The organism is Nocardia exalbida NBRC 100660 (assembly GCF_000308575.1).
GTDB classification, from domain to species: Bacteria; Actinomycetota; Actinomycetes; order Mycobacteriales; family Mycobacteriaceae; genus Nocardia; species Nocardia exalbida.
In genome coordinates this window covers 1-55,539 of record NZ_BAFZ01000077.1, presented here as the reverse complement: position 1 = coordinate 55,539, position 55,539 = coordinate 1, and the positions used below count along the sequence as shown (strand labels likewise).

General features: G+C 69.4%; 57 protein-coding genes and 3 pseudogenes (1 of these 60 only partly in view). 31 read left to right on the top strand and 29 right to left on the bottom strand.

Features of this window, described 5'->3' with window-relative positions; genetic code table 11:
- A protein-coding gene (locus tag ON29_RS18525; protein ID WP_040867872.1) for an anti-sigma factor crosses the window boundary here: on the top strand, positions 1 to 385 show its 3' portion. The gene continues 350 nt to the left of window position 1, outside the view; the window shows 385 of its 735 coding nt (coding positions 351-735); the start codon falls outside the window, past its left edge; the stop codon is at positions 383 to 385.
- Positions 386 to 392: 7 nt separating this feature from the next.
- Here the strand turns inward: ON29_RS18525 and ON29_RS18520 are convergent, their stop codons facing one another.
- The 3 genes from ON29_RS18520 to ON29_RS18510 all read right to left on the bottom strand — a co-directional run bounded on the left by ON29_RS18520 (position 393) and on the right by ON29_RS18510 (position 2,401).
- Positions 393 to 1,067, bottom strand: coding sequence for a PhzF family phenazine biosynthesis protein (locus ON29_RS18520; protein WP_040867870.1), 675 nt, complete (start codon positions 1,065 to 1,067; stop codon positions 393 to 395).
- Between the two features lie 107 nt (positions 1,068 to 1,174).
- Entirely contained in the window at positions 1,175 to 1,714 is a 540-nt protein-coding gene (gene ahpD / locus ON29_RS18515) for an alkylhydroperoxidase, AhpD family (protein WP_040867868.1), read from the bottom strand.
- Between the two features lie 99 nt (positions 1,715 to 1,813).
- Complete coding sequence (locus ON29_RS18510) at positions 1,814 to 2,401, bottom strand: peroxiredoxin (protein WP_040867866.1); 588 nt, start codon at positions 2,399 to 2,401, stop codon at positions 1,814 to 1,816.
- A gap of 178 nt (positions 2,402 to 2,579) precedes the next feature.
- Here ON29_RS18510 and ON29_RS18505 point away from each other — a divergent pair, with 178 nt between their 5' ends.
- From ON29_RS18505 to ON29_RS18485, 5 genes are all read left to right on the top strand, one after another.
- Complete coding sequence (locus ON29_RS18505; RefSeq protein WP_040867865.1) at positions 2,580 to 3,488, top strand: hydrogen peroxide-inducible genes activator; 909 nt, start codon at positions 2,580 to 2,582, stop codon at positions 3,486 to 3,488.
- Between the two features lie 48 nt (positions 3,489 to 3,536).
- A complete protein-coding gene (locus ON29_RS18500) occupies positions 3,537 to 4,031 on the top strand; it encodes a gamma-glutamylcyclotransferase family protein (RefSeq protein ID WP_217999211.1) in 495 nt (164 codons plus the stop codon).
- 55 nt (positions 4,032 to 4,086) lie between these two features.
- Complete coding sequence (locus ON29_RS18495; RefSeq protein ID WP_040867863.1) at positions 4,087 to 4,677, top strand: TetR/AcrR family transcriptional regulator; 591 nt, start codon at positions 4,087 to 4,089, stop codon at positions 4,675 to 4,677.
- Between the two features lie 76 nt (positions 4,678 to 4,753).
- Positions 4,754 to 5,488: an SDR family NAD(P)-dependent oxidoreductase gene (locus tag ON29_RS18490; RefSeq protein ID WP_040867861.1), complete on the top strand. Its 735-nt coding sequence runs from the start codon at positions 4,754 to 4,756 to the stop codon at positions 5,486 to 5,488.
- 1 nt (position 5,489) lies between these two features.
- Entirely contained in the window at positions 5,490 to 5,696 is a 207-nt protein-coding gene (locus tag ON29_RS18485) for a tautomerase family protein (protein WP_040867860.1), read from the top strand.
- Between the two features lie 234 nt (positions 5,697 to 5,930).
- Here the strand turns inward: ON29_RS18485 and speD are convergent, their stop codons facing one another.
- From speD to ON29_RS18465, 4 genes are all read right to left on the bottom strand, one after another.
- Entirely contained in the window at positions 5,931 to 7,133 is a 1,203-nt protein-coding gene (gene speD, locus ON29_RS18480; RefSeq protein ID WP_040867858.1) for an adenosylmethionine decarboxylase, read from the bottom strand.
- Between the two features lie 8 nt (positions 7,134 to 7,141).
- A complete protein-coding gene (locus tag ON29_RS18475) occupies positions 7,142 to 8,257 on the bottom strand; it encodes a type III PLP-dependent enzyme (protein ID WP_040867857.1) in 1,116 nt (371 codons plus the stop codon).
- A gap of 163 nt (positions 8,258 to 8,420) precedes the next feature.
- Positions 8,421 to 10,919: a DEAD/DEAH box helicase gene (locus ON29_RS18470; RefSeq protein WP_040867856.1), complete on the bottom strand. Its 2,499-nt coding sequence runs from the start codon at positions 10,917 to 10,919 to the stop codon at positions 8,421 to 8,423.
- A gap of 69 nt (positions 10,920 to 10,988) precedes the next feature.
- On the bottom strand, positions 10,989 to 11,933 hold the full coding sequence (locus ON29_RS18465; RefSeq protein WP_040867985.1) for a PAC2 family protein: 945 nt from the start codon (positions 11,931 to 11,933) through the stop codon (positions 10,989 to 10,991).
- A 277-nt stretch (positions 11,934 to 12,210) separates the two neighbouring features.
- Here ON29_RS18465 and ON29_RS18460 point away from each other — a divergent pair, with 277 nt between their 5' ends.
- Positions 12,211 to 12,915, top strand: a complete 705-nt coding sequence (locus ON29_RS18460) for a DUF5642 family protein (RefSeq protein ID WP_245549008.1) — start codon at positions 12,211 to 12,213, stop codon at positions 12,913 to 12,915.
- A 445-nt stretch (positions 12,916 to 13,360) separates the two neighbouring features.
- A complete protein-coding gene (locus ON29_RS18455) occupies positions 13,361 to 14,440 on the top strand; it encodes a DUF4192 domain-containing protein (protein ID WP_051175347.1) in 1,080 nt (359 codons plus the stop codon).
- Positions 14,441 to 14,630: 190 nt separating this feature from the next.
- Here the strand turns inward: ON29_RS18455 and galE are convergent, their stop codons facing one another.
- Both galE and ON29_RS18445 read right to left on the bottom strand, forming a co-directional pair.
- Positions 14,631 to 15,611 carry a UDP-glucose 4-epimerase GalE gene (gene galE / locus ON29_RS18450; protein ID WP_040867851.1) on the bottom strand — a complete coding sequence of 327 codons (981 nt, stop codon included), beginning with the start codon at positions 15,609 to 15,611 and terminating at the stop codon, positions 14,631 to 14,633.
- A 3-nt stretch (positions 15,612 to 15,614) separates the two neighbouring features.
- Positions 15,615 to 16,301 carry an iron-dependent transcriptional repressor DtxR gene (locus ON29_RS18445; RefSeq protein ID WP_040867849.1) on the bottom strand — a complete coding sequence of 229 codons (687 nt, stop codon included), beginning with the start codon at positions 16,299 to 16,301 and terminating at the stop codon, positions 15,615 to 15,617.
- A gap of 207 nt (positions 16,302 to 16,508) precedes the next feature.
- On the opposite strand from ON29_RS18445, the gene ON29_RS18440 reads away from it, so the two are divergent.
- The 3 genes from ON29_RS18440 to ON29_RS18430 all read left to right on the top strand — a co-directional run bounded on the left by ON29_RS18440 (position 16,509) and on the right by ON29_RS18430 (position 20,902).
- A complete protein-coding gene (locus ON29_RS18440; RefSeq protein WP_040867847.1) occupies positions 16,509 to 17,780 on the top strand; it encodes an acetoin utilization protein AcuC in 1,272 nt (423 codons plus the stop codon).
- On the top strand, positions 17,773 to 20,445 hold the full coding sequence (locus ON29_RS18435; protein WP_040867845.1) for a bifunctional acetate--CoA ligase family protein/GNAT family N-acetyltransferase: 2,673 nt from the start codon (positions 17,773 to 17,775) through the stop codon (positions 20,443 to 20,445). Before ON29_RS18440 ends, ON29_RS18435 begins: the two co-directional genes overlap by 8 nt.
- A gap of 154 nt (positions 20,446 to 20,599) precedes the next feature.
- Positions 20,600 to 20,902 carry a DUF4333 domain-containing protein gene (locus ON29_RS18430; RefSeq protein ID WP_040867843.1) on the top strand — a complete coding sequence of 101 codons (303 nt, stop codon included), beginning with the start codon at positions 20,600 to 20,602 and terminating at the stop codon, positions 20,900 to 20,902.
- A 168-nt stretch (positions 20,903 to 21,070) separates the two neighbouring features.
- On the opposite strand, the gene ON29_RS18425 is transcribed toward ON29_RS18430, so the two are convergent.
- From ON29_RS18425 to ON29_RS18415, 3 genes are all read right to left on the bottom strand, one after another.
- Entirely contained in the window at positions 21,071 to 22,039 is a 969-nt protein-coding gene (locus ON29_RS18425) for a sigma-70 family RNA polymerase sigma factor (protein WP_040867841.1), read from the bottom strand.
- 195 nt (positions 22,040 to 22,234) lie between these two features.
- Positions 22,235 to 23,752, bottom strand: coding sequence for a DUF7782 domain-containing protein (locus tag ON29_RS18420; protein ID WP_083863737.1), 1,518 nt, complete (start codon positions 23,750 to 23,752; stop codon positions 22,235 to 22,237).
- Between the two features lie 233 nt (positions 23,753 to 23,985).
- Positions 23,986 to 24,729, bottom strand: a complete 744-nt coding sequence (locus tag ON29_RS18415) for a VOC family protein (protein ID WP_040867839.1) — start codon at positions 24,727 to 24,729, stop codon at positions 23,986 to 23,988.
- Positions 24,730 to 24,911: 182 nt separating this feature from the next.
- Between ON29_RS18415 and ON29_RS18410 the strand changes: the two genes are divergently transcribed.
- A complete protein-coding gene (locus ON29_RS18410; RefSeq protein ID WP_051175346.1) occupies positions 24,912 to 26,222 on the top strand; it encodes an MFS transporter in 1,311 nt (436 codons plus the stop codon).
- Positions 26,223 to 26,240: 18 nt separating this feature from the next.
- Here ON29_RS18410 and ON29_RS18405 read toward each other — a convergent pair whose 3' ends face one another.
- Entirely contained in the window at positions 26,241 to 26,594 is a 354-nt protein-coding gene (locus ON29_RS18405) for a DUF3099 domain-containing protein (protein ID WP_040867981.1), read from the bottom strand.
- 230 nt (positions 26,595 to 26,824) lie between these two features.
- Here ON29_RS18405 and ON29_RS18400 point away from each other — a divergent pair, with 230 nt between their 5' ends.
- Positions 26,825 to 27,070 (top strand): DUF3039 domain-containing protein, encoded by a 246-nt coding sequence (locus ON29_RS18400; RefSeq protein WP_085994906.1) that lies wholly within the window; start codon positions 26,825 to 26,827, stop codon positions 27,068 to 27,070.
- Positions 27,071 to 27,072: 2 nt separating this feature from the next.
- Here ON29_RS18400 and ON29_RS18395 read toward each other — a convergent pair whose 3' ends face one another.
- Positions 27,073 to 28,080, bottom strand: coding sequence for a YihY/virulence factor BrkB family protein (locus tag ON29_RS18395; RefSeq protein ID WP_245549017.1), 1,008 nt, complete (start codon positions 28,078 to 28,080; stop codon positions 27,073 to 27,075).
- Positions 28,081 to 28,413: 333 nt separating this feature from the next.
- On the opposite strand from ON29_RS18395, the gene ON29_RS18390 reads away from it, so the two are divergent.
- Positions 28,414 to 30,165: a DEAD/DEAH box helicase gene (locus ON29_RS18390; protein WP_040867837.1), complete on the top strand. Its 1,752-nt coding sequence runs from the start codon at positions 28,414 to 28,416 to the stop codon at positions 30,163 to 30,165.
- A gap of 6 nt (positions 30,166 to 30,171) precedes the next feature.
- Here the strand turns inward: ON29_RS18390 and ON29_RS18385 are convergent, their stop codons facing one another.
- Positions 30,172 to 30,768, bottom strand: a complete 597-nt coding sequence (locus tag ON29_RS18385; protein WP_040867835.1) for a TetR/AcrR family transcriptional regulator — start codon at positions 30,766 to 30,768, stop codon at positions 30,172 to 30,174.
- Between the two features lie 54 nt (positions 30,769 to 30,822).
- Here ON29_RS18385 and ON29_RS37655 point away from each other — a divergent pair.
- From ON29_RS37655 to ON29_RS37645, 3 genes and pseudogenes are all read left to right on the top strand, one after another.
- Positions 30,823 to 31,038 (top strand): annotated as a pseudogene (locus ON29_RS37655) (SDR family NAD(P)-dependent oxidoreductase); the annotation flags it as partial.
- 29 nt (positions 31,039 to 31,067) lie between these two features.
- Positions 31,068 to 31,184 (top strand): annotated as a pseudogene (locus ON29_RS37650) (SDR family NAD(P)-dependent oxidoreductase); the annotation flags it as partial.
- A 1-nt stretch (position 31,185) separates the two neighbouring features.
- Complete coding sequence (locus tag ON29_RS37645) at positions 31,186 to 31,599, top strand: SDR family oxidoreductase (RefSeq protein WP_306307220.1); 414 nt, start codon at positions 31,186 to 31,188, stop codon at positions 31,597 to 31,599.
- Here ON29_RS37645 and ON29_RS18375 read toward each other — a convergent pair whose 3' ends face one another.
- Positions 31,600 to 32,367, bottom strand: coding sequence for an AraC family transcriptional regulator (locus ON29_RS18375; RefSeq protein ID WP_245549007.1), 768 nt, complete (start codon positions 32,365 to 32,367; stop codon positions 31,600 to 31,602).
- Between the two features lie 55 nt (positions 32,368 to 32,422).
- On the opposite strand from ON29_RS18375, the gene ON29_RS18370 reads away from it, so the two are divergent.
- Positions 32,423 to 32,992: a class I SAM-dependent methyltransferase gene (locus ON29_RS18370; protein ID WP_040867833.1), complete on the top strand. Its 570-nt coding sequence runs from the start codon at positions 32,423 to 32,425 to the stop codon at positions 32,990 to 32,992.
- 247 nt (positions 32,993 to 33,239) lie between these two features.
- On the opposite strand, the gene ON29_RS18365 is transcribed toward ON29_RS18370, so the two are convergent.
- Complete coding sequence (locus ON29_RS18365; RefSeq protein WP_040867831.1) at positions 33,240 to 33,794, bottom strand: SWIM zinc finger family protein; 555 nt, start codon at positions 33,792 to 33,794, stop codon at positions 33,240 to 33,242.
- Complete coding sequence (locus ON29_RS18360; protein ID WP_040867828.1) at positions 33,794 to 35,551, bottom strand: DEAD/DEAH box helicase; 1,758 nt, start codon at positions 35,549 to 35,551, stop codon at positions 33,794 to 33,796. The genes ON29_RS18365 and ON29_RS18360 overlap by 1 nt, the downstream gene beginning before the upstream one ends.
- 157 nt (positions 35,552 to 35,708) lie before the next feature.
- Between ON29_RS18360 and ON29_RS18355 the strand changes: the two genes are divergently transcribed.
- Positions 35,709 to 36,425, top strand: a complete 717-nt coding sequence (locus tag ON29_RS18355; RefSeq protein WP_051175360.1) for a TetR/AcrR family transcriptional regulator C-terminal domain-containing protein — start codon at positions 35,709 to 35,711, stop codon at positions 36,423 to 36,425.
- A 105-nt stretch (positions 36,426 to 36,530) separates the two neighbouring features.
- Here the strand turns inward: ON29_RS18355 and ON29_RS18350 are convergent, their stop codons facing one another.
- Complete coding sequence (locus tag ON29_RS18350; protein WP_036538000.1) at positions 36,531 to 36,725, bottom strand: DUF7455 domain-containing protein; 195 nt, start codon at positions 36,723 to 36,725, stop codon at positions 36,531 to 36,533.
- A 276-nt stretch (positions 36,726 to 37,001) separates the two neighbouring features.
- On the opposite strand from ON29_RS18350, the gene ON29_RS18345 reads away from it, so the two are divergent.
- Positions 37,002 to 37,361 (top strand): DUF952 domain-containing protein, encoded by a 360-nt coding sequence (locus ON29_RS18345; protein WP_040867827.1) that lies wholly within the window; start codon positions 37,002 to 37,004, stop codon positions 37,359 to 37,361.
- Here the strand turns inward: ON29_RS18345 and ON29_RS18340 are convergent, their stop codons facing one another.
- Both ON29_RS18340 and ON29_RS18335 read right to left on the bottom strand, forming a co-directional pair.
- Positions 37,362 to 38,009, bottom strand: a complete 648-nt coding sequence (locus ON29_RS18340) for a response regulator (RefSeq protein ID WP_040867825.1) — start codon at positions 38,007 to 38,009, stop codon at positions 37,362 to 37,364.
- Positions 38,006 to 39,196 (bottom strand): sensor histidine kinase, encoded by a 1,191-nt coding sequence (locus ON29_RS18335; protein ID WP_040867824.1) that lies wholly within the window; start codon positions 39,194 to 39,196, stop codon positions 38,006 to 38,008. The genes ON29_RS18340 and ON29_RS18335 overlap by 4 nt, the downstream gene beginning before the upstream one ends.
- Before the next feature lie 93 nt (positions 39,197 to 39,289).
- Between ON29_RS18335 and ON29_RS18330 the strand changes: the two genes are divergently transcribed.
- Together ON29_RS18330 and ON29_RS18325 are read left to right on the top strand one after the other, a co-directional pair.
- Complete coding sequence (locus ON29_RS18330; RefSeq protein ID WP_040867823.1) at positions 39,290 to 39,772, top strand: cation:proton antiporter regulatory subunit; 483 nt, start codon at positions 39,290 to 39,292, stop codon at positions 39,770 to 39,772.
- A 3-nt stretch (positions 39,773 to 39,775) separates the two neighbouring features.
- Positions 39,776 to 40,959 (top strand): annotated as a pseudogene (locus tag ON29_RS18325) (cation:proton antiporter).
- On the opposite strand, the gene ON29_RS18320 reads toward ON29_RS18325, so the two are convergent.
- The 3 genes from ON29_RS18320 to ppgK all read right to left on the bottom strand — a co-directional run bounded on the left by ON29_RS18320 (position 40,960) and on the right by ppgK (position 44,298).
- A complete protein-coding gene (locus ON29_RS18320) occupies positions 40,960 to 41,724 on the bottom strand; it encodes a rhomboid-like protein (RefSeq protein WP_040867822.1) in 765 nt (254 codons plus the stop codon).
- Positions 41,725 to 41,981: 257 nt separating this feature from the next.
- Positions 41,982 to 43,346, bottom strand: coding sequence for an RNA polymerase sigma factor (locus ON29_RS18315; RefSeq protein ID WP_040867821.1), 1,365 nt, complete (start codon positions 43,344 to 43,346; stop codon positions 41,982 to 41,984).
- 193 nt (positions 43,347 to 43,539) lie between these two features.
- Entirely contained in the window at positions 43,540 to 44,298 is a 759-nt protein-coding gene (gene ppgK / locus ON29_RS18310; protein ID WP_040867819.1) for a polyphosphate--glucose phosphotransferase, read from the bottom strand.
- A gap of 167 nt (positions 44,299 to 44,465) precedes the next feature.
- Between ppgK and ON29_RS18305 the strand changes: the two genes are divergently transcribed.
- The gene (locus ON29_RS18305) at positions 44,466 to 45,398 is read left to right on the top strand and encodes an inositol monophosphatase family protein (protein WP_040867818.1); all 933 of its coding nucleotides are present in this window, start codon (positions 44,466 to 44,468) and stop codon (positions 45,396 to 45,398) included.
- Here the strand turns inward: ON29_RS18305 and cei are convergent, their stop codons facing one another.
- The gene (cei, locus tag ON29_RS18300) at positions 45,399 to 46,076 is read right to left on the bottom strand and encodes an envelope integrity protein Cei (RefSeq protein WP_040867970.1); all 678 of its coding nucleotides are present in this window, start codon (positions 46,074 to 46,076) and stop codon (positions 45,399 to 45,401) included.
- A 376-nt stretch (positions 46,077 to 46,452) separates the two neighbouring features.
- Between cei and ON29_RS18295 the strand changes: the two genes are divergently transcribed.
- Positions 46,453 to 46,755, top strand: a complete 303-nt coding sequence (locus ON29_RS18295) for a DUF4193 domain-containing protein (RefSeq protein WP_014986697.1) — start codon at positions 46,453 to 46,455, stop codon at positions 46,753 to 46,755.
- Positions 46,756 to 46,778: 23 nt separating this feature from the next.
- Here ON29_RS18295 and ON29_RS18290 read toward each other — a convergent pair whose 3' ends face one another.
- Positions 46,779 to 47,264: a DUF3093 domain-containing protein gene (locus ON29_RS18290; protein WP_040867968.1), complete on the bottom strand. Its 486-nt coding sequence runs from the start codon at positions 47,262 to 47,264 to the stop codon at positions 46,779 to 46,781.
- 79 nt (positions 47,265 to 47,343) lie between these two features.
- Between ON29_RS18290 and dut the strand changes: the two genes are divergently transcribed.
- Positions 47,344 to 47,844, top strand: a complete 501-nt coding sequence (gene dut, locus ON29_RS18285) for a dUTP diphosphatase (protein ID WP_040867813.1) — start codon at positions 47,344 to 47,346, stop codon at positions 47,842 to 47,844.
- A gap of 5 nt (positions 47,845 to 47,849) precedes the next feature.
- Entirely contained in the window at positions 47,850 to 48,719 is an 870-nt protein-coding gene (locus ON29_RS18280; protein ID WP_040867811.1) for a DUF3710 domain-containing protein, read from the top strand.
- Positions 48,720 to 48,729: 10 nt separating this feature from the next.
- On the opposite strand, the gene ON29_RS18275 is transcribed toward ON29_RS18280, so the two are convergent.
- Complete coding sequence (locus ON29_RS18275; protein ID WP_040867808.1) at positions 48,730 to 49,425, bottom strand: alpha/beta fold hydrolase; 696 nt, start codon at positions 49,423 to 49,425, stop codon at positions 48,730 to 48,732.
- 132 nt (positions 49,426 to 49,557) lie between these two features.
- Between ON29_RS18275 and ON29_RS18270 the strand changes: the two genes are divergently transcribed.
- The 3 genes from ON29_RS18270 to ON29_RS18260 all read left to right on the top strand — a co-directional run bounded on the left by ON29_RS18270 (position 49,558) and on the right by ON29_RS18260 (position 51,425).
- A complete protein-coding gene (locus ON29_RS18270) occupies positions 49,558 to 49,935 on the top strand; it encodes an OB-fold nucleic acid binding domain-containing protein (RefSeq protein WP_040867807.1) in 378 nt (125 codons plus the stop codon).
- A gap of 3 nt (positions 49,936 to 49,938) precedes the next feature.
- On the top strand, positions 49,939 to 50,631 hold the full coding sequence (locus tag ON29_RS18265) for a DUF3159 domain-containing protein (protein WP_083863729.1): 693 nt from the start codon (positions 49,939 to 49,941) through the stop codon (positions 50,629 to 50,631).
- A 167-nt stretch (positions 50,632 to 50,798) separates the two neighbouring features.
- Entirely contained in the window at positions 50,799 to 51,425 is a 627-nt protein-coding gene (locus ON29_RS18260; protein WP_083863726.1) for a sigma-70 family RNA polymerase sigma factor, read from the top strand.
- A 51-nt stretch (positions 51,426 to 51,476) separates the two neighbouring features.
- Here the strand turns inward: ON29_RS18260 and ON29_RS18255 are convergent, their stop codons facing one another.
- Positions 51,477 to 52,148, bottom strand: a complete 672-nt coding sequence (locus ON29_RS18255) for a potassium channel family protein (RefSeq protein WP_040867805.1) — start codon at positions 52,146 to 52,148, stop codon at positions 51,477 to 51,479.
- A gap of 2 nt (positions 52,149 to 52,150) precedes the next feature.
- A complete protein-coding gene (locus ON29_RS18250) occupies positions 52,151 to 52,816 on the bottom strand; it encodes a potassium channel family protein (protein WP_040867803.1) in 666 nt (221 codons plus the stop codon).
- A gap of 161 nt (positions 52,817 to 52,977) precedes the next feature.
- Between ON29_RS18250 and ON29_RS18245 the strand changes: the two genes are divergently transcribed.
- Positions 52,978 to 54,966 carry an APC family permease gene (locus ON29_RS18245; protein WP_040867802.1) on the top strand — a complete coding sequence of 663 codons (1,989 nt, stop codon included), beginning with the start codon at positions 52,978 to 52,980 and terminating at the stop codon, positions 54,964 to 54,966.
- 19 nt (positions 54,967 to 54,985) lie between these two features.
- Positions 54,986 to 55,539 (top strand): TRAM domain-containing protein (locus ON29_RS18240; protein WP_040867800.1); only part of this gene is annotated, 554 nt, incomplete at its 3' end.

The window sequence follows — 55,539 nt, the reverse complement described above, 5'->3', positions numbered from 1 at the left end:
AAGCATGCTGACCGCGCAGTTCATCGGCTCGCCGTCCGATCCGGCCGCCGCCGACCAGGTACAGGTGCACCCGGGTGTGCGGACGGTGAACGGCTCGTTCGCCGGTGGCGGTGTGCTCGTCGTCGACGCCTCGCCCGAACTCGGGCGTGCGGTCGTCGTGTTCGACCGGGTCGCGCCGCCGCCTTCGGGCCGGGTGTATCAGATGTGGTTGGTCGGCTCCGATGGGCAAGCCCGCTCGGCCGGGGTGCTGAGCGACCTGCCCTCGACCGATCGGCCGTTCGTCACCGGCTTCCGCTCCGGCGAGATCCTCGCGGTGAGCGTCGAACCCGACGGTGGTTCCGACGTACCGAGCGGCGACCCGATCGTGGGCGTCACGCTGCCCTGAGTGGGATCTAGATCTCCACCGGTTGGTCGCCGACGACTCGGCCACCCAGGTGCACCCAGCCGTCGGAGTCCCACCGGGTGAACAATTGCGAGCCTTTGCCCTGGGTGATGATCAGGCCTTTGCGCAGCAACGCCGTCAACGCGACGGCCGCCGCTCCGGTCGCCTCGTCCTCGGAGATCCCCATGGTCGGCGCGAACATACGCGAGCGCAGGACGGCGCGATGTTCGTCGGTCCATGCCCACAGGTAGTGCGGGCCGCCGGGAAACTCCTCCGGGCGCAGGGTGGCCAGCACCTCGGCGTCCTCCAGCTGATGGAAGGTGAACGGGGGAGCCCACTCGCCGCGAGCGGTGATCCAGGTCAATCCCTCGGTGAGTTCCACCGCCACCGGGCCCGCGGGCACAGCCAGGGTCCGCACGGGGATGCCCTGGGACGCGAACCACCACGCGGTCCCCACCGAGGGGTGTCCCGCGAACGGGAGCTCCACCGTGGGGGTGTAGATCCGCACCGCGACCGTGCCGTCGACCGGCTCCTCGACCACCACGGTCTCGCTGTAGCCGGCTTTGGCCGCCAGCGCCTGCCGATCGGCCGCGGCCACGTCGGCCGCCCGCGCGATACCAAGCTCGTTGCCGAAGCGCCCGGCCGCGTCGGTGAACACTCGCACCACATCAACCTGTGTGCTCATGGTCGACGAGCCTACCCGTGTGCCCCCGCGGGAGGCTGTCGGCCGGACCACATCGGGAACGCGAAAGAGGCCCCCGTCGCAGGACAGGGACCTCTTTTCGAGCGAAATCAGATCGCGGCCGTGCTGAGCGACTCGGTCGATTGCACCGCCTGGCCGACACCGGCCACGATGGCGGCGGCGCGCAGCGATTCGAAGATCACCTCGCGCGAGACGCCCGCTTCGCGCAGAGTGTGCTCGTGCGCCTCGAGGCAGTGCGCGCAACCGTTGATCGAGGAGACCGCGAACGACCAGAGTTCGAAGTCGGCCTTGTCGACGCCGGGCGCACCGATGATCTGCATGCGCAGTCCTGCCCGCAGGTCGTCGTAGCGGCCGCCGAGGAACGCCTTGCCCCGGTAGAACACGTTGTTCATCCCCATGATCGAGGCGGCGCCGAGTGCGGCGTTGTACGCCTCCGCCGACAGCACGTCGGCGGCTTCCTCGGCGATCTCGCGCAGCGTGGTCGTCGACCGGGTCGCGGCCGCCGACGCCAGCAGGGTGCCCCACAGCTGCTGCTCGTTCAGCACGGTGGTGCGCGCGATGGATGACAAGTTGAGCTTGAGGTCCTTGGCGTACTCGGGAAGGGAGTTCTTCAGGTTCTCAATGCTCATTCGGCGATTCCTCTACTCGATGCGGCCCCGTACGGGGACCGGGTCGTTTCTCGGTGATGTGGGCGGGCGTACCCGAAATCCCGGGTGCGAAGGGGTATTTCAGACGCTGGCGGCCAGAAGTTCACCGGCGTTGATGGTCGGATCGCCCTTCTTCCAGTTGCAGGCGCACAGCTCGTCGGACTGCAGAGCGTCCAGCACGCGCAGCACCTCGTCGACGTTGCGGCCCACGGAACCCGCGGTGACGGAGACGAACTGGATCTCGTTGTTCGGGTCGATGATGAAGGTGGCGCGGTCGGCGACGCCGTCGGCGTTGAGCACGCCGGTGGCGGTGGCCAGTTCACGCTTGAGGTCCGAGAGCATGGGGAAGGGGAGGGTCTTGAGATCCTCGTGCTGAGCGCGCCACTGGAAGTGCACGAACTCGTTGTCCACCGAGGCGCCGAGCACCTGCGCGTCCCGGTCCTCGAATTCGTCGTTGAGCTTGCCGAACGCGGCGATCTCGGTCGGGCACACGAAGGTGAAGTCCTTGGGCCAGAAGAAGACGATCCGCCACTTGCCCGCGTGGTCGTCGCTGGTGATCCGGGTGAAGTAGTCGTCAGGCTGCTGAGCGTCGACCTTCGACAGATCACCGCCGATGACCGCGGTGAGGTTGTATGCCGGGAATTGGTCGCCGATGGTCAGCAGGGCCATGCTCGTCTCCTCGTCAGGTTGGTTGCCAACTGTGTTCTGCGGTATTGCGGGGCCGTTGCGGTTACACGAGCCACCGCCTCGGGCCCGGCACTCACACCGCCGGTGGAAAAGCTCACCGGCGATCTTGCCCAAGGGCGCGTAAAAGGTAAAGGTGATCAGTCGCACTACACTGATAGGCGTGACTGATCAGACTTATCAGCCCACCCTGTCACAGCTGCGTGCGTTCGTGGCGATCGCGGAATACCGCCATTTCGGCACCGCGGCCGCGCGCCTCGGTGTGAGTCAGCCCACGTTATCGCAGGCGCTCGCCGCTCTGGAACATGGGCTCGGGCTCCAGTTGATCGAACGGAGCACCCGCCGGGTGCTGGTGACCGCCGCGGGGATGCGCTTGCTGCCCAAGGCGATGGCGACGCTGGAGGCCGCCGACCGCTTCGTCGCCTCGGCCACCGGCGACGGACTCGGCGGCACGCTGCGGATGGGCATCATCCCGACGGTCGCCCCTTATGTGCTGCCCGGGTTGCTGCCGGAACTGCGCAAGCGGCTACCCGAGCTGCGTCCGCAGATCGTCGAGGATCAGACCGCCCGGTTGCTGGACGGCCTGCGCACCGGTGTGCTGGACGTCGCGCTGCTGGCGGTGCCCACCGAGATGCCGGGCCTGGTCGAGATCCCGCTCTACACCGAGGAATTCGTGCTGGTCACGCCGCGCGGTCACGAGCTGGCCGGGCGCACCGATCTCGCGGCGGAGGTGCTGGACGCCCAGCCGCTGCTGTTGCTTGACGAGGGGCACTGCCTGCGCGACCAGACATTGGAGGCCTGCCGCTCGGCCGACGTGCACCCTGCCGCCGTCGGTGATACCCGGGCCGCGTCCCTGTCCACGGTGGTGCAGTGCGTCGCCGGTGGACTCGGCGTGACGCTGATCCCGCAGATGGCCGTCGCGGCGGAAACCGCGCGCGGCACATTGGATGTCGCGCACTTCGGCGCCCCCGCCCCCGGCCGTACCATCGGCCTGGTCTTCCGTACTTCCACTGCTCGGGCCGATGATTACGAATATCTGGCCGCCATCGTCCGCGCTCAGCGGCCGATGTAGCCGCGCCGTCCGTGGGAGCGCGTCGAGCCGGGTGAGAGGAGGTGTGAAGTGGCATCGGCGGCGTGGGGCGACGGGCGGCTGGGCCGCCTGTCCGGACGGGATGACGCGCTGTTCGTCTACGGCACGCTGCAGTTTCCCGAAGTGCTGAAGACGCTGCTCGGACGAGTCCCGCCGAGCGAACCGGCCGAGCTGACCGGTTGGCGCGCCGCCGCGCTGCCGCGGCGGATCTACCCGGGGCTGGTCGCCGCACCCCTCGGACGCACCCGCGGTGCGGTGCTGAGCGGTCTCACCGCGGCGGAGTGGACGATCCTCGACGCGTTCGAGGACGACGAGTACGACCTGCGCCGAGTGCGCGTCGAGCACCGGAAAGTTCCGGTGTGGACCTATGTCTGGACGGTGGCGGCGGATCCGGCGGACTGGCAGCGGGAGCGGTTCGCCGCCGAGCATCTCGCGCATTTCGCCGCTCGCTCCGCGCGGTGGCGCCGAGACCCGGCGAGTTTCCCGGATCCGGCCGGGCCGGGATGGCCGGGGCCCTCGGCGTGAGGCGCACGGCCGCTGTCTCTTGCCATTCCAAGACGACCGGTCGTATATTCAACGCATGGCACGACCTCGGCGCAGCGAAGACACTCGGCGGCTTCTGGTCGAAGAGGGTGCCGCGGGTTTCCTGACCAGCGGCTATCACGGCACCGGGATCAAACAGATCCTCGACCGGGTCGGGGTGCCGAAGGGTTCGTTCTACAACTACTTCGACAGCAAGGAGAGTTTCGGGCGCGCGATCATCGAGCATCACTCCCTCTGTGTCCAACGCAACCTGACCGAGGCGTTCGCCGGCGCGCCGGACCCGGTGAGCGGTTTGCGGGCGTTCTTCGGGCGGCTGATGGACGACTTCGTCGCGTCCGATTTCACCGGCGGCTGCCTCCTCGCGAACCTGGGCGGTGAACTGGAAGGCAGTGAGCTGCTGCGGGAAGCGCTGTCGAAGGCATGGGCCGCGTGGCGCGACCGTATCGCCGAGCAACTCGCGCAAGGGCAACGCCTGGGCATGATCCGCGCCGACATCGAGGCGGGCGAACTGGCGGATCTGCTGCTCGAATCCTGGGAGGGGGCGGTGATCAGGATGAAGATCGATCGCACCCTCGGCCCACTGCGCAAGTGCCTGGATCGCCTGCTGGGCGACTACTTCCTGCCCTGATCAGAGCGTCACACCGATCCGGGGTCTTCGGTCCATCATTCGAAGACGACCGGTCGTATATATGAAAGGACAAGCGATGGCGAAGACGGTCATCGTGACCGGTTCCTCCAGTGGGATCGGCCGCGATATCGCACGGGCATTCGTGGAACGCGGCGACAACGTCGTGCTCAACGGGCGAGACGAGGCGAAGCTGATGGAGGTGGCCGCCGCGCTCGGCGCGCCGGAGCGAGTGGCCACGGTGGCGGGCGATATCGGCGCGGCCGCTACCGGAGAGACCCTGGTCGGCGTCGCCGTCGAGCGTTTCGGCGGCGTGGACGTGCTGGTCAACAACGCGGGCATCTTCGGAGCCAAACCGTTCGTCGAGGTCACCGAGGCAGACCTGGACGGCTATCTGAACGGAAACCTCAAAGGCACCTACTTCACCACGCAGGCCGTGGTGCGGCGATTCCTGACGCAAGCGAGAGGCGGCAGCATCGTCAATATCGGCACCGTTCTGATCGACCATGCCCTCGCCGGGCTGCCCGCTACGGCTGCTTTGGTCAGCAAGGGCGGCGTGCACGCGCTGACCACCAGCCTGGCCGCCGAACTCGCCGCCGACGGCATCCGGGTCAACGCGGTCGCCCCCGGCATCATCCGCACGCCGCTGTTCGGCGACGGCGACGAACCGGCCTCCGCCGGGCTCGCACTGCTCAACCGCATCGGCGAAGTCGCCGAAACGACGGCCGCTGTGCTGTATCTCGCCGATGCGGAATTCACGACCGGACATATCCTCCCCGTCGACGGCGGGTTCATCGCTGGAAGGGCGGCCTGAAATGCCGTACGTGAACATCAAGGTCACCGACGAAGGCGTGACCCGCAAACAGAAGGCGCGGCTGATCGAGGGCGTCACCGATCTGCTGTACGACGTGCTCGGCAAGGCGCCCGCGAGCACCTACGTCGTGATCGATGAAGTCTCCCTGTCGAATTGGGGTGTCGGCGGGGTCGATGTAGAGCGGTGGCGCGAGCAGCAGCGCTCCTGAACCACGAATTCCCTGCCGAACAGGTGGTTCGGGCGTTCATCAGGCCGCGTGCGAGCGATGGCACCCGAACTCGTCACCAGGAAGTCGCACCGGAACCGTTACGTTCCCCTCTGCCGCGCGAGATCTCGATACGGCCTCTACAGCTCGATGGAGGAGAACTGCGGTGCCAACTTTCGCTACCGAACGCCGAATGCGCCGGTCTCGATCGGGACCGGCGCATTCGGGTACCTCGGCCTAGACCCGCAGCGCGTGCGGTTCGATCGCGCCGCGCACCAGCGCCCGCGCGTCGATGGTCTCGGGCCGGTAGGGCAACCGCGCCAGACGATCGGTCATCCCGCCGACCGGATCGTCGACCGTGTCCACCAGCCCGAACAGGAACGACCACTCGTGCTCGTCGCTGCCGTAGTGCACGACGGTGCCGAACTGCTCGTGGAAACGCTCCCAGGACCGCTTCAGCGTCTCGTTGCGCCACATGGTCGCGCAGCCGGCCTGTGCGCACAGCACCCCGCCGGGCGCGAGCAGCGCACGACATCGGGACAGGAACTCCGCCTCGTAGAGCCGGTTGTGCTGCGCGTCCTCGACGCGCTCGTCCGGCAGGTCGATCACGATGACGTCGTAGCGGGTGCCCGCCTGCGCGGCCGTGGCCAGGAAGTCCCAGCCGTCGGCGTAATGCACCTTGATCGGTCCATCGCCCTCGACGGCGGCGGCCAGCTCGTCGCTGGAGTAGCCGTAGGGCAGGTGCCGGGCGCACAGCTCCACCTCGAGCTGGTCGATATCGACGTGGTCGACGTGGGTGGCGCCCGCGGCGACCGACATCTGACTGGCGACACCCTCGCCGGAGCCGATGATCAGCACTTTGTCCAGCTTCTCGGCCAGCACGAAGGCGGGGACCATCATCGCCTCGTGGTAGGTGAGCTGGGAGAACTCGGTGGACTGCCGGTCGTCGTCGGAGAACAGGCTGATGCCCTGCTCGGTCCGCGCGATGACCATGTGCTGGAACGGGGTGTGCGTGTCGACGATCACCTCGTGCAGGTCCCAGATGCGGGTCAGGCCCGCGCCCACCGGTTCCTCGATCCGCTGGCTGCCGTGTCCCCTGCGGATGACCTGCATGCGAACATCCTTGGGAGCCAACGCGTCCCGCAGTAGCTCGACCGCTTTCGACGCGCCGGCGCCGATGCTGCCGCAGGTGAACACGTCGACGAAGATGTCGCCGGACTCCGGATAAGTGTGAATCGAGGCGTGGGACTCCGACAACAGCGCGAGGACGGTCACCCCCTGCGGTTCGAACTTCTTGTGTACGACATCGCAGATGGTGACGCCCGCCGCGATCAGAGACTCACGCAACGCCGATTCGAGTCGTTCGAGATCGTCGCAGAGGTCTGCGTCGACACCACCGAACTCGGCCAGCACATGCCAACCGGTGAATTCCGCCGTCATGGGCAAACTCACTCTCGCTCAGCGCCCGAGACATGAACGGTCAAGGGCGGAAAACCATTGAATGACACCGACGAATAGCTCGCGGTATAGGCACCGGTGTCGAGGATTCGAACGCGATCACCGGCTCGCAACGTGGTCGGTAGGAGGACTCGCGTGCGTTGATACAGTACATCGTCGCCGTCGCAGGTCGGACCGGCCACCACCGCCTCGTCGACGGGGTCGCCGTCCCGGTCGGTGACGAACCGGTAGGCGATGTACTCGTTCTCCGTCTCGGCCATTCCGTTGTAGCGGCCGATGTCGAGATACACCCAGCGCCGTCCGTCCGGCGCGGTGCGGACGCCGACGACCTCGGCGTGAATCGTGCCCGCCGAACCGACCAGTGCCCGGCCCGGTTCGACGACCAATCCGGTATCCCCGGAAAGGAATTCGGCTGCGGCGTGCTTGACCACAGCGGCGATCTCGCCCAGCCCGGGCGCGGGGTCGGCGTAGGAAATCGGCAACCCGCCGCCGATGTTCACCGAACCGACCGCGATGTCCTTGTCGGCCAGCGCCTCGGCGATCCGGCCCGCCTGCTCGATGCCGATCCGCCAGGCGGCGGGGTCCAGTTGCTGGGAGCCGACGTGGAAGTACGGCCCCGCGACCACGAGCCCGAGGTCGCGGGCCCGGACCAGCAGCCGCAACGCCTCACCCGGGCTGCACCCGAACTTCGTGCCGAACGGTGTGCGCGACTCCGGCGCCGAGGCGAGGAACCGGCACTCCACCTCGGAGCCGGGCGCGTGCTCGGCTATGCGCAGCAGGTCGTCCTCGGTGTCGAAGGCGAAGCGGCGCACGCCCGAGGCGTAGGCCCGGGCGATATGCGCGGCCTTCTTGATCGGATTGCCGTAGCACAGCCGCTGCGGCGCCACCCCCAGCCCGAGGCAGAGGTCGATCTCGCCGATACTGGCGACATCGAATTCCGCGCCTTCCTCATCGAGCAGGCGCACGATCGCCGGCACCGGGCTCGCCTTCACGGCGAAACGGATCCTCGTCGCGGCGCCCGTGTCCGCGGACAGGGCGGCGTCGAGCGCGCGGAAATTCTGGCGGACACGCTCGGGATGGATGACAAGGTAGGGCGATTCGGGCATAGTTGATCTTTCGCTTGGGCAGCGGGGGAGAGAGTATCAGCGGCCCTTACCCAGAAACGAATCCGTCGAAACCTGGGTTCGCCACATGGTCGCGCACCTCCGTCCTCCTGGCGCGACGGAGCTGCTGACCTGCGTGGACATGGGGCCGATGGGTGATGCGGGCTCAGCCGGCGGACACGGTGACGTCATCGAAGACGACTTCGCCCGCGGCGTCGGACTCGGCGAGATCGACCACCGCGTCGATCGACCAGCCGTGCTCGCCCGCCGGGTCGTCCAGCACCTGGCGCACCTGCCAGAATCCGGGTCTTCGTTCCACCTGGAACAGTTGCGGACCTCGGGCGTCGGGGCCCGTGCCGATCCGCTCGTACTCCGCGTAGTAGTCCGCGAGCGCCTCGGCCCAATCCGGTCCGGGGCTCAGTTCGGCCAGGTCGTCCCAGCGTCGCAACGCGGCCAGTTCGACGCGGCGGAACATCGCGTTACGGACCATGACCCGGAAGGCGCGCTCGTTGGCGGTGATCGGGCGCACCGTTTCCGCGCCGAAGGCGAGCTGGTCGGCGTCGGTCTCCGCACCCGGGTTGGTCAGTTGCTCCCACTCGTCGAGCAGACTCGAATCCACTTGGCGCACAAGCTCTCCGAGCCATTCGGTGATGTCGTCGAGTTCCTCGGTGCGTGCCGACTCCGGCACGGTGCGCCGCAGCGCGCGGTAGGCGTCGGCGAGGTAGCGCAGCACCACGCCCTCGGAGCGGGCCAGCTCGTAGAAGGAGATCAGCTCCGCGAAGGTCATGGCGCGTTCGATCATGTCGCGCACCACCGACTTGGGTGCGGGCGCGAATTCCGACACCCACGGGTGGCCTGCGCGATAGGTCTCGTACGCCGGTTCGATCAGCTCGGCCAGCGGTTTGGGCCAGGTCACCTCTTCGAGCAGTTCCATCCGCTCGTCGTAGTCGATGCCGTCGGCCTTCATCTCCGCGATGGCCTCGCCGCGAGCCTTGTGCTGCTGGGCCATCAGCAGCTGGCGCGGATCCTCCAAGGTGGATTCGATGAGCGACACCACGTCGAGGGTATAACTCGGAGACTGTTTGTCCAGCAGGTCCAGCGCGGCCAGCGCGAACGGCGACAGCGGCTGGTCGAGGGCGAAATCGCGCTGCAGGTCGACGGTCAGGCGGGCGCGGCGGCCGTGGGCATCCGGTTCCGGCAGTTGCTGCACCACCCCGGCGTCGCGCAGCGCGCGATACAGCCGGATGGCGCGCAGGATGTGCCTGCGCTGGGCGGGACGCGGCTCGTGGTTGTCCTCGAGCAGGTGACGCATGGCGGTGAAGCAGTTGCCCGGCCTGGCGATCACGTTCAGCAGCATGGCGTTGGTCACCGTGAAACGCGACACCATCGGCTCGGGCTGCGCGGCAACCAAGCGGTCGAAGGTCTCCTCGCTCCAGGACACGAAGCCTTCCGGCGGTTTGCGCCGCTGTACCTTGCGCTGTTTCTTGGGATCGTCGCCCGCCTTGGCCAGCAGCCGGGTGTTCTCCACCTCGTGTTCGGGTGCCTGCACGACCACGGTGCCCATGGTGTCGTAACCGGCCCGGCCCGCACGGCCCGCGATCTGATGGAACTCCCGTGCCTTGAGCCTGCGGGTGCGTACGCCGTCGAACTTGGTCAGCCCGGTGAGCAGCACCGTGCGGATGGGCACGTTGATGCCGACGCCGAGGGTGTCGGTGCCGCACACCACCTTCAGCAGACCGTCCTGGGCGAGACGTTCCACCAGGCGCCGGTACTTCGGCAGCATGCCTGCGTGATGCACGCCGATGCCGTGCCGGATCAGCCGCGACAGGGTCTTGCCGAAGCCCGCGGCGAACCGGAACTCGCCCAGCGCGCCGGCGATCGCGTCCTTCTCGGCGCGCGTCGCGAAATTCACGCTGGTCAGCGCCTGAGCGCGCTCCAGCGCGGCGGCCTGGGTGAAGTGCACGACGTACACCGGAGCCTGGTGGGTGGTGACGAGTTCCTCGAGGGTCTCGGTGATCGGGGTGCGGGCGTAGGAGAATCTCAGCGGCACCGGCCGCTCGGTACCCGCGACGATCGCGGTGGAGCGGCCGGTCCGGCGCTCCAGGTCGCGGGCGAAGAAGTCGACCTCGCCGAGCGTGGCCGACATGAGCAGGAATTGAGCGCGGGGCAGTTCCAGCAACGGAACCTGCCAGGCCCACCCCCGGTCGGGGTCGGAATAGAAGTGGAACTCGTCCATCACGACTTGGCCGACGGCGGCGTCCGCGCCCTCGCGCAGCGCCAGGTTGGCCAGGATCTCCGCGGTCGCGCAGATGATCGGCGCCTCCGGATTCACCGCGGCGTCGCCGGTGACCATGCCGACGCGTTCGGCGCCGAACACCTCGCAGAGAGCGAAGAATTTCTCGCTCACCAGAGCCTTGATCGGGGCGGTGTAGTAGGTGCGCAGCCCCTGGGTGAGGGCGAAGAGATGCGCGCCGACCGCGACGAGCGATTTCCCGGATCCGGTTGGGGTGGCGAGGATGACGTTGGATCCGGATGCCAGCTCGAGCAGCGCCTCGTCCTGCGCCGGGTAGAGCGGGGTGCCCTGCTCGGCGGCCCACGTCCCGAACGACTCGTAGAGCGCGTCGGCGTCGGTCCCCGGGATGTCGAGCAGTTCGGTCAGATCCACTCCGACCACCCTACGGCCTCGCCGGCGGGCGGCCGTGCAGGGGCGACAGGGACTCGGCTGCCGCGCGGCTCAGTCCTGCTCGCCCTCGTCCTCGCCCTTGTCGCGGCTCTGCTCGGCGAGGAACCGCTCGAACTCCGCGCCCAGTTCGTCGCCGCTCGGCAACTCGCCGTCGCCGACCAGCAGGCTCGACTGCCGCTCCTGCGCGGTGACGAAGCTGTCGTACTGCCGTTCCAGGGCGTGCACCACCGTCTCCACCTCGGCGTTGCCCGCGATGTGCTCGTTGACCTGTTCACGCACCCGTGCGGCGGCCTCGCCCAGCGCGGCCAGCGGGAATTCCAGGCCAGCGTTGTCGGCGACGTTCTCCAGCAGCGTCTGCGCGGCCTCCGGGTAGGCGGTCTGCGCCAGGTAGTGCGGCACGTGCACGGAGAAGCCGACCGACTCGTGCCCGTGCTGCGCCATCCGGAATTCCAGCAGCGACGACGCGCTGCCCGGCACCTGCAACTCGCCGGGCCACCGCTGGTGGTCGGAGATCAGGTCGCGATCGGAGGAATGCGCGGTCACACCGAGTGGGCGGGTGTGCGGAATGGCCATCGGGATGGCGCTGAGACCGATGCTGCGGCGCACGCCGAGCTGTTCGGCGAGCAGTCGCACCGCGGTGGTGAACTTCTCCCAGCGTAGGTCCGGTTCCAGGCCCGCGAGCAACAGGAACGGGGTGCCCGCGGTGTCCCGCAGAGCCCAGAGGTTGAGTTCCGGCTCGGCGTAATCGGAGAAATGATCGGTCTTGAACGTCATGAGCGGACGGCGCGACCGGTAGTCCAGCAACTCGTCCACGTCGAACGAGGCGACCAGTTCGCTTTCGAGGCTCTCGCGCAGGTGCGTGGTCGCCAGCCGTACCGCGTGCCCGGCGTCGGTGAAACCCTCCAGCCCGTGCACCAGGACCGGGCCCGCGCCGTCGGCGGACGACAGCTGCGGAGCGGGGAACTCCAGTTCGTACATTCGCGACTCGTAGTCCATCGCGTACTCCTTCCTGCGCGGCTCCTGCGGCCCGGACGCGTACCTCACGCGCCAGTGTGGTTGCCTGCCCGATCGTTCGCCACCCTTGCTGGTGGTGCGAGACGAGCAGTCGTCCGGACCGGGGACCGCTGTCCATTGTCCCCCATGTCGTGGCGGTCATCGCGCACGGCCGGACACCGACCCGTACTCCGAGGCAACAGCATCGGTGGCTCGCGCATTCCCGGCCCGGCGGCGTGGCATCGCCGGCTGGACACCAGGAGTTTGGCACAGTGGGGGTGTGACCGTGGCGGATTCGAGGCGCATGCGGCCGGGCTGGGTGGCGCCCGTCGTCTGCGCGGTGCTGCTCGCAGGATGCGGGTCGACGGTACCGGGGCGCCCGGTCTCGTCGGTGCCCGCCACCGTGACCCGGCACGTGAGCGCCGAACTACCGACGCTGTTGCCGGATGCGAACCAGTTCCCCCCGCCCTATACGGCGGTGGTGCTGCCGCAGGAAGCCGTGGCCCAGGCGGCGGGCGATCTGGACGGCATGGGCCGCGGTGCGAATGTCCAGCCCAGCCGCTGTGCGCCGCCGAATCAGGACTTCGGCCCGGAGCACACCGCCATGGCGGTCGGCACGGACGACGCCACGCGTGCCACGCTGACCGTCGAATTGACGCGCACCGGCGAACCGTTGGCGGCCGTGCGCGCCCGGCTGGAGCAGTGCGGATCGGTGCGGGTGCAGCGAGCGGGCGCCGCCACAACGGTGACGACCGAGCAGGCTTGGCCACCGCCGATCGACGCCGACGACGCCCTTTCGCTGCGCAGGACCGTGCGGCCGGAGGCGGGAGGCACCCGGATGATCCAGTCCATGCGCACCCACGTCGCGCAGACCGGAGATGTGCGTGTCTCGGTGACGTATATGTCCTTCGCCGATGACCAACCGGATACCGCGGCATTGGATGCGCTGTTCGCCACCGCGGTGCGCAAAGTACGCGAGAGATAGCGGGCAGAGCCGGCACCGTAGCAGGCACCACCCACACGAATTCCGATACATCCGTCGTGCCGGTCGAGTCGTGCACAGTGTGAAGCGAATCCCCAGGGCGGCGGAATCGCCAGGTCGGCGGCGCGGGCCGGATAAAGCCGGGCCGCATGGTCGAAGCATGACCAATTCCGCGACCCCGTTTCCCGCTCCCGAACATGCCGATGCCGGCTATGCGGGCAAGGACGACACCTTCCGGCCGGGAACCGGCAGTCACCGTTCGTCGCCCTCCATCGTTTCTTCCGAGGCCGAGGTGTGCGTCTCTCCCGCCACCATGGTTACGCCGCACTCCTATTCGCATACCGCGCAGAGCGGAACAAGCGCAGGGGACCCCGGTGGCGCGGCCGGCGATGCCCGATGCCGTGATGAACCTCCGCCGTTCCGGGATACGCCCGATCACGTTGTGTGCGTGGACGACCCGGCGGAGTTGATCGCCGGGGTGCCCGCCATGCTGGGCTTCACCCCGGAACGATCGGTGGTCGTGCTCGTCCTCCGGCACGGGACGGCGGGTGGTGCGATAGTCGACGCGGTGGTGCGGTTCGATCTGGACTCGCCCAGCGGGCGGCGGGTACGGGGCGCGACATTGGCGGCGGCGATCGCGCGGATCTGCGCGCACGACGAGGCGGCCGAGGTCCTGGCCGTCGTCGTGGACGAACGCGCCGTGGAACCGGAGGCGGGCGCCGACCGGCCCGGCTGCGCGACCGGACGATTCGACGTGCTGGTCGGCTCGCTCGGCAGGAGGTTGGCGGCGTGCGACATCTCGCTCGGCGGAGTGTGGGCGGTGCGTGCGATCGCCGCCGGGCAGCGCTGGTGGACGTTGGCGGGGCCGCAGCGGCGCGGGGTGCTCCGGGATCCGGCGGCCTCGCTGGTGACGCTGACCCACGTGCTGGACGGCAGGCCGATCCGCGGTTCGCGTTCCGAACTCACCGCACTGGTCGCGCGGGACCCGCTCGCCCATGCCGAAGTGGCCGCGCATCTACCGGACGCGCTCGCCCGCGCCCGTGAACGCTATGCGCGGGCCGCGCGTCGCGGCGATCCGATCGGATACAGCAGGCAAGCGCTCGACCATGTGCTGTGGCAGATCGCCAACACCGCCTCGGGCGCCGCGCTGATGGCGCCCGAGCTCGCGAAAATAGCGGCAGCCCTGCGCGACAGGGCGGTGCGGGATTCGATGTTCGCCTTGGCCGTCGGTGACAACGCCGACGCGGCCGAGGCGGTGTGGGCCGCGCTGACCCGCTCGCTGTCCGGCGCCGATCGCGCCGAGGCCGCCGCTCTGCTCGGCTACAGCGCCTACGTCCGTGGCGACGGACCGCTGGCGGGCATCGCGTTGGAGGCAGCGTTGGAGGCGGACCCCGGACACCCGATGGCGATGCTGCTCGATACCTCGCTGCGCCTGGGCATGCGCCCGGAACAGTTGCGCAGGCTCGCGCACAGTGGCTACCGAACCGCCGCCGGTCTCGGTATCGACCTGGGCGCGCCGACATCGTGAAACCCGTTGTCCCACTTGTGGTCGACGAGTCCGCGATGCGTAGTCCGGCGAGCCGGGTGCCGAAGTGTTCCGACGACTCCGCGGTGCTTCGTCCGCATGCGCGGCGTCACAGCGGTCCGGGCTCGGGCATGGTGCCACGATCGTGACAGCCCGAGTCGGCGCCGGCCCGGCCCGGGCGGTGGGGGAGCGGTTATTTCGCGCTGTGCGCGCGGGGGCCGAGCGACTGGAGGAAAGCCCAGGCGTCGGTGACGATCTCGTCGAGATCGTTGTGTTCGGGACGCCAGCCGAGCTCGGTGACGGCACGTTCGCTGGACGCGATGAGCGTCGCCGGGTCGCCCGGGCGGCGGGGCGCGTCCTGCGCGGTGATCGGCAGGCCGGTGACGCGCTCGCAGGCCGAGATCACCTCGCGAACGGAGAATCCGGTGCCGCTGCCGAGGTTGTAGATCCGATGGGTCCCCGCTTCGGCGGTCGCCAAAGCCAGCAGATGGGCCTGAGCGAGGTCGCGGATGTGGATGTAATCGCGGACCGCGGTGCCGTCGGGGGTGGGCCAATCGGTGCCGAAGACCGAGATCGCCTTGCGATGCCCCGCCGCGACCTGCAACACCAGGGGGATGAGATGCGTTTCCACCACCCGGTTCTCGCCGAGGCCACCGTAGGCGCCGGCCACATTGAAGTACCGCAGGCTGGTCGCCGCCAGCCCGTGCGCGACCGCGTAGGAGGTGATGGCGTGGTCGATCGCCAGCTTCGACGCGCCGTACGGATTGGTCGGGCGGGTCGGAGCGTCCTCGGTGATCGGGACCTGCTCCGGTTCCCCGTAGACCGCCGCGGTGGAGGAGAAGACCAGCCGCGGCGTTCCCGCGCGCCGCATCGCCTCCAGCAGTTCGAACGTCTTCACCACATTGCCGTGCCAGTATTTCTCCGGCTGCTGCACCGACTCGCCGACCAGCGACTGCGCCGCGAAATGCAGGACTCCGTCGAAGGGTTCGGCGGTCAGCAGCCGGGGCGCGGCGACCGCGACGTCACCCTCGACGAATCGGGCCGCGGAAGGGACGCCGTCGGCATTGCCGGTGGACAGATCATCGACGACGACCACGTCGTGGCCGGCTTCCAGCAGGACCTGGGCGCAGACGCCGCCGACGTAGCCCGCGCCACCTGTGACGAGAAGTTTCACGCCTCAGGCCAGCTTCACCTGGACGGCGTGCGCCATCTCGTCGGGCAGTTCGAAGCCGTCGTGGCCGGGCACGGTGATGACCACCGACCCCTGTTTCGTCTCCACCGTGACGCGCGCGTCGGGGACCACGCCCGCCTCGCGCAGCCGGCCGATGACCTCCGGGTCGGTCTGGATGTGCTCGGCGAGCCTGCGCACGACGACGGCGTGCAGCTGGCCGTGCGGCAGATCGGACAGGCGCAGCAGCGTCTCCTCGGCGGAGGCAGGCGGGATGATGCCCAGCTCGTCCAGGCCGGGAATGGGGTTGCCGTACGGGGAGGTGGTGGGGTGGTTGAGCACCTCGACCAGGCGGCGCTCGACGTCTTCGCTCATCACATGCTCCCAGCGACAGGCCTCCGCGTGCACGTTCTGCCAGTCGAGGCCGATGATGTCGACGAGCAGCCGTTCGGCCAGCCGGTGCTTGCGCATGACCGCGACGGCCATGCTGCGCCCCTTGTCGGTCAGTTCGAGATGACGGTCCCCGGCAACCAGCAGCAAACCGTCACGTTCCATCCGCGCGACGGTCTGGCTCACGGTGGGACCACTCTGTTCGAGGCGCTCGGCGATCCGGGCGCGCAGGGGCACCACGCCCTCCTCCTCGAGGTCGTAGATGGTACGGAGATACATCTCCGTGGTGTCGACCAGATCCTTCACCTGTTACCCCTTCGTCGGCACGAATTCTACCCACGCACGACGGCACCCCCGTGTGCCGGATCGTGTCGCTCCACGCCGCGCACGACATTCCGGCGGCATTGCGGCAACCCGATCGGCGCACGGCAGGCGGCCATGAGCGTCTTTCTTGTATTTGTACTGCATAGGAACGTTTCGCGGGGTTCCTTGCTTCCCGCTAGCGTTGCGATCATGGCCACTGCACCGCGCGGCGAACCTCAGGCGCCGACCTCACCCGGGACGAGCCGGTCCGGAACCGTCGTCTGGAGCGAGCGGTTCCTGGATTACACCTGGACTCCGGAGCATCCGATGCAGCCGGCGCGCCTGAAGTTCACCATGGCGCTGGCCGGAAGTCTCGGATTGCTCGAGGGTGTCGAGCTGCTCGAACCCGCCACCGCCGGACGGCCGGACCTGCTGCGTATCCACACGCCCGACTACCTCGACGCGGTCGAACGCGCCGTGCCGCCGGTCGGTTCGCCGACCGCGCCGCCCTACGGGCTCGGTTCCCCGGACAATCCGGTGTTTCCCCGTATGCACGAGGCCGCGTCCACGATCGTCGGCGGCACCCTGGCCGCGGCCAGGGAGATCGCCGAGGGCCGAACCAAACGGGCGGTGAGCATCGGCGGTGGCATGCATCACGCGATGCCCGACTCGGCGGCCGGTTTCTGCGTGTACAACGACCCGGCGGTGGCCATCTCCTGGCTGCTGGATCACGGTTTCGACCGGATCGCCTACATCGACGTGGACGTGCACCACGGCGACGGCGTGCAGCGGGCCTTCTACGCCGACCCCCGCGTGCTGACCATCTCGCTGCACCAGCATCCGGCGACCCTGTGGCCCAACACCGGCTGGCCGGAGGAGACCGGCGCGGGTGCGGCGGAAGGCACCTCGATCAATCTGCCGCTGTTGCCCGGCACGCGGGATGCACAGTGGCTGCGTGGTTTCCACGCGGTGGTTCCCGGCGCGGTGGCGGCGTTCGGTCCGCAGATCGTGGTCAGCCAGTGCGGTGTGGACACGCATCGCGAAGACCCTCTGGCCGACTTGGAACTCACCGTCGACGGGCAGCGCGCGGCCTTCCGCGCCATGCGCGAACTCGCCGACCGCTATGCCGAAGGACGATGGCTGGCCGTCGGCGGCGGTGGATACGGTCTGGTCCGGGTGGTGCCGCGGGCGTGGACCCACTTGCTGGCCACCGCGTTGGACCGCACCGTCGACCCGGCGACGCCGATTCCGCAGGACTGGATCAATTCGGTCCGCGCGGCGGCGCCGCGAGCGGAGCCGCCGCGCACCATGGGCGACGGCGGCGACGTCGCCTACCGTCCGTGGGACGGCCCCGGCGGCACCGGTGAGACCGGTGACGCGCGGGCCGACCGTGCCCAACGTGCCGTCGACATGGCCGTGCTGGCCACCCGCCGAGCGACTTTCGGGTTGCTAGGTCTGGACCCGGAGGACCCTCGTGACTGATTTCCCCGATACCTCGGACACTCCCGCCACCCCGCCCCCGCCGCCGCAGCACTGGTTCGCCGACGTGCTGGCCTCCGACGGCGGCGTCGTCCGACTGCGCCCGATCACTCCCGGCGACGCCGAGCGGCTGCAGGAGTTCCACGGCGCACTGTCGGATCGCACCAGGTACCTGCGGTATTTCGGCCCGTACCCGCGAATCTCGCCGAGAGACCTGTACCGCACCACGCATGTCGACTATCACGACCGGGTCGGGCTGGTTCTCGAACTGGGCGAGGCGATCGTCGCGGTGGGCCGCTACGAGCTGCTGGAACGGGACGGGCCGCGGGCGGCGGAAGTCGCGTTCGTGGTCGCCGACGGGCATCAGGGACGCGGGTTGGGCTCGATCCTGCTGGAGCATCTGGCGGGTGCCGCCGCCGAGAACAAGATCGAGACCTTCGTCGCCGAGGTGCTCGCCGAGAACACCGTGATGGTGACGGTTTTCCGCGACGCGGGCTACCAGGTCGAGCGCAGCAGGGACGGGTCGGTCCTGCACCTCGAGTTCGCCATCGACCCCAGCGAAGCGCTGCTCTCGGTACGCGATTCGCGCGAACGCGCTTCGGAGGCCCGTAGCGTGGGCAATCTGCTCGCGCCACGGTCGATCGCCGTGATCGGGGCAACCCCCGCGCCTGGGCGAGTCGGCGGTGCGGTGCTGGCGAATCTGCTGTCGGGTGTGTTCCAAGGACCGGTGTTCCCGGTGAACCCGAACCGCAGATCGGTGCGCGGGGTGCGGGCGTACGCCACGGTCCGGGAAATCCCCGACGAGGTCGATCTCGCCGTGGTCGCGGTGCCGCCCGCGGCGATCGGATCGGTGCTCGACGACTGCATGGCCAAGGGGGTCAAGGGTCTCGTGGTGCTGACCGCGGGCTTCGCCGAGACCGGCGAAGGGGGTCTGGCAGCCGAACGCGAACTCGTGGCCGCGGCCCGCGGTCACGGCATGCGCGTGGTCGGGCCGAGCGCCCTCGGCATCGCGAACACCGACCCGGCGATCGGCATGAACGCGACCCTCGCCACGGTGTTGCCCGGGCGCGGACGGATCGGATTCTTCTGCCAGTCCGGGCCCTTGGGCGCGGCCATCCTGGGCGAGGCGGCGGCGCGCAATCTCGGTTTGTCGACGTTCGTATCGGCGGGCAACCGCGCCGACGTCTCGGGCAACGACCTACTGCAGTACTGGGACAGCGACCCGGCCACCGATGTGGTGCTGCTGTATCTGGAGAGCTTCGGCAATCCGCGCAAGTTCTCCCGGATCGCGCGCCGGGTGGCCCGCACCAAACCGATCGTCGCCGTGAGCAGCGGCCGTTCGGTCGCGCAGCCCGCGGGGGTCATGGACCGTTCGATCGTGCGGGATCTGTTCGCGCAAGCGGGCATCGTCCAGGTCGACTCGATCTCCGAATTGTTCGACTGCGCCGCGCTGCTGGGCTATCAGCCGCTGCCGCGCGGCTCGCGTCTCGCGGTCGTCGGCAACAGCACGGCGCTCAACTGGCTGGCCGTCGACGCGGCGCGGGGCGAGGGCCTGCAGGTCGGCGAGCCGGTCAACCTCGGCCCGCAGGCGACGCCGGGCGCGTACCTGGACGCACTGGTCGCGGCCCTGCGGTCGAATGAGACAGACTCCGTGATCGTGGTTTTCGCGCCCCCGGTGCCACTGCCGACCGCCGGTTTCGCCGACGCGATCCGGGCGGCGGCGGCCGCGGTGCCCGAGTCGGGCAAACCGATTCTCACGACGTTCGTCGCCGAGCAAGGAATCCCGAACCTGCTCGCGGTGCGCGGTCCGGGCGCGACGGCGGCGCACGGGTCGATCCCGTCGTATCCCGATCCCGAGCGCGCCGCGCGGGCCCTGGCGCGGGTGCGGCGATACGCTGAGTGGCGGACCAGGCCCGTGTCGCCGGTGGTGCAGCCGCAGGGTATCGACACCGACCGCGCGCGCCGATTGGTGGCCGACTGGATGGCCGGGTCGGGCGGTCGGTGGCTCACCGATCTGGAGACGGTGGAACTGCTGGCCTGCTACGGCATTTCGGTTGTGCAATTCCGTGAGGTACGCAGCGCCGAGGAGGCGGTGGCGGCCGCCGAGGAACTCGGCTATCCGGTGGCGGCCAAGGCGACCGGTGAATTGTGGCGGCGCAGGCCGGATCTCACGGGCGTCCGGCTCGATCTGTGGCGACCGGAAGCGGTGCGGCAGGGATACGCGGATCTGGCGGAGTTGTGCGGTGATCCCGTACTGCACATCCAGAAGATGGCGACGAAGGGAGTCGGCTGCATTCTGCGCGTGCAGGACGATCCCTCGTTCGGCTCGGTGATCGAGTTCGGCCTGTCCGGCCTGATCATCGAATTGCTCGGCGACCGCGCCTATCGGGCGCTGCCGTTGACCGCCGACGAAGCCACTGCCCTGATCGACGCGCCGCGGGCCGCACCTCTGCTGTCGGGCACTCCTGCGAGCCCGCGAGTGGACAAAGCAGCGTTGGCCGAGTTGGCCCAGCGCATTTCGGCCCTGTTCGACGATCTGCCGGAGATGCGGGAACTGTCCTTCGACCCGGTGCTGGCCTCGCCGACCTCGGCGGAGATCCTCTATGCGCGCGGTCGTATCGGCCCGGAGCCGAGTCGTTTCGATACCGGTCCGCGGCGGCTCGGCTGAGCAGGACGAGCCACCCCGGGTGAGCTGTCCCGGCGGAGTGGCGCGGCTGAGACGTCGGCTCACACAGGTCACCAGCGAGATGTCCGATAACGGACGATCCCTCGCACCGCGATGTGGGGATGCCATATTCGTCCTGAGAAAGGCCCAGCTCGCCATGAAGATTCGCAGCCTTGCCCTGTTGTCGTTGCTCGTGACGGCGCTGACCGCGTGTTCGGTCAGCATCGGTACGCCGAAAGTCGAAGAGGCCGATCTGGAGAGGTCGGTGAAGGATTCGCTCACCGAGAAGGTCGGGCAGGAACCCGACGCCATCGACTGCCCCGGCGATCTCACCGGCAAGGAAGGAACGACCATGCGCTGCACGCTGACCGCGGGCGGGGACACCCTCGGTGTGATGCTGACGGTGACCTCGGTCGACGGTGACACCGTGAAGTACGACATCGCGGTGGATCAGAGCTGAGCCCACCGGGCCGACTTGGGGGAAGTACGACACCGCCGACCGGTTCGCGCGACACCCGGAGGGGACGGGCACGCGCGCTTACCGGTCGGCGCGGAGAGGTGACCAGGGCGCAAACGGTCACCGAGCCGAACGCCGGCGCTGTCTCGACGCAGCCGGCGCCCGGGATGATCAGCTGGCGTAGGCGCGGAGCCGATCGGCCCGCTCGCCCTTGCGCAGCTTCGCCATGACTTCACGCTCGATCTGGCGCACCCGCTCGCGGGAGAGGCCGAAGAGCTTGCCGATCTGGTCCAGCGTGCGCGGCTGGCCGTCGTCCAACCCGAATCGCAGCCGGATGACCTGCTGTTCGCGCTCGTCCAAGGTGGCGAGCACGCTGCGCACATCGTGGTGCAGCAGGCCTGCGATGACCGCCGACTCGGCCGAGGTGGCCTCGGAATCCTCGATGAAATCGCCCAGCGGGGCCTCTTCGTCGTTACCGACCGGCATGTCCAGGCTCACCGGGTCACGGCTGTGGTCGAGCAGATCGGAGATCTTGTCGACCGGGATGCCGGATTCGCGGGCCAGTTCCTCGTCGGTGGCCTCGCGCCCCAGTTGCTGGTGCAGTTCGCGCTTGATCCTGGCCAGCTTGTTCACCTGCTCGACGAGGTGGACGGGCAGGCGGATGGTGCGGCTCTGGTCGGCCATACCGCGGGTGATGGCCTGCCGGATCCACCAGGTGGCGTAGGTGGAGAATTTGAAGCCCTTGGCATAGTCGAACTTCTCCATGGCACGGATCAACCCGAGGTTGCCCTCCTGGATCAGGTCGAGCAGCGGCATGCCGCGGCCGGTGTACCGCTTGGCGAGCGAGACAACAAGGCGCAGGTTGGCTTCCAGCAGATGAGACCGGGCGGCCTGACCGTCGCGCACGATGATCGCGAGATCACGCTTGCGGGTCGCCGACAGTCGCTTGCCGGTTTCCAGCAGATTCTGCGCGTAGAGGCCCGCCTCGATGCGCTTGGCCAGCTCGACCTCGTCGGCAGCGGTGAGCAGCGCGGTGCGGCCGATCCCGTTCAGGTACACGCGTACCAGGTCGGCGGCAGGGCTCTGAGCGTCGAGGTCCGAATCGCTGATGCGCACACGAGTGGTGGCGGGGCTTGTCATGACTTGCCTCCTGTCGGTGGTGTCTCACTCCGATAAACGGACCCGACAGAAAGAAAGTTCCCCGTTACGGCTGGCATAAACCGCTCTGAGCAGCGGTTTTCGCGCTTCTCGTCTGAGAAGTTCCTGAGAAGCACCGCAGCGCGGGGACAATCTCCCGCCAGGACCCGCACCGACCGGCGCGCGGTCGCCGTGTGATCACACGGGCCTGATCAATCCGTGCCGTACCAATCCGGTGACCACGGACAACGCGTCGGCCGCGAACTCGGCGCTCACCTGCTCGGATCCGTGCGCGAGCGCCAGCAGCTCGATCAGCTCGTACAACGGCAGGCCGTCGGCGTGCATTCCCGCCAGCAGTGCGATCGTGGCCTCATCCACTTCGTGCTGCCAGCGGGGCCCATCGCCGCGGTGCAACCGCGCCACCTCCGGCGCCCAGCCCTCGGCGCCCCGCAGATACACCCGTTCCAGCGCTGTCGCCGGGTCCACGGCGAAACGCGAAGACCAGGCGAGACTTTCGTCACGGGCGACAGCACGCAACCAGGCCGAGCGCTCGAAATACCGGACGGCCTCCTCGCCGAGCGGATCGTCGAAGCCGTGGGTGAGATCCTCGGCGAGCAGTTCGGTCGGCCCGTCGATGCTGCGCAGGTAGACGAAACCGAACCCGATTCCTTCGACGTCGGCGGCCTCGAAAGCGTCCAGCCAGCGCTCCGCGCGAGCCTGCGCGGCCGGATCTCGCGGATCCGCTCCCGCGTCCCGCAACCAGGTGCCCACATACAGGGCGGGATCGGCGACGTCACGTTGCACCACCCAGGCGTCCACGCCGTGCGCGGGCAACCAGGAGGAGACCCGCCCGCGCCAGTCCTCGTTCTCGGCATGGACCCATGCGGCGAGCATCGCGGCGGTGCCACCGGGGGCGAGCAGATCGGCGGCCTGCGCGATCACCAATTCGCTCGCGCCGTCGAGCGCGAGGCCGGAATCGCGATAGGTGTGCTCGACGCGCCCGGGACCCACCACGAAGGGCGGATTGGCCACCACCTGGTCGAAGCGCCTGCCCCGCACCGGTTCGAACCAGGAACCCTCCAGCAGTTCGATGTCCAGCTCGTTGAGCGCCGCGGTGGCCTCGGCCAGCCACAGCGCCCGGGGATTGACATCGGTGGCGGTCACGCGCCGCGCGTACGACGCGGCGTGCACCGCCTGTACCCCGCAGCCGGTGCCGAGATCGAGCACCGTGCCGACCGGCCGGGTGGGTGTGGCGCGCAGCAGCGAGAGAGAGGCGTGGCCGACACCGAGGACGTGCTCCTCGGTCAGGGTGCGCCGGTGCATCGAATCGTCGAGGTCGGACAGGACCCATCGGGTGCCCGCGCCCGCGTCCAGCGGCCGCAGGTCCAGCGCCGCCCGCACCTGGTCACCATCGCGGTCGAGCAGGCCCGCGGCGACCGCGCGGTCGATCGCCACGGGCGCGAGCGCCCCGGCCACCTCCCGTTCGGGCAGCGCGTCGCCGAGCAGCAGAAGGCGGATCAGCGTGCCCAGCTCTCCGGCCCGGCGTGCCGCGCGGCGCACCGGCACCGGCTCCGACCGGCCCAGCGCGGCGTGCGCGTCGCCGAGTACCTCCAGCAGGGTGTCGGCGTCGTAGCCCACCCTGGTCAGCGCGGTCCGCAGGTCCGGGCACAGCGCGGTGAGCAGCGATCCGGTGGTCGTCGATCGGTTCGTAGACACACCGGTACTCTGCCACCGCGACCACCGGGCGCGGATCGAGCGCCCACTGTGTCACGGGACCTCGACGTGGTGGACGTCCCCGTGACGGGCCTGTGGGATTGTCGTCCGTGCCGCTGTGCCGCTGTGCCGCTGTGCCGCTGTGCCGCTGTGCCGCTGTGCCGCTGTGCCGCTGTGCCGCTGTGCCGCTGTGCCGCTGTGCCGCTGTGCCGCTGTGCCGCTGTGCCGCTGGCCGATCAGACTCCGCTGGGATCGCGTCCGGTGACGCAGTACAGCGCGTCGGCCGGATCGCTCAGGACGATCCAGTGCTCATGACGCTCCACCACGGTCGCGCCGAGCGACTCGTGCCATGCGGCGGTGGCTTCGATGTCGCTCGCGGCCAGGTCGACATGCGCGCTGGTCGGGCGGTTCTCACCGAGGCGCTGCAACAGCAGCTGCACCGGTAACTGCTGTTCCTCGGAGCGCAGGCGGGCGAATTCCGGCCGCCTGCCGGGCTGGAAAGCCCACCCGGTCAGCAGCTTCCAGAAGCGGGTCTCCACCTCGTGGTCGAGTGGGCCGATGTCGAGGCACACCTGGTCGAGGCGCGAGAACGTGCCGTCCGCGGCCCGGACGGCGGGTGCGGGCGTGCTCCTCGCGCGGCCGCTGGGCGTCAGGCAGAACGTCTGGCCGCCGGGGGAGCGCAGCACGGCGTAGTCCGGATGGTTGGCGACCAGTTCCGCCCCGAGGTCCAGGGCGGTGCGGACGGCGGAGGGTATGTGGTCGACGTCCAGATCGAGGTGCACACCGCCCAGGCCGGTCACCGCTTGCATCTTGACGCTCGCCGCGGCGAACAGCGCGGGGTCGGGCAACAAGGTGAGGAACTCGTCGTTCGCACCGCGCCGAGGGGAGAGTTCGGTGCCGGTGACCGTGGACCAGAACTTCGCGCAGTCGTCGAAACGCTGTGCCGGGCGGTCCAGGAAGACCCAGATCCACCGAATCATGTGCACTCCTGTCTTGTCGCCCGCAACATCGGTGATCATGGTGCGCGAGGTCCCATGAGACCCTAGGTACGCGTGCGCGCCTTGTCGAGAAGATACCGGCGCGCCCGCGATTGGCACGAATTCGATGGTATGTGGCATTTCCGCCACTCGATGCGTGAACATGATTCCGGCAAGCTCATCGGGTGACCGAACTGCGGACGCCGCCCCTGGTTTCTCTCGACACCGCGCCGCGCCGGCGCTTGCATCCGGCATGGCTTGTCGCGGGCGTCGGTTTCATCGCGCTGCTGGGCGCGGCCGGATTCCGGTCGGTGCCCGGCGTGCTGATGGACCCGCTGCACGAGGAGTTCGGCTGGTCACACGCGACCATCGGGACCGCCGTTTCGCTGAATCTGCTGCTCTACGGTCTGATCTCACCGTTCGCCGCCGCGCTGATGGACCGTTTCGGCATCCGCAGGGTGGTGGCCTGCGCGCTGCTGCTGGTCGCGGCGGGCAGCGGGCTGACGGTGTTCATGTCCCGGCCGTGGCACCTGGTGCTGACCTGGGGACTGCTGGTCGGGGTGGGCGTGGGGTCGATGTCGATGCCGTTCGTCGCGACGATCACCGGCCGGTGGTTCGTGCGTCAGCGCGGTCTGGTCACCGGGGTGCTCACCGCCGCGGGCGCGACCGGACAGCTGGTCTTCCTTCCGCTGGTTTCGGCGCTGGCACACGCGCACGGCTGGCGGGTGCCGTCGCTGATCGTCGCGGCCGCGGCACTGGCCGTGGCGCCGCTGGTGCTGCTGTTCATCCGGGACTATCCGAGTGACCTGGGCGTGCGAGCCTACGGCGCCGAGCCGGACAGCGCGGTGGGCCTTCGGGTACCCGCCGCCGGTGGCGCGTCCCGGGCGCTCACGGTGCTCGCCACCATCGCCCGCCGTCCCGGCTTCTGGTTGCTCGCGGGCGGGTTCGCGGTCTGTGGCGCGTCGACCAACGGGTTGGTCGGTACCCATTTCGTCACCGCCGCGCACGACCACGGCATGCCACCGACCACCGCCGCGAGTCTGCTGGCCGTGGTCGGCATCTTCGACGTGGCAGGCACCATCGCCTCGGGCTGGCTGACCGACCGGATGGACCCGCGTTACCTGTTGATCGGCTACTACACGCTGCGCGGTCTGTCGCTGCTTATCCTGCCCGCGCTGCTCGGTCCGGACACCCAGCCGAGCCTGTGGGTGTTCATCATCTTCTACGGCCTGGACTGGGTGGCCACGGTGCCGCCGACGGTCGTGCTGTGCCGCGAGCTGTTCGGCGCCGATGGTCCGGTCGCGTTCGGCTGGGTGTTCGCCGCCCACCAGATCGGCTCTGCGGTGGCGGCCACTGGTGCCGGTGTCATCCGCGACCTCCAGGGCAGCTACGACCTCGCCTGGTATCTGGCGGGCGGTCTGTGCGGGGCCGCCGCGGTGATGTCGGCGGTCATCCGCCGGGCTCCGGCCCCCGGCGCGGCGTTCGGCTCGCGATGAGGGGTTGCCGCGGAGAACTCAGCCGTCGATGGCGTTGTGCGGACGCGACTCGATGGCGGTGCGGGGACGGTCCCAGCGACTGGGCTCGTCCTTGCGGCGGGGTGGGCGATCGTTGGCGATCAGCACCGCGATCCAGGGCAGCGGGATCGACGCGACGATGATCAGGATGGACAGCAGCGGATTGCCGAACGTGCTGTAGGCGATCGCGGCGAGAACCAGGCACGGTATGCGGAACGCCATGATGATCGTGTACCGGCGCACTCTGGCCCGGTGCTGGTCTTCGAGAGAGGGCGCCGCCTCGGTGATCAGTACCGGGTGTTTGTCGTCATTACCTGGAAAATATCCGGGGGAACGGCGGGGCTGCGTCGGCATCGTCACGTCGGGGTGCTCTTCGCGGTCGCGGCCGTCGGCGGATGAGGAATCGCCGTTCTGCTGCATACCCCGAGTCTTCCACTCGCGCTCGATCCGCGCACATACGGTCGTCTTCTGCTCCGAGATCGTGGGGCACAACCGATGCGATCCCGTGATCGGCCTCCGCTCCGAGAACAAGGTCACCGCTGATGCGGCACCGTGTTCGGCCAGGTACCGCGCGATGCGGCATCATGGAATGCGTGAGCACCGACACCATGGTTCGCCCGGATACGACGACCGACGAGACGACGGGCGACGACACCCCGAAGTTCTTCCACTATGTGAAGAAGGACAGGATCGCCGAGAGCGCCGTCATGGGCACCCACGTGGTCGCGCTGTGCGGAGAGGTCTTCCCGGTGACCCGCTCGCCCAAGCCCGGCTCTCCGGTGTGCCCGGAGTGCAAGAAGGTCTACGACGGCCTACGCAAGGGCGAGTGAGACTACAACTCGCCGGACGAGGACCCCGCTCCGCGTAGACCGAACATGACGTGCGAGCCGTCGGGCCCGGCCTCGTCCGGGCTCGCGGCGGCCTCGTTCCGGTCTGCCGTGTCCTCGTCGGCTCCGCCCTCTCCCTCTCCGCGCACCTGGCTGGCGATCCACTCCTTCACCTGCTCCATACGCGTCGCCCGGGCGGGCCAGAACTCCTGTACCGCCGCGTTGAACTCCGCGCCCAGGATCACCGCGAAGCCCAGGAAGAACGTGAACAGCAGGAACGCGATCGGCGTCGCCAGCGCACCGTAGGTGACGCCGGTGCGGGTGACCCAGGACAGGTAGCGGCGCAGCACGTCGCTGGCCGCCATGAAGAAGACCCCGGCCACCAGGGCCCCGCCGAAGAGCCGGTGCCAGGGCAGCGAAGTGTGCAGCGCCAGCTTGTACAGCGTGGTCAGTCCGACGATCAGCAGCAGGCCGACGCCCGGGTAGTAGAAGAAATCCAGCAGTCCGAGTCCGGTCGCCCGCCACGCGGTGGGCAGCACCCGTCCGATCAGCGTCGGCCCCAGCGCTACCAGCGGCAGGATGAACACCGACGCCACCAGGAACAGCACATACAGCAACAGGGCGAAGATGCGCTGCCACACCGGGTGCCGCGCGTCCTGCTGGTCGTGCGCCTCCACGATCGAGTCGACGAAGGTCGCCATCGCCGACGACCCGGCCCACAGCGACAGCACGAAGCCGACCGACACCACCGCGCCGCGCCCGCGCCCGAGGACGTCCTGCACCGTTGGCTCGATGAGGTCGGAGACCACGTTCGCGCTGAACAGGTCCTGGCTGAACGCGATGATCTTGGTCTCGACGATCTGCACCGTGTCCGGGCCGAACCAGCCGCCCACGTAACCGAGGCTGCCGAGTACCCCGAGCAACAGCGGCGCCAGGGACAGCGTCTGCCAGAACGCCGCCGCGGCCGACTTGGCGAAAATGGAATCCGCCCAGGCCTTCCGCGCCACCCGCATGATCAGCGCGGCGGCGCGCCTGCTCACCACCGCCGCCCGCGCGCCGGCGCGGTCGGTCCAGGTGCGCGCGCGCACGGCGGCGGCGCGGGGCGACGGTGCGTCGGTCCGCGGCGGATCGCCCGGGAGGGCGCGGTGCTCGGTCATCGTGCTTACAGCATCGCGCACTTCGGCGATCGGCATCGGACTGTGCGCGGGACGTGTCGATGCGCATCGGGTGAACTGCCGGCGTCCTGGCTGGTGGCCGTGTGACGCCCGTCGCGCCCGCCGCGTCGGTTTGGCGACACACCGTGGCGGGCCGCTAGGGTCGTCTGCGTGACTGGGTCGGGTGCCGCTGTGGCGGGAGAAGCGGAGACGCCGGGCGAGTCGACAGCGGCGAGTACCGTCGTCGGTGGCTCGCTCCGCGCCTGGCAGCGACGGGCGCTGACGAAGTACCTGGCCACCGGGCCGCGGGACTTCCTCGCCGTGGCCACCCCGGGCGCGGGTAAGACCACCTTCGCGCTGCGGGTGGCCGCCGAGTTGCTGGCCGACCGCACCGTGGACCAGATCACCGTGGTGGCGCCGACCGAGCACCTCAAGCATCAGTGGGCGCAGTCCGCCGCGCGCGCCGGGATCGCGCTGGACTCGCGGTTCTCCAACTCCACCGGCGGCACCTCGGGTGACTATCACGGCGTCGTGGTCACCTACGCGCAGGTCGCCGCGCATCCCTTCCGCCACCGCGTGCGCACCGAAAACCGCAGGACGCTCGTCGTTCTCGACGAGATCCACCATGCCGGAGACGCCAAGAGCTGGGGCGACGCGACCGCCGAGGCGTTCGGCGACGCCACCCGCCGCCTCGCGCTGACCGGTACACCGTTCCGCAGCGACGACAGCCAGATCCCGTTCGTCGTCTACGAACCCGACGAGTCCGGGTTCCCGAAGTCCCGTGCCGACCACACCTACGGCTATGCCGAGGCCCTCGCCGACGGCGTGGTGCGGCCGGTGGTCTTCCTGGCCTATTCCGGCGAGGCGCACTGGCGCGACAGCGCGGGAGAGGAGTATTCCGCGCGTCTCGGCGAGCCGCTGAACGCCGAACAGACCGCCCGCGCCTGGCGGACCGCGCTGGACCCGGCGGGCGACTGGATCTCCGCCGTGCTGCGCGCCGCCGACATCCGGCTGCGCCAGAAGCGCGCCTCCGGTATGCCGGACGCGGGCGGTCTGGTGATCGCCACCGACCAGGACCGTGCCCGCGACTACGCGGAACTGCTCGAGCACATCTCGGGTGAGAAGCCCGCGCTGGTGCTCTCCGACGACCCGGCCTCCTCCAACCGCATCGCCGAATTCGGCAAGAGCACCCAGCCCTGGATGGTCGCGGTCCGTATGGTGTCCGAGGGCGTCGACGTCCCGCGCCTGGCCGTCGGGGTGTACGCGACCAGCGCCTCCACCCCGTTGTACTTCGCGCAAGCGATCGGGCGGTTCGTGCGTGCCCGCAAGCCCGGTGAGACCGCGACCGTGTTCCTGCCGTCGGTGCCGGTGTTGCTGGATCTGGCCGCACAGCTGGAGTTGCAGCGCGACCACGTCATCGGCAAGCCGCACCGGGAGAAGAACGCTCTCGACGACGACCTGCTGATCGAAGCGAACAAGCAGCAGGACGAGCCGGGCGAGCAGGAGAAGTCCTTCGTCGCGCTGGCCGCCGACGCCGAACTCGACCAGGTGATCTACGACGGATCCTCCTTCGGTACCGCGACTTTCGCAGGCAGCGACGAGGAGGCCGATTACCTGGGGATTCCGGGCCTGCTGGACGCCGAGCAGATGCGCGCGCTGCTGCGCGAGCGGCAGGCCAAACAGGTTTCCGAGCGCAGTGCGCCCGCACCTGTCGCCGATCCCGGCGCGCAGGTGGCCGGAGCCGCGGAGCGGGTCGCCACCGCCGATCGGCTGGGCGAGCTGCGACGTGAACTCAACAGCCTGGTGGCGATGCACCACCATCGCACCGGGAAACCGCACGGGGTGATCCACGGCGAGTTGCGCCGCGAGTGCGGTGGGCCGCCGACCGCGCTGGCCTCCGCCGAGCAACTCGGTGAGCGCATCGCCGCGCTGCGCCGGAAATAGCCCGCATCAGCCGGCGGGCCAGGCGGTCATGGCGCAGTCGATGGAGGCGGTGAGCTCCGCCGCCGACGCTCCGTCGCGTGCCTGGATGGACAGGCCGTAGAGGACCGTGGTGTAGAAACCGGCCAGTGCCGCGGTATCGGTGCCTTCCGGTAGGTCGCCCTCGGCGAGGCCGCGATCGAGCCGCCCCCGGAGGTCTTCGATGGTCTCGCGGCGCTTGTCGACGAGGAAGTCGCGGATGCCGGTGTCGCGGGTGGTGTAGGTGGATCCCGCCAGCACGACCATGCACCCGTGCGGCTTGTTCTCCTCGGTGTAAGCCCTCGCGTTGTCCCGCAGCATCGCCTCGACAGCCGCCCGCGCGGTCGGCTCCTCCCGCAACGCGCGGGCGGTGTAGCCGCCGTCGGTGTGCCCGTAGAGCTCCACGGCCGCGCGGAACAGCGCCTCCTTGCTTCCGAACGCGGCGTACAGGCTGGGGGAGTTGATCCCCATCGCGGTGGTGAGGTCGCTCATCGAGGCGCCCTCGTAGCCGTGCTCCCAGAACACTTCCATGGCACAGCGCAGCGCCTCGGCGCGATCGAAGGCGCGCGGTCGTCCCCGTTCAGCCATGCCGGACCTTTCTGTGTCGATCGTTAAATATACCCCTTGACACCCGCCTGGACGATGCGCTTGGCTATTTATGTATTGATCGACACAAAAATTGGAGGAGTACCTATGCCGGACCTCACGGGCAAGGTCGCGCTGGTCACCGGGGGCAGTCGCGGGATAGGGGCGGCGATCGCGCGCCGCCTCGCCGCGGCGGGCGCGGACGTCGCGCTGACCTACCAGCACGCCGAAGGCCAGGCGAAGACGGTAGTCGGCGATCTGCGGGCGCTCGGCCGCCGAGCCGTCGCGCCGATGCCACGGCCGTGCGCGCGGCGGTGGATCGCGCCGCGGCCGAACTCGGCGGGCTGGACATCCTGGTCAACAACGCGGGGATCTTCCCGGCGAAGCCGTTCGAGGAGTTCACCCTCGCGGAGATCGACAATGCGCTCGGCGTGCACGCCCGTGCCGCGTTCGTCGGTGCGCAGGCCGCGGGTCGCGCACATGACCGACGGCGGCCGGATCATCAGCATCGGCACCAACCTCACCGATCACGCGCCGTTCGACGGTTTGACGCTCTACAACCTCAGCAAGTCGGCGCTCAGCGGCTTCACCAAGGCGCTGGCGCGCGAACTGGGCCCGCGCGCAATCACGGTGAACCTCGTCCAGCCGGGCTCCACCGACACCGACATGAACCCCGGCGACGGCGCGCACGCGCAGCGGCAGCGTGACCTCACCGCGCTGGGCCGCTTCGGCGCCGCCGACGATGTCGCGGACGCGGTGGCCTACCTGGCCGGGCCGTCCGGCCGCAGCGTGACCGGCGCGTTCCTCACCGTGGACAGCGGCACCAACGCCTGATCAGCCGGAGAAATACCGTCCCGGCGGGATTCCGACTGCCCGCCGGAACGCCGCGACGTAAGCGCTCGGCGTCCCGTAGCCGACCCGGCCCGCGATCCGGGCGACCGGCAGGCCCGCGGCGAGCAGCGGCAGCGAAGCGGCCAGCCTTGCCTGCGTGCGCCACTGGCCGAAGCCGAGACCGGTCTGCGACACGAACAACCGGGCCAGCGTGCGCGGGCTGGTGGCGACGTGGACGGCGAACTCGGCGAGCGTGCGCGGGTCGGCCGGATCGGCCGTGAGCGCGTCGGCCACCTGCCGTGCCCGGGGATCGGTGGGCCAGCGCGCACCGATCGGAATCACCGGGACGGGTTCGAGCAAATCGAACACGACCGCTTCGGCGCGCGCTCGCTGCTCCCGGCCGGTGTCTGTCGTGGTGAGCAGGTCGAACAGCTCGTGCAGGAGCCGGGTCACGCGCAACATGGTCGGCGCGGCGAACTCGACCGGACAGCGGCCGGGGTCGAGGAAGATGCCGCGCATCGCGGCGCCGTCGGAGGTGCCGGTTCGGTGCGCGACGCCCGCGGGGATCCACAGCGCCCTGGTCGGCGGTAGCACCCAGCGGTTGTCGTCCACCTCGACCGCGAGGACGCCGCGCGAGGCCCAGGCGATCTGGTGTTGCGGATGCTCGTGCCACTCGAACCAGTGCCTGGCGGGCAGCACTCCGACCCCGAACACCATGGCGGTCGCGCCCGCCGGAGCGGGATGGACTACGGCATGGCCGTTCTGCGACACAACTTGTCACCGTAGCCTGTCGTGCCCGGCGCGATCCGTTCCTAGCGTCACAGGCATGGCGATGAACATATTTCACCGATTGCTGTGCCGCTCGTCGGTGTGGGAGAAGACCAGCGCGACGCGCATCGTGCCGTGGGCGCTGTCCGGCCTCGACCTGGGCGCCGACACCGTGGAGATCGGTCCCGGCTACGGCGCCAACGTCTCCGCGTTACTGGCCCGGACGTCGGCGCTCACCGGTGTCGAAATCGATCCGGCGCTGGCGACCCGGCTACGCGAGCGGCACGGCGAGGCGATGACGGTGATCGACGGCGACGGCGCCGACATGCCCCTGCCGCCGGGGCGATTCGACTCCGTGGTCTGCTTCACCATGCTGCACCACGTGCCGACACCCGGCAGGCAGGACGCGCTGTTCGCCGAAGCCCTGCGGGTCCTGCGCCCCGGCGGGGTGTTCGCGGGCAGCGACGGGCTCGACGGCCGCCTGTTCCGGCTCATGCACCTCGGCGACACCTGCGTGCCCGTGCCGCCGGAAACCGCGGCCGACCGGCTGAGCCGGATCGGCTTCACCGATGTGCGGATCGACACCGGCGCTTCGAGTTTCCGCTTCCGGGCCAGACGGCCCGAGTGAGGTCCGCGCCCGGGAGCGGCCGGTACGAGCGGGCCGCGGGCACCTCCCCCTCGGTGCCCTGCGGGGAAGGTCGGGGTGCGGAACCAACGGGACGGTGGCTCCGGTCCGGGATCGCAGGAAAGCCGAAATCGAGGCGCGCCGGTTGGCTGGTCTGCGCTGCGCCGACCACGCCGGCTCACGGCTATGTTCGCTCTTGCCGGTGGCCCGCACCCTGGCGGCAGGGACGCGCCAGCTGTCGCCCGCCCGTTCAGCCGGTCGTCGTTGTGAAGAATCGCCGGGGGTCCAGCGCACTGATCGGCGTCCACCGCGCCTCCGGTGCGGGCTCGTCCGAATCCGTCGGCGCGGCAGCGAAATAGTCCTGGATCGCCAAGGCGAGGCGCGGATCCTCGTCCACTCGACGCGCCATCTCGTAGTAGACGGCCAAGACGTGGACGCACCGGGCCTTGCGCGCCGTGCACGAGCAGTCGGTGCCCGCGAGCTGTGGTCCGAGTGCGATTCCGGCCGCGCTGATCGCGCGGTGGGTGTCGTCGGTCAGCAGGGTCGGGTCCGGCGCGATCGCGGCTATCGCGGTGATTGTCTGCCGGGACAGCGGCGCCACCTCCACGTGGGTCAGCGACGCCTCGCCGCCGCGGTGGATCGTGGCCCGCACCACCCGGCCCTCGATGGTGGCTCGCACGCCGTTGTTGCGGGCGATACTGCGCGCGCGGGGCAGCAGCGGATCTGGCCGGGTCTGGCGCAGCGGCTCGGCCAGCCGCACCCAGTCCATGCCCCACGCCGTGTAGCCGAACTCGTTGTCCGCCATCAACTCTCCCTCTTGCGCCGCAGCATCTCGATCAGCCGGTCGTCGTCCAGGGCGGCCAGGGCCGCGATGCCCGCCGCGTCGCCCAGGTCGCGCAGCGCGGCCTTGCGGTCGTGCATGCCCGCTATGTGCTCCTCCACGGTCGTGGCCGAGGTGAGCGTGGTGACGGTGACCGTGCGGGTCTGGCCGATCCGGTGGACCCGGTCGGAGGCCTGGGCCTCCACGGCGGGGTTCCACCAGCGATCGAAGTGGACGACGTCGGCGGCGCGGGTCAGCGTGAGCCCGGTGCCCGCCGCCCGCAGGCTGAGCACCAGCACCGGCGGTCCGTCCGCGGCTTGGAACCGCGTGACGATCTCGGCGCGCTCGGCCTGGGAGAGCCCGCCGTGGAAGAACGGCGCCCGCACTCCGAACTGTTCGGCGAGGTGCCGCACCAGCAGCTCACCGGCCTGGCGGTACTGGGTGAAGACAAGTGTCGGACTGCCGGTTTCGAGATTGGCGGCGACGATGTCGGTGCACAGGTCGAGTTTTCCGGAGCGGCCGGCGAGTTCGTGGAGTTCGCCGGTGATCAGCCCGGGATGATTGCACACCTGCTTGAGCGCGGTCAGCGCAGCGAGCACGCGACCGTGACGCTCGATGCCCGCGCCGAATCCGTCCTCGACGGCTTTGTCGAGCAGCTGGTCGTAGAGCCGCTCCTGTTCGTCGGTGAGGTCGCAGAGCAGGTCGCTGTGGATCTTCGCGGGCAGTGCGGCGGCGACCTGGCTCTTCGTGCGGGCCAGCACCACGGGTTCGATGGCGTCGCGCAGACGCGCCGCGGCGGCCGCTGAACCCTCGTGGATCGGCCGCACGAAACGACGACGGAACTGCGTCCGGTGCCCGAACAGCCGGGGCGCCACCAGGTGCAGCAGGGCCCACAGCTCCTCGAGGTGGTTCTCGACCGGTGTGCCGGTCAGCGCGACGGTCGCGGCCGCGTCGATCGCGCGCGCGGCCTTCGCGACCTGGGTGCGAGGATTCTTCAGCGCCTGCGCCTCGTCGAAGACGGCCGTCGCCCAGGCGCGCTGCGTCAGCAGCCGTCCGTGCAGCCGCAAGGTCGGATAGCCCGTGACGACGACGGTGGCGGGGTCGGCGTCGAGGGCGCCGCCGCGCCAGACGGCCACCCGCAGCCCCGGCGCGAACCGGCCGATCTCGTGTGCCCAGTTGCCGACCAGTGAGGTCGGGCACACCACCAGCTGGGGACCGCTCCCGGCCCGATCGAGCAGGAAGCCGATGGCCTGCACGGTCTTGCCGAGTCCCATCTCGTCGGCGAGCACCGCGCCGCCGTGCGCGGCCACGGTCTCGCGTAGCCAGCCGATTCCGCGTGCCTGGTAGGGGCGCAGGCGCGCTTTCAGCGTCGCCCGCAGGTCCGCGGCGACGGCCTCGGTGTCGAGCAGTACGCGCTGCGCGCGGTGCGCGGAAACGATCGCCGTGCCGGACGCGTCGGGGACGGCGTACGCCGCGATGGGCAGCGCAGCGGTATCCGTGCCGGGCGGCTCTCCGGCCAGTGCTGCGCGCACGATGCGCTGCCAGGCCGAGACGGACTCTCCGGAGTGCTCGAGCGTCGAGTCGGCGAAGGTCACGGGGTCCACCAAGACGGCGTCGACGTCGGTGACTTCCAAGGTTTCGTCCGCGGCGGCCGGGACGGCCAGCGCGAGGGTCTCGCGGTCACCCGGACCCGCCGGGGCCGGACCCGGGGCGTGTCCCGCCCAGGTCCAGAGGGCGAACATGTGCCGATCCGGCAGGTAAGTGGCATGTGTGCTGGGCAGGACGCACCCCTTGAATCAACGTATGGCGTACGGAGTAATGTGACAACGTACACCGTACCGAGTTTGTTCCGAGGAGCCGGTGAACGACGACATCACACCCGACCAGGCGAGGCAGCTGATGGGCTTGCTCTGGCGGCACGAACTTCCCCCGCGTCCGGTGGGGCGTGGTCCGAAGCAGACGGTCACCGTCGACGCGGTGGTCGCGGCGGCGGTCGCGCTCGCCGACCGGGAGGGCTACGAGAAGGTATCCATTCGCACGGTCGCCGCCGAGCTGGGGCTGCGGCCGATGAGTTTGTACACGTACGTGCCGAGCAAGGACGCCCTGGCGGTCCTCATGGCCGACGCGGTGGCCGACGAGGACCCGCCGATACCGGCGGATCTACCGCCGCGTGAGCGCTTGGCCGCGGTGGCCCGTCGGGTCCGTGCGGAGTTCGTGGCGCACCCCTGGCTGCTCGAAGTGCCGCCCTGGCGGCTCGTGCTCGGGCCGGGACGGATGCGCCGCTATGAGCGGCAGCTCGCCGCGATCGAGGGGCTCGGCATGCCGGACGTGGTGATGGACCGGGTGATCGCCGTGCTGTCGGAGTTCGCCGCCGGGAACGCGCGCATGGCGGTGGCCGCTGCCCGCGAGACCGGGCGGATGAGCGACGCGGAGTGGTGGGAGGTGCACGGGCCGCTGCTGGCCGAGGTCATGCCGCCGAGCCGGTTCCCGCTCTCGTCGCGCGTCGGAGCGACGGTCGGCGAGCTGTACCAGGCGCCCGCCGACCCGGACGGCGCGTTCGAATACGGCCTGGCCAGGCTGTTGGACGGCATCCTCGCCGGAGTGTCCGGCGACTGATCGCCGCCCGGACACGCCGGCAGCGGGCGACCTGTGGGTCGCCCGCTGCCGGTGGAAACGGTGTTCTGTTGTCCGATGCTGTTGTGTCAGGACGCGAGGAGCAGGTCAGAGTGCGGGAGCGGACTCCGTGTCGATCACGGCGTCCAGCTCACGCAGCCGATCCATGTGTTCGTTCGCGTGGTGCTGGCAGAAGAGCAACTCTCCACCTGCGGGCAGTACGGCACGCACTCGGGCAGCCGCCCCGCAGCGGTCGCAACGATCGACCGCGGTCAGTGGGGTGCTTGTCAGGGTTCCTGGCATGACTCCTCCGTCCTGGCTCCCGGTCCCGACGACCGTTCACCTGGTGTGGGGCCCGTGGTCACTCACCACGAGCTCGCTACCGCTACTTCCCAGCAGGGGTATGACTACTCTGTCAGACGTTCGGGACGGGGGACTTTGTTCCCGCGTATGAAGCAGTGTGTTTTCGATAACACGACCAGGGATTTCGCTACAGGCGAACGCCACAGGTCCTGTCGCCGATGTGCACTGCGTCACACCCTCGATCGACCGATCCAGTTGTCTACCGGGAGATTACCCGTGACCTATGACACTCACACGCTTGTTCACCTATGCACTTCGGAGGAATGGCTTTCCGCTCGGCAAACGGGGGAGTACCGTGCGCCCTCGCTCGCCGAGGCGGGATTCATCCACCTCTCGTCGCCGCAGCAGGTGCACCTGCCCGCGAATCGGTTGTTCCGAGGCCGCCGCGATCTGGTGTTGTTGCGTATCCATCCCGGTCGGGTCGGGTCGCCGATCGCATGGGAGCCGGGCGTGCCGACCGATCCGGAAGCGATGCTCTTCCCGCACCTGTACGGGCCTCTGCCGGTGGCAGCGGTCACGGGCGTCGAGGAGTACCTGCCCGAGGCGGACGGGACATTCGCGCCCCGTGCGGAGTGACTATCGTTCCCGGATCTCGCGCGCGACGATGGCGGCTTGAACCCGCGACCGCACACCCAGTTTCGTCAGCACCCGGGAGACATGCGTCTTGACGGTCGTTTCGCCGATGAACAGCCGACCCGCGATCTGCGCGTTGGACAGGCCGTCGCCGAGACAATCGAGCACTTCGCGTTCCCGGTCGGTGAGTTCGCCGAGCCCGGCGGGAGCCGGTTGGGCGGCAGCCTGATTCGACGAGGCGAATGCCGAGATCACCGCTCGCGTCACTTCCGGAGCGAGCACGCCGTCACCCGCCGCCACCGCGCGCACCGCCTCGACCAGCGCCCGACCCGACGTGGATTTCAGCACGAATCCCGAGGCGCCCGCGCGCAGTGTGCGAAAGACGTACTCGTCCACGTCGAATGTGGTCAGGATGAGCACCTTCGCCAGGCCGTCTGCGGTGATCCGCTCGGTGGCGGCGATCCCGTCCACCCCGGGCATCCGCACGTCCATCAGCACCACCTGCGGCCGTAGCGCTTTGGCCTGTGCCACCGCGACATCGCCGTCGGCCGCCTCGCCGACCACCTCGATGTCGTCCTCGACGTCCAGGATCATCCGCAGGCCTGCTCGGATCGCGGCGTGGTCGTCGGCGATCACCACCCGAATCGTCATGCGGCACCGGCCGAGCCGAGCGGCAGTCGGGCCACAACTTCCCAATGGCCGGAATCCGTTCCGGCGCACAGGCTTCCGCCGAGCGCTCCGGCTCGCTCGCGCATGTTCGGCAGACCGCGGCGCGTGTCTGCGGCCGCCGGCTGCGGCCGCGCCGATACCGTCCGGTTGCGGACGGATATCCTCAGCATCTCGTCTTCGGTCCGCACGTCGATGCGGATCTCCTGTCCCGGTGCGTGTTTCATAGCGTTGGTCAAAGCCTCCTGCACGATGCGATAGGCGGTCTGGTCGACCGCGCTGGGCAGCGACGCACCGTCGAGTGCTTCGCGCACTCGCACCGAGATGCCCGCCGCGCGTGCGGCGTCCACCAGGATCGGCAACTGGGCGAGGGTGCGCGGTGCGGCGACCTCCGCCGCGGTGTCGTCGCTGCGCAGCAACCCGATCATGGTGCGCATCTCCTCCAGCGCGCTGACGCTGTTGGAACGGATGGAGCGCATGATTCCGGTCACCGCGGGGTCGGCGTCGCGGCGGGCCAGCACCCCGAGCGCCGCCTCCGAGTGCAGCGCGATGGCCGACAGATGCCCGGCGATCACGTCGTGCAGGTCGCGCGCCATCGTGGTGCGCTCGTCGGCGATGGCCGCGCGGCGGTCGAGTTCGGCGACCAGGGTGAGCGCCTGGGCCCGGCTGCGCTCGGCATGCGCGACCTCCTTGTGCGTGCGCACCGAACTCGCCCACCAGATCGGCGTCGCGACGAAACCGAACGCCCCGACCAACGCCAACGCGACCGCGCGCAGGTCGCCGGTCAGCACGAGGGCCGACGCCACGACGATGCCGCAGAGCATCGACCAGGACAGCGCCGTGATCCGTGATGCCCGGCGCCCGCCGTAGAGCACAGCCGCGTAGATCAGGTCGGCGTAGATGATCCACACCGACACCGTGGCACCGAGCCGGATGTCCACCGCCAGGGGCAGGAGCCCACCCAGCATGGCCGCGACCGGCCTCCGGCGCCGGGCGAAGGTCGCCAGGCACAGCGCGGCGAGCACGCCGAAACGCACCCACAGCGACACCTGCTCGCCCCGCTCGGTCATCGTGGACAGATCGGCGAGGTACAGCGCCGCGCCCCCGGCGAACGCGATCACCGCGCCCAGCGCATCCCGCGTCCGCTCCGGCACCTCCGACCAACGCCGCACGCCTCCATCACAGCACAGCGCCCGCGACGCGCCATCGGCCGAAGTGATGACCGATCGGGCCGCGGGCCGGGTGATCCGGTTAGTCTGGAGGGTGTGAACGTCGACGTCACCGCACTACCCGGGATCGGTGTCCGCAAGGACTTCGAAGTGCGCTCCGGTCGCCGAATCGGCGTGGTCGCCCACCGCGACGGTGATATCGACCTGATCGTCTCCAAGCTCGAGGACCCCGACGCCTGTGCCGCCCAGATCCCGCTGACCACCGATGAAGCGGCGGTCCTGGCCAACCTGCTCGGCGCGCCGCAACTGGTCGCCAAACTCAACGACGACCACCGGGACCTGCCCGGGATCACCACACGCCAGCTGCCGATCGGGGACAACTCCCCGTACGACGGCCGCACCCTGGGCGAGACCGAGATGCGCACCCGCACGAAGGTCTCCATCGTCGCCGTCATGCGGGCCGGGCAGCTGCATCCCTCGCCCGGTCCCGATTTCACCTTCACCGCGGGCGATCTGCTCGTGGTCGTCGGCACGCCGGAGGGATTGGATGCCGCCGCGAAGATCTTGACGCACGGCTGAGCCGTGACGGACACCGCGCTCGCCCTGATCGAGCTCGGAGCGGTTCTTTTCGTTCTCGGCATGCTGGGGCGTATCGCGGGCCGAGTCGGCATGTCGCCCATCCCGCTGTACCTGCTCGGCGGTCTCGCCTTCGGCCAGGGCGGTCTCGTCGAACTCCGGGCCGCCTACGACTTCGGCCACGTCGCGGGCGAGATCGGCGTGGTGCTGCTGCTGTTGCTGCTCGGCCTGGAGTACACGGCCGTGGAGTTGGTGACCGGGCTGCGACGTTCCTGGCCGGCCGGTCTGATGGACATCGTGGTCAACGCGTCCCCCGGTGCGGTGGTGGCACTGATGCTGGGCTGGGGCCTCAACGGCGCGATCACGATGGCGGGGGTCACCTACATCTCGTCCTCGGGCATCGTGGCGAAAGTCCTCGACGACCTCGGGCGCCTCGGCAACCGGGAGACACCGGTCATCCTGTCCATCCTCGTGTTCGAGGACTTGGCGATGGCGGTCTACCTGCCGATCCTCACCACGGTGCTGGCCGGGCTGAGCTGGGTCAGCGGGCTGCGCGCGCTGGCGGTGGCGCTGGTCACCATCACGTTGGTCCTCGTGGTGGCCCTGCGCTACGGACGGTACGTGTCGGCGATCGTGGACAGCGCCGATCGGGAGGTCTTCCTGCTCACCCTGCTCGGCGCGGCGCTGCTGGTGGCGGGCGCCTCCTCGGCGCTGAGCGTGTCGGCGGCAGTCGGAGCGTTCCTGCTCGGCATCGCGATCTCCGGCTCGACCGCGCGCGCGGCGGTGAAGATGCTCGAACCGCTACGCGACCTGTTCGCGGCCATCTTCTTCGTGGCGTTCGGCTTGAGCACCGACCTTCGATCTCTCCCCCGGTATTGGGGTGGGCAATCGTGCTCGCCGCGGTCAGTGTCGTAACGAAGGTGGCGACCGGTTGGTGGGCCGCGGCGCGGGAGGGCATCCGGCACCTCGGCCGTGCCCGTGCGGGCGCGGCCCTGGTCGCCCGGGGGGAATTCTCCATAGTCATCGCGGGACTGGCGGTGAGCGCGGGCGCGATGGACGGTCAGCTCACCGCGCTCGCCTCGACCTACGTCCTGCTGATGGCGGTGCTGGGTCCGATCGCGGCACGTGTGGTCGAGCCGATGGTCGGGCTGTTGCGCAACCGCGGCCGTCCCGAGCCTTCGGTGTCCTGATCAGCTCCGCGCCCGGGGAGCCTTGCGCGCGGCCGTCCGTTCCAGCCGGTGCCAGAACAGGCTCGCGATCGCGCCGACCGCCAGCCCGATCACGGCGGCGCACAGATGGCCGTAGTCGGTGAAGGTCGGTTCCACCCACAGCGCCGCACCGAGCGCCACGAGGATCGTCCCGGCCCACACCGCTCGCACCCTGCCACGGAACCGGAACGCCAGCGCCGCGAGCACGGCCGAGAACCCGTAGCTGGTGCCGACATCCGCGGCGACGGCCACCCGCAAGGGAATGACGCCGCGATCGATGGCATGGTCGATGCCGGTGACGGTCAGCAGCGTCGCCCCGATGTGGCCGGTCGCGAACAGCAGAATCCAGCGCCCGGTGCCCAGCCAGCGCTCCGCATAGGCCATGACGACGAGGAAACCGGCGATGGTCGCCCAGGGAAAACCGCCTTCGGTCCAGAACGCCGAGGCGACCAGCACCTGAACCGGGTTGTGCCGCATGTTGTACAGGTTGGTCGACGCCGAGAAGATCAGCCTGCGCTCGACCGAGTCCCCGACCCCGCGCAACGTCCACCATGTGACGAACAGCGTGAACGCGTACGCGGTGCTCGCGGGCGCGGCGCCAAGATGCCCCCGGATCGCGGGCAGGATCCGGCGCGGCGATTCGGGGCGGCGCAGCCACACCCAGGTGTCACGCAGTTCGGCGCGCAGGTCGGCGGTCTGCGTCCACGGCGACCGCGGTACGGGCGAAGTCGAGGGCGGGGCAACCACCCCGCAAGTCTGCCGTGCCGGGCGTACGCCTGCCGTGAGGCCCCGTGTGCGCTGCGTCACGGCCCGAGCGAGGGTTCGTCCGTGCGAACGCGGCGGGAGTCGCCCCACGATCGGTCCACGGGCCGCAGACACGGATCCGGAATCCGATCGAGCGCTCACACCAGCGACCCGGGTCACCCGAAGCGCGACACCCGCATCCGCCGGCCGCTGGAGGAATTCGAGCGGCGCGACGAATACGGGCGTCGAGGCTGTGCGACCTAGTCGAGGTAGTCGCGCAGGACCTGGGAGCGGCTGGGGTGGCGCAGCTTGCTCATGGTCTTGGACTCGATCTGGCGGATGCGTTCACGGGTGACCCCGTAGACTTGGCCGATCTCGTCGAGAGTGCGGGGCTGACCGTCGGTGAGCCCGAAGCGCAGCCGGACAACGCCCGCCTCGCGCTCCGACAGCGTCTCCAGCACCGACTGGAGCTGATCCTGCAGCAGCGTGAAGCTCACCGCGTCCACGGCGACCACGGCTTCGGAGTCCTCGATGAAGTCGCCGAGCTGGCTGTCGCCCTCGTCGCCGATGGTCTGGTCCAGCGAGATGGGTTCACGCGCGTACTGCTGGATCTCCAGCACCTTCTCCGGCGTGATGTCCATTTCCTTGGCCAGTTCCTCCGGCGTCGGCTCGCGGCCGAGATCCTGGAGCAGCTCACGCTGGATGCGGCCGAGCTTGTTGATGACCTCCACCATGTGCACCGGGATGCGGATGGTGCGGGCCTGGTCGGCCATGGCGCGGGTGATGGCCTGCCGGATCCACCAGGTGGCGTACGTGGAGAACTTGTAGCCCTTGGTGTAGTCGAACTTCTCCACCGCGCGGATCAGACCCAGGTTGCCCTCCTGGATCAGGTCGAGGAACGCCATGCCGCGGCCGGTGTAGCGCTTGGCCAGCGAGACGACCAGGCGCAGGTTGGCCTCGAGCAGGTGGTTCTTGGCCCGGTTGCCGTCGCGGACGATCCAGTTGTAGTCGCGGCGCATCGCGACCGGCAGCTTCTCGCCCTGCTCGGCGAACTCGCGCACCTTCTCCGCGGCGTAGAGGCCCGCCTCGATCCGCTTGGCGAGTTCGACCTCCTCCTCGGCGTTGAGCAGCGCGACCTTGCCGATCTGCTTGAGGTAGGCGCGGACCGAGTCGGCCGAGGCGGTGAGCTCGGCGTCCTTGCGGGCCTGCCGCAGCGCCTCGGACTCCTCCTCGTCCCAGACGAAGTCGCCGGAGGCCTTGTCCGCGGGCGTCGGTTCCTCGGCTTCCTCGGTCTCCGCCTCCTCGGCCACGTCGACCAGCTCGTCGCCCTCGGTGAGGTCCTCTTCGGAGACTTCCAGATCGCCGAGATCGTCGAGATCGAGCGACTCGTCCTCGATCGCCTCGTCGGTGCCGGGCTCGCCGTCCGGGCCCGCCTTTTTGGTGGTGGCCTTCTTCGCCGGAGCCTTGGTCGCCTTCGCGGCCTTCTTGGCAGGCGCCTTCTTGGCGGCGGCCTTCTTCGCCGGAGCCTTCTTCGCGGCAGCCTTACGGACCGGCCGTGCTGCGTTTACATCTGCGGAGTCGGCATCGGCCGAGTCGGCGGTCTGACGGGTATTCGTGGCTACCACGTACGCCCTTTCGTGACGGTCTCGTGCGGCGTCACGCCAGAGTAGTGTTCCGGCGGAGCGATCTGTCGGGTTTCACCGGCGGAGGGCCGGTCGGGGTTTCTCCGGCTCAGCCGGGCACGTTCCATTGTAACGATCTAACCAGGGTACCTACGGCACGATGCCGGTGGCGGCATCCTCGCCGTTCCCGCGCGCCTCACGGCGCGACTCCTCCCGCGATCGCCATGGCGGCGCCGACGATGCCCGCGGTGTTGCGCAGGCGGGCCGGGATCACGGGGGTCCGATTGGTGAGCAGCGGGATCCACTGCTCGGCGTCGCGGCTGATGCCCCCGCCCGCGACGAAGACGACGGGGAAGAACAGGTCCTCCATCGTGGTCAGCACCAGGCTGACCCGCGCTGCCCACTGCTCGTAGCTCAGGCCGTCGCGTTCCTTGACCGAGGCCGCCGCGCGCTGCTCGCTCTCCATGCCCTGGACCTCCAGGTGGCCGAGCTCGGTGTTGGGCAGCAGCGTGCCGTGGTAGAGAAACGCGGAACCGATGCCGGTGCCGAAGGTCAGCAGCAGCACCAGACCGGCGAAATCGCTTGCCGCGCCGTAGCGGTCCTCGGCCATGCCCGCCGCGTCCGCGTCGTTGAGCACGGTGACCGGACGGCCGCCGAGCGCGGTGGAGAACAGCGCCCGCGCGTCGGTCCCGATCCAGGATTTGTCGATGTTCGCCGCGGTGCGCGCCACTCCGCCGATCACCACCGCGGGCAGCGTGAGGCCGACCGGTCCGGTCCACTCGGCCGCGGCGACCAGTTCGGCCACCGCCTCCGCCACGGCACCCGGTGTCGCCGGGTGCGGCGTCGCGATCTTGATCCGCTCGTGGACCAACTCGCCGGTGGCCAGATCGACCGCGGCGCCTTTGACACCGCTGCCGCCGATGTCGATACCGAATGCGTGCCCCCGAGCGGACATGACTAACCCCTCGTTCCCTGTGCTGGCCGGTGTGATGACAGCGCTGCACGGGGCCCACGACGCCACTGCGGGCGCTGCGAATGGGATGCCCGACGACGGCGCTGTGTCGTGCACGACAAGAGTAATGGGACCACGGGGCTGGGCGTTCGGCGAGGATGTGTGATGCGATGGAGGGCGTGCCGGAAACCTCATCGCCAGTGTCCGACTACACCCCCGACTCCTTCGTCTCGATCGTCGCGCGTGGCGACGAAGCCGACCTGCGTCGCGTCGCGGTCGACATCGCCGAGACGGCCGCCGCCCATGTCCGTGCCCGTCGCCCCGAGGTGTTCGGGCCCGCGGGCGCGCACGCCGAAGGGGCCGTGCAGTCCAAGAGCCACGAGACCGACCCGGTGACCATCGTGGACACCGAGACCGAAGATCTGATCCGAAAACTGCTCGCCGAACAGCGCCCCGGCGACCCGATCCTCGGCGAGGAGGGCGGCGGCAGCCTCGACGACGCGAGTGCCGACACCGTCCACTGGGTGGTGGATCCGATCGACGGCACCGTCAACTTCCTCTACGGAGTCCCCGGCTACGCCGTGTCGGTGGCCGCGCTGCGTGGCGGGCGACCGGTCGCGGGCGCCGTGGTGGACGTCGCGCGGGCGGCCACCTACAGCGCCGGGCTCGGGCTCGGTGCGCTGCGGGTCGACGCCGAGGGCGTGGTGGAGCACCTGAGTTGCACGCCCGTCGAATCGGTCGCGATGTCGTTGGTGGCCACCGGATTCGCCTACGGCAGGCAGCGCAGGACCAGGCAGGCCGAGCTGGTCGCGCAGGTGCTGCCGCACGTGCGCGACATCCGCCGGTTCGGCGCGGCGGCGCTGGATCTGTGTCATGTCGCGGCGGGCCGGGTGGACGCCTATTACGAGCACGGATTGAACGCCTGGGACTGGGGCGCGGGCGCGTTGATCGCCGCGGAGGCGGGCGCGCGGCTGACGCTTCCGCCGGCGACGGCGCCGGGCACCGACGGCGACCTGGTGGTGGCCGCCGCGCCCGGCATCGCCGAGGAATTGGGCGAACTGCTGGCCCGGGTGGGTGCTACCGAGCCGATTCCGGACCGCTGATCAGCAGCGGGCCTGCCGCGCGGCGTCGAGCAACTTGACATCGATGGATGTGGAGTTGCCCGGCGCCGGGTTCTTGAGCGAACGCAGCACTTCCTCCGCGTCGTTGCTGGGCCGGATGTCCCGGAACAGGGAGCCGAGCACCAGATCCACGGTGTCGTCGCCGCGCTGATCCTCGATCAGCTCGGCACACGGCGCGACCAACTGCACGGCGGCGGCGGCCGGACGGCCGTTGACGCCGAAGCGGACCTGCCCGGTGCATTCCAGGTCGCCGTTGACGTATACCGAATCGTTGCCGTATTGCGTTCCGGGTGCGCTCGCGAAGCCGAGGTCGCCGAGCTGGGCGGCGACGTGCGCGGCCTGGCCGCGCTGGTTGTTCGCGTTGAGCACGCGCACCTTGCTCGCCGCCAGCGGGGCTGGTTCCACGTCCTGCAGCCGGCCGGAGCCGACCCGCTGGCCGAGCGGAGCCGGTTGCGGCGCACCGGAATCCGACGCGGGGCTGGGCGAGTTGCACGCCATCGCGGTGTGGTCGGCGTCGTGCGTCGTGAGGGCTTTGACCCAGACGATCCCGCAGATCAGAGCGAGAACGCCGAGCATGATGAGCCAGGGCTGGGGGCGGCGACGCAGGAACGGCCGCCCATGCGGATCCGTCGAGGTACCTTCGGTGATCAGTGAAACCACCAGCACACTCTACGAAAATCTGACGGCGACCCGGCGCAAGGTCTCGGTGCGTTCCCCAGATGGTGTCGATTGGCCCTCATTTTCGACTCGGCTGTGTTTTGATTGCGACTTTTCCTCCGGGGTCCGCTATTGTCTGGCGGCCCAGATCGAATCGCCGGTGCGGAAATCAGTGGTCGGTCGCGGGAACAAGAAGGGCATGTCCTGCGTTTACCCAGCGCTATCGGGAGTGGATCGACACGATCCGCCCTGATAGGCGACCGGTGTACGTGTGACGTGCACCACCGGCGGGGCGGTACCGGTCGCGCCGATTCCGGCAGGAATCGGGTGTGAGCGGACCGGTCCGGGATATACGGAGTTAGGACGAGGGGAAGACGACATGGCAACCGACTATGACGCACCGAGGCGCACCGAAACCGACGACGTGTCGGAGGATTCGCTGGAGGAGCTGAAGGCTCGTCGTAACGAGGCACAGTCCGCCGTCGTGGATATCGACGAATCCGATACCGCGGAGTCGTTCGAGCTTCCCGGCGCCGACCTGTCCGAGGAAGTGCTGACGGTTCGGGTGATCCCGAAGCAGGCCGACGAGTTCACCTGTTCCAGCTGTTTCCTGGTTCATCACCGGAGCAGGCTGGCCAGTGAGAAGGGCGGCCAGATGATCTGCATGGATTGCGCCGCCTGAGCTCGACGAGATCGGGCAGAGTGTCAGCCCGCGCTCGGTAGACCGAGCGCGGCAAGGACCCGTTCGGGCCGCCGCGTACTGACCAGCCAGTACGGCGTCGGATCGTCCGGGTCGTCGAGCACGAGCAACACCATCGGCCCGATCCAGGGGCGATGCTGGACATAAGCGGCGGGGTCGAGCTGGCGACCCAGCGCCGCGCTTTTCGCGGTGGGGGCGACGGCGGCCGCGCGGGCAACGAAGTTCACCGGTAGATGGGCGCGATCGGCGCGCAGCTCCGGTGTGCCGTTCGCGTCCGGCGCCACTTCGACGCGGTGCCGACTCAGCCACAGCAGCACCCAGACCGGCACCGGGAACAGCAGCACGTAGGGCAGCCACGCCCGCAGACCCGGCGCGCCCATGTGGATCTCCGCCGCGAGCAATCCGGTGACGGCGAACGCCACCGGCCACCACCACAGCGGCACCCACAGGCGCTCCCGGTAGTGCTGCGCGGGCTGCTTTTTCTCGTCCATGGTCATGGGATTGGGCTGGTCCGACACGAGTCAACACTAAGTCACGAGGGCAAACAGCTTACGCGTAGGCTCGTCCAACGTGAGCGCACTTTCACCCATACCCTTGCTGCGGCTGGACCCCGGCATCCCCGTGCCCACGCGCGCCCATGCGGGCGACGCGGGCGTGGATCTGTGCACCACGCAAGACGTCATCCTGGAGCCGGGGGAGCGGGTGCTGGTCGGCACCGGTGTCGCCGTCGCGCTACCGGTCGGCACGGTCGGCCTGATCCATCCGCGCTCGGGTCTGGCGGCCAAGACCGGGTTGTCGGTGGTGAACACCCCGGGCACGGTCGACGCGGGGTACCGGGGCGAGATCAAGGTGTGCCTGATCAACCACGACCCGCGCACGCCGATCGAGTTGCGTCGCGGCGACCGGATCGCGCAACTGCTGGTGCAGCGAGTGGAACTGGTGGATTTCATGGAGGTCGACACGCTCGACGAGACGACCAGGGGGGCGGGCGGGCACGGCTCCAGCGGTGGTCACGCGAGCCTGACCGCACCGGCGAACGGGGCGGGCCGGACGACCGGCAAGGAGGCATGACGGGAATGTTCGGGAAGAGAAAGAACGCGAGCCGGGCCGCGGACGACCGGTACGACGAGGCGGACGACTACGCCGACTACGAGTCCGACTACGCCGACGAGTACGACGACGAGTTCTACGACGACACCCCCACCGACGAGCGCTCCTACGAGGGCGTGGATCTGAACGCCGACCGGCCGCACGGCCGACCGGGCCCGTACGACTACGACGAGGTCGCCGAACTGCTGGACGAGGTGTCCGAGCAGCGGCTGGATCTCGGGTCGGTGCTGTTGCCGGTCCCGCCGGGCGGTCAGTTGCAGGTCGAGATGACGCCGGAGGGGCAACCGCAAGCGGTGCACCTGGCCACCGAGCACGGCCGGATCACCGTCGCGGCCTATGCCGCGCCGAAGACCACGGGCCAATGGCGGCTGGTCGCCGCGGATCTGGCCGACTCGCTGCGCAAGGACGGCGCCCGGGTGTCGGTCGAGAGCGGCCCGTGGGGCCGGGAATTGCTGGCGCTGACCGAAGGCGCGGACCTGCGTTTCATCGGTGTGGACGGCTATCGCTGGATGGTGCGGCTGGTCGCGGCGGGCCCCTCGGGCGCGGCGAACGACGGCACCCCGCTGGTCAAGGCGGCGCGGGCCATCCTGAGCGAGACGGTCGTGCGGCGTGGCGAGGACCCGCTGCCGGTGCGGGAGCCGCTGCCGGTGGTGCTGCCCCAGCAGCTGGCCGAGCAGCTGGCCGCGGCCCATCAGCAGCAGGTGGAAGCTCAGCAGCAGGCGATGGCCGCGCAGGTGGCGGCGCAGACCGGCGCGCAGCCCGCGGTGCCGCGGATGCCGCAGGGCCCGCGGCGCGGCGCGGACGGGTCGGCCATGCAGCAGCTCGGCCTGAACTGATCCGGCGAACTCACCAGAAGGCGCCGATACCCGCATGTCCGAGGATCGCGGGGTCGGCGCCGAGTTCGTCCAGGGTGATCCGGTGCAGCCGCGAGCGCGAGGCCAGTGCCGCCCACTCCTCGGCGACGGCGTGCGGATGCACCGGGTCGTCGACCGCGGTGACCACCGCGAGCGGCGGCTCGAACGTGGCAAGCAACTCGGCGGCGGGCCACTTGTAGTCGGCGGCCTCTTCCAGCGCCCGCGGAAGATCCGGCCACTGCGCGCGCCACGACTGGGTCAGCGCGTCGGCCAGCCACCGCGGGCTGCTCTCGCGCATGCGGTCGGTCACCGCGGCCAGACCGTCGGTGCGCAGTTGTGCGGCGGTGGCCGCCGCGCTCAGTGCTGCCGGGCAGGCGGCAGTATCGGGTCCGGTCCAGGCGGGCAGCGCCGCCACGACTCCCACGACGCGATCCGGGTGCTCGGCGGCCCATTCCAGTGCGATCGCCGCACCGAGCGAGATGCCCGCGACCAGCACCGGGCCGGAGCCGGACGCCGCCTCCAATGCGGCAAGGCAGCTCGCCACCACCCGGCGGGGGTCCGGTTCCACCGCGACGAAATCCCAGCCGCGTGCGGCGCAGGCGGGCCCGAATGCGCGCCGGGCGAAATCGGCGTCGGATCCGGTGCCGGGCAGCGCCACGACGCGAGCGGGGTGTGGGGAGTCGAACATCGGTCCGAGCGTAGCGGGGGTGGCCCCGCCCATCTACAGTGGCGTTGTACGGCCGCAGCGGGTCGTGCGGATCGGATCCCTCACGATGGTGTGCGACCCACGCCATCTGCTCTATGCAGGAGAGCGTGCACAATGTCATCCGCAGCCTCAGGGTATTTTCGACGTCTGGGCCGCAGGCTGACCCAGGACCTCGATCAGCTGGACGCCGAAGAACTGGCCGAGACCTCCGAGGCCTCGGGCGCGTCGCGCGCGTCGGAGTGTCGGCGCGGGGACGAGGCCACCATGCTCGGTAGGCTTCGCAGTGTCGAAGCATGTCCCAAGTCTGCGGGCGCCAGCGTCCAGGCCGAGTTCTTCGACGGCACCGACGCGATCACACTGGTCTGGATCGGGCGCAGGCGCATTCCCGGCATCGAGCCGGGGCGGCGCATCCTCGTCCGTGGCCGGGTCGGCGACCGTGACGGCCGCAAAGTGATCTTCAACCCCTACTACGAATTGCGCGGGAACAGCTGACGTATGCCATTGAGCGACGACAACGCAGGATCGGACGACCGCACCGGGCTGAATGTGCCCGATCGTGACGAGGAACGTGCCGAACAGACCCTCCTCGAACAACTCGGCGGCTTCAGCGGCCTGATCTACTCGACGCTTCCGGTTGTCGTGTTCGTTCCCGTGAACAGCCTCGCCGGGCTGACCGCGGCGATCTGGGCGGCTCTCGGCGTGGCCGCCGCCATCCTCGTCTGGCGCCTGGTGCGGCACGATCCCATCCAGCCCGCCATCTCCGGCTTCTTCGGCGTCGGCATCTGCGCCTTCATCGCCTACCGGATGGGCGAGGCCAAGGGTTTCTTCCTCTTCGGCATCTACACCAGCCTCGTGTACGCCGCGGTGTTCCTCGCGTCCATCCTGGTCCGGAGGCCGTTGGTCGGCGTGATCTGGGGCGTGCTGAACGGGCACGGCTCCGACTGGCGGTCCGATCCGCGCTCCGTGCGCCTCTACGACCTGGCCACCGCTACCTGGATCGTGGTGTTCGGGGCCCGCTACCTGGTGCAGTCGCAGCTCTACGACACCGACCGCACCGGCTGGCTCGCCTTCGCCCGCATCGCGATGGGCTGGCCGCTGACCGCGGTGGCACTGGGCGTCACCGTCTGGGCGGTGCGGCGGGCCGGCCACCTGCCCACCAAGTCGGTGGTCGCGGCCGGACCGGCTTGAGCTGTTAACCCTCCACTGCCGCCAGGCGAAATGCACAGGGGTGGGATAAGTCCCACCGCCCAGGTGGGTGCTTCCCCACCCTGGGGTGCCTGGTCGCCGCTGCGAGTTTCCCAGACGATCTATGCGTACCGAAAAACACGCACTGATCGGCAAGAAAGGACTCGGACGTGGCTACCGAGCACAACACCGCGGCGCTGCCCAAGAACCACCACCCCGCTCTCTCGGAGAGCCGGCGGGTATCGGCCGAGCTGGACAAGCTGATCGGGCCTGCGGCGGCGGGCGATCGCCGGGCGGTCGCGGAGATCATCCGGATCGTGCATCCGCTGGTGCGGCGCTACTGCGGCGCGCGCCTGGGCAATACGGCGCACCTGCAGGTCACCGCCGACGACGTGGTGCAGGAGATCCTGCTGGCCACCGTCAACGCCATCCCGCGCTACCGCGACCAGGGCAAGTCGTTCCTGGCCTTCGTCTACGGCATCTCGGCCAACAAGGTCGCCGACGCGTTCCGCCGCTCGCAGCAGCACCCCGCCTACCCGATGGCCGATGTGCCGGACTACGCGTCCTCCGCCGCAGGGCCGGAGGAGTGGGCGCTGGCCTCCGAACGGCGGGCCGCCACAAAAGAACTCATGAAGGTGCTGGCCCCCGCGCACCGCGAGGTGCTGGTGATGCGCATCATGCTCGGCTGGTCGGCGGCGCAGACCGCCGAGGCCATCGGGACCAGCCCGGGCGTGGTCCGGGTGATGCAGCACCGCGCGCTGAACAAGCTGCGCGCGCAGCTGAAACCGGCCGCATAGCTCTCCGGCGGTGCTTCGCCGCGAACCCGCGTCCGGCCGTATTCCGGGGAGTTATGGCCTGATGCCGTGGTTGGCGAGTTCCAGCCGGAGGTCTTCCTCGGCCTCCACCGAGGTCACGAACAGCAGCTCGTCGTCGCCTTCCAGTGCGTCGTCGGGCTGCGGCACGATCACGCGACCGCCGCGCAGGATGGTCACCAGGGCGGCGTCGCGCGGCAGGGTGAGCGTGCGCACGGGTTTGCCCGCCAGCGCGGTGTCCGCGGGCAGCGTCATCTCGACCAGATTCGCCTGCCCCTGGCGCAGCGTCATCAGGCGCACCAGATCACCGACCGACACCGCCTCCTCGACCAGGGAGGCGAGCAGCCGGGGTGTGGACACCGCGACGTCCACGCCCCAGGAACCGTCGAAGAGCCACTCGTTGCGCGGGTCGTTCACGCGCGCCACCACCCGGCGCACGCCGAACTCGGTCTTGGCCAGCAGGCTGTGCACCAGGTTCGTCTTGTCGTCACCGGTGGCCGCGATGACCACCTCGTAGGTCTCCAGCCCGGCCTGCTCCAGCAGGGCCAGTTCGCACGCGTCGGCGTGCACCCAGACCGCGTCCGGGATCGCGACGGAATCGATGTGCTCGACTTCGCGCTCCAGCAGCATGACCCGGTGGCCGCCACGTAGGAGCTCCCTGGCGATCGATCGGCCGACGGCGCCTGCTCCGGCGATGGCCACTTTCATATTCAGTCCTCGCTCGCTGGGGGCTTCGTCGCCAAGGCGACGGCTTCGCCAACGGCGCCGGATGCGGCGGCCACATAGACGATGTCGTCGGCCTGGATGATGGTCTTGCTGTCGGGAAGCAGCGCCTGGCCGAACCGGATGATGAACGCGACCCTGGCCGCGACGGTCTGCTCCAGGTCGCGCACGGTGCGGCCGTACCACTCCTCGTGCAGCGTCAGCTGGGTCACGGCAACCGTTCCGGTCGGGTCGCGCCAAGTGGTGGTGCCGGTATCGCCGATCAGCGCGCGCAAGAAGCGGTCGGTGGTCCACGGGACCGTGGCGATGGTCGGGATGCCGAGCCGCTCGTAGACCGCGGCGCGCTTGGCGTCGTAGATGCGGGCGACCACGCGCTCCACCCCGAACATCTCCCGGGCGACCCGGGCGGAGATGATGTTCGAATTGTCGCCGGAGGAGACCGCCGCGAACGCGTTCGCCCGCTCGATTCCCGCCTTTATCAGCACATCTCGATCGAATCCGACACCCGTGACCTGCTCACCCGGGAAATCGGATCCCAGGCGCAGGAAGGAACTGGAATCCCGGTCGATCACGGTGACTTCGTGACCTACGCGGACCAGGGCCTGGGCGAGCGACGAGCCGACGCGCCCGCACCCCATGATCACTACGTACACCGTGCAACCTCGTTCCTGGAACCATGGTGTTCGGTCTGGTTTGCTGTTCGGTCGAACGCTACCCGTCGAATGATTCCACCGGCCACGTTCCCCCTCCAGCCGGCGGGCAAACCTGCGAGCCACGCGCGCGATCCACCGTGCGGGGGCCTATGCTCGCTCCAGTGTCCAAGTTGACGACGGCAGCGAAGCGAGTGCTGCTGGGCAGGCCTTTCCGTAGCGACTCGCTGGGCCATACGCTACTGCCGAAGCGAATCGCCCTCCCGGTGTTCGCCTCCGATGCCATGTCATCGGTGGCCTATGCCCCGGAAGAGATCTTCCTCGTGCTGTCGGCCGCCGGAGTGACGGCGTACGTGTACGCGCCGTGGGTCGGATTGGCGGTCGCCTTCGTCATGGCGGTGGTGGTGGCCAGCTACCGGCAGAACGTGCACGCCTACCCGTCCGGCGGTGGCGACTACGAGGTGGCCACCACCAACCTGGGGCCGACCGCGGGCCTGACCGTGGGCAGCGCGCTGCTGGTCGACTACGTGCTCACCGTCGCGGTGTCGATCTCCTCGGCCGCGTCCAACATCGGCTCGGCCATTCCCTTCGTCGCCACCCACAAGGTGCTGTTCGCCGTCGTGGCCATCGCCCTGCTCACCGCGATGAACCTGCGCGGTGTGCGGGAATCGGGCACCACGTTCGCCATTCCGACCTACGCGTTCATCGCGGGCATGTTCGTCATGCTCGGCTGGGGCCTGTTCCGGATCTTCGTGCTGGGGGAGGAGTTGCGGGCCGAGTCGGCGGGCTTCGGATTGAACGCCGAGCAAGAGCACCTCTACGGGTTGGCGTTCGCCTTCCTCGTCGCGCGGGCGTTCTCCTCCGGCTGCGCCGCGCTGACCGGTGTCGAGGCGATCAGCAACGGTGTGCCCGCGTTCCGCAAACCCAAGTCGCGCAATGCCGCCACCACTCTGCTGCTGCTGGGGACGATCGCGATCGTGCTGCTGATGGGCATCATCATCCTCGCCCAGAAGATCGGAGTCGTGTACGCGCACAACGTCGCCGACCTGACCGGCGCGCCGTCCGACTACCACCAGAAGACGCTGATCGCGCAGCTCGCCGAGACGGTGTTCGAGGGATTCCCGGTGGGCTTCTTCTTCATCACGACGGTGACGGCGCTGATTCTCGTGCTCGCCGCGAACACCGCCTTCAACGGGTTCCCCGTGCTCGGCTCGATCCTGGCGCAGGACCGCTACCTGCCGCGCCAGCTGCACACCAGAGGCGATCGGCTGGCGTTCAGCAACGGCATCCTGTTCCTGTCCGGCGCGGCCATCGCGTTCGTGGTGCTCTTCGGCGCCGAGGTGACCAAGCTGATCCAGCTGTACATCGTCGGTGTGTTCGTGTCGTTCGTGCTGAGCCAGACCGGCATGCTGCGGCACTGGACCCGCCTGTTGCGCACCGAGACCGACCCGGCGCAGCGCGCGCGGATGAAACGATCGCGGGTGATCAACGCGGTCGGTCTCAGCGCGACCGGAGCGGTGCTGGTGATCGTGCTGATCACCAAGTTCTTCGCGGGCGCCTACATCGCCATCTTCACCATGGTCGCGATCTTCATCGTGATGAAGCTGATTCGCAGGCATTACGACTCCGTCGCGCGGGAGTTGGAAGAGCAGGAGTGGGATGGTGTGCTGCCCAGCCGCTCGCATTCCATCGTTCTGGTCTCCCGGCTGCATCTGCCGACCCGCCGTGCCCTCGCCTACGCGCGCGCCAGCCGCCCCGACACGCTGGAGGCGGTGACGGTGAACGTCGACGAGGCCGACACCAGGGCGCTGGTGCGGGAATGGGAGAACAGCGATATCACGGTGCCGCTCAAAGTGATCGAATCGCCCTACCGTGAGATCACCAAGCCGGTGCTCGATTATGTGAAGCGCGTACGCAAGGACGCCCCGCGCGACGTGGTCACCGTGTTCATCCCCGAATACGTGGTGGGCCGTTGGTGGGAGCAGGTACTGCACAACCAGAGCGCGCTGCGGTTGAAGGGCAGGCTGCTGTTCGAACCGGGCGTGATGGTGACCAGCGTGCCGTGGCAACTCAGTTCGTCGGCGCGATTGAAGACGCCCGGGGTGGTGAACGCGCCGGGCGCGTTCCGGCGCGGGTACGAGGACCGGACATGACGCCAGTGGAGCATTCGGGATGAGCGATCGGCGGACCGGCACGTTCGAGGTGCGGCTCGGGCCGCCGGGGCACGGCGGCTTCTGTGTCGCACGCCACGAGGGACGTGTGGTGTTCGTCCGGCACGGACTGCCCGGTGAACTGGTGCGGGTTCGGGTCACCGAGGATCGCGGCGGCTCGTTCTGCCGCGCCGACGCGGTCGAGGTGCTCGAGGCGTCCCCGGACCGGGTGCAGGCCACCTGTCCCGTCTCCGGTCCCGGTGGAGCGGGATGCTGCGATTTCTCCTTCGCCACGCCGGTCGCCCAGCGCGCACTGAAGGCCACGGTGGTGGCCGAACAGTTACGGCGGCTGGCCGGGATCGAGCGCGACGTGCTGGTGGAGCCGATCGGGTCCGGTGACGCGATCGGCGGGTGGCGCACACGTGTGCGGCTCGCGGTCGACGCCCACGGACGCGCGGGCGTGCACCGGTATCGCAGCACCGACGTGATCGCGGACCTGCGGTGCCCGCAACCGGTCGCGGGGGCGTTGGACGGCATCGCGGCCCGGCAGTGGACGCCCGGCGCCGACTTGGTGAT

Bases quoted from the DNA above. Each gene is read 5' to 3' on its own strand.
- ON29_RS18520 (WP_040867870.1), bottom strand. From the start codon at position 1,067: ATGAGCACACAGGTTGATGTGGTGCGAGTGTTCACCGACGCGGCCGGG.
- ahpD (WP_040867868.1), bottom strand. From the start codon at position 1,714: ATGAGCATTGAGAACCTGAAGAACTCCCTTCCCGAGTACGCCAAGGAC.
- ON29_RS18510 (WP_040867866.1), bottom strand. From the start codon at position 2,401: ATGGCCCTGCTGACCATCGGCGACCAATTCCCGGCATACAACCTCACC.
- ON29_RS18495 (WP_040867863.1), top strand. From the start codon at position 4,087: ATGGCACGACCTCGGCGCAGCGAAGACACTCGGCGGCTTCTGGTCGAA.
- ON29_RS18490 (WP_040867861.1), top strand. From the start codon at position 4,754: ATGGCGAAGACGGTCATCGTGACCGGTTCCTCCAGTGGGATCGGCCGC.
- ON29_RS18485 (WP_040867860.1), top strand. From the start codon at position 5,490: ATGCCGTACGTGAACATCAAGGTCACCGACGAAGGCGTGACCCGCAAA.
- speD (WP_040867858.1), bottom strand. From the start codon at position 7,133: ATGACGGCGGAATTCACCGGTTGGCATGTGCTGGCCGAGTTCGGTGGT.
- ON29_RS18475 (WP_040867857.1), bottom strand. From the start codon at position 8,257: ATGCCCGAATCGCCCTACCTTGTCATCCATCCCGAGCGTGTCCGCCAG.
- ON29_RS18465 (WP_040867985.1), bottom strand. From the start codon at position 11,933: ATGGACTACGAGTCGCGAATGTACGAACTGGAGTTCCCCGCTCCGCAG.
- ON29_RS18440 (WP_040867847.1), top strand. From the start codon at position 16,509: ATGGCCACTGCACCGCGCGGCGAACCTCAGGCGCCGACCTCACCCGGG.
- ON29_RS18430 (WP_040867843.1), top strand. From the start codon at position 20,600: ATGAAGATTCGCAGCCTTGCCCTGTTGTCGTTGCTCGTGACGGCGCTG.
- ON29_RS18425 (WP_040867841.1), bottom strand. From the start codon at position 22,039: ATGACAAGCCCCGCCACCACTCGTGTGCGCATCAGCGATTCGGACCTC.
- ON29_RS18415 (WP_040867839.1), bottom strand. From the start codon at position 24,729: ATGATTCGGTGGATCTGGGTCTTCCTGGACCGCCCGGCACAGCGTTTC.
- ON29_RS18405 (WP_040867981.1), bottom strand. From the start codon at position 26,594: ATGCCGACGCAGCCCCGCCGTTCCCCCGGATATTTTCCAGGTAATGAC.
- ON29_RS18400 (WP_085994906.1), top strand. From the start codon at position 26,825: ATGGAATGCGTGAGCACCGACACCATGGTTCGCCCGGATACGACGACC.
- ON29_RS18395 (WP_245549017.1), bottom strand. From the start codon at position 28,080: ATGCGGGTGGCGCGGAAGGCCTGGGCGGATTCCATTTTCGCCAAGTCG.
- ON29_RS18385 (WP_040867835.1), bottom strand. From the start codon at position 30,768: ATGGCTGAACGGGGACGACCGCGCGCCTTCGATCGCGCCGAGGCGCTG.
- ON29_RS37645 (WP_306307220.1), top strand. From the start codon at position 31,186: ATGCGCTCGGCGTGCACGCCCGTGCCGCGTTCGTCGGTGCGCAGGCCG.
- ON29_RS18370 (WP_040867833.1), top strand. From the start codon at position 32,423: ATGGCGATGAACATATTTCACCGATTGCTGTGCCGCTCGTCGGTGTGG.
- ON29_RS18365 (WP_040867831.1), bottom strand. From the start codon at position 33,794: ATGGCGGACAACGAGTTCGGCTACACGGCGTGGGGCATGGACTGGGTG.
- ON29_RS18360 (WP_040867828.1), bottom strand. From the start codon at position 35,551: ATGTTCGCCCTCTGGACCTGGGCGGGACACGCCCCGGGTCCGGCCCCG.
- ON29_RS18355 (WP_051175360.1), top strand. From the start codon at position 35,709: ATGGGCTTGCTCTGGCGGCACGAACTTCCCCCGCGTCCGGTGGGGCGT.
- ON29_RS18350 (WP_036538000.1), bottom strand. From the start codon at position 36,725: ATGCCAGGAACCCTGACAAGCACCCCACTGACCGCGGTCGATCGTTGC.
- ON29_RS18340 (WP_040867825.1), bottom strand. From the start codon at position 38,009: ATGACGATTCGGGTGGTGATCGCCGACGACCACGCCGCGATCCGAGCA.
- ppgK (WP_040867819.1), bottom strand. From the start codon at position 44,298: ATGTCCGCTCGGGGGCACGCATTCGGTATCGACATCGGCGGCAGCGGT.
- ON29_RS18305 (WP_040867818.1), top strand. From the start codon at position 44,466: ATGGAGGGCGTGCCGGAAACCTCATCGCCAGTGTCCGACTACACCCCC.
- ON29_RS18295 (WP_014986697.1), top strand. From the start codon at position 46,453: ATGGCAACCGACTATGACGCACCGAGGCGCACCGAAACCGACGACGTG.
- ON29_RS18290 (WP_040867968.1), bottom strand. From the start codon at position 47,264: ATGGACGAGAAAAAGCAGCCCGCGCAGCACTACCGGGAGCGCCTGTGG.
- ON29_RS18280 (WP_040867811.1), top strand. From the start codon at position 47,850: ATGTTCGGGAAGAGAAAGAACGCGAGCCGGGCCGCGGACGACCGGTAC.
- ON29_RS18275 (WP_040867808.1), bottom strand. From the start codon at position 49,425: ATGTTCGACTCCCCACACCCCGCTCGCGTCGTGGCGCTGCCCGGCACC.
- ON29_RS18270 (WP_040867807.1), top strand. From the start codon at position 49,558: ATGTCATCCGCAGCCTCAGGGTATTTTCGACGTCTGGGCCGCAGGCTG.
- ON29_RS18265 (WP_083863729.1), top strand. From the start codon at position 49,939: ATGCCATTGAGCGACGACAACGCAGGATCGGACGACCGCACCGGGCTG.
- ON29_RS18255 (WP_040867805.1), bottom strand. From the start codon at position 52,148: ATGAAAGTGGCCATCGCCGGAGCAGGCGCCGTCGGCCGATCGATCGCC.